Here is a 57671-nt window from a genome sequence, read left to right as displayed (position 1 = left end):
CCATGGCACTCAGCAACGGTGATCTGAATGCCGTTCTTTTACTCCAAAAGCTGCAACCGCTGGTCGCTATTATTCTGGCACGCATTATTTTGAAGGAAATGCTGCCGCGTAATTTTGGAATTCTCATTATTATCGCTTTGTTAGGGACGTATCTTCTCACCTTCGGCTGGTCGCTCCCCTTCGGTCATGTTCATGATTTTGTCCAGGTCGGGAGTCTACTGGCACTGGGAGCAGCGGTTTTGTGGGGCGGTTCGACAGTTATGGGAAGTTATTTGCTGCGCTCGATGAAATATGAGACGGTAACCTCCCTGCGCTTCATGGTGGCGCTCCCTCTGCTGATTGTCCTCACCTCTGTGGAGCATGCACCATGGAATATGCCTGCAGGTACATGGGCGGGCGCAGCCGTGATTATCAATCTGTTATTGCAGGCACTGCTTCCGGGTCTTCTCAGCTTGCTGCTGTATTACAAAGGCTTAAGCACGACCAAAGCGTCTTATGCCACCATGGCGGAATTGAGCTTTCCAATGGTCGGAGTCGTGATTAACTGGATCGCATTCCAGCAAATCGTTACAATAGCGCAATTGACTGGTTTTATGCTTATCTGGATTACGCTGTTTATGATTTCACGTCAGCAAAAAAATTAACAAGTTCATACCCATTTCATCACTTATTTAAGTCAAATTGTTCTAGTCAAATCATTCAAGCCAAATCGCGATGCTGCTTTTTGCGTCTCCGATTTGGCTTTTTTTGTATAAGCATTCATGCACCATATGGTACTTTAGAACCATTTTTAAATAAAAACGATTAAAACATGCAACTATTCCTCGTTTTCCATACATTACATCTATAAAATTCATAGTTTTTTGTCGAATAAAACAATGTAGTGATCAACAGACACAGAGGAGCAAGAACTATGACTAACGCAAAACAAACAGTTCCATGGTGGAGCAGATTTCTCAGATCGTTTTATTTAATGAGAACAAAATTAATGGTATCTTTTTTGGCTGTCTTATTGATTCCAAGTGTACTTATTGGATACTTTTCTTATCAGGGGGCTACAACGCAACTTACTCAGCAAGTAGCTGGTTCTGTGTACACGAATCTGTATCTGATTCGAAGCAATGTCAATCAATATGTATCACCCATTATGAAGGATGTGGACGTGCTTGCCACTGAAATCGAATCTGATTCCCTTGTGTCCAATCAAGAGGCCCTTCAGGCAAAATTGGATGTCATCGTTAAAGCTCATCCCGAGTTGGATGCTGCGCTCCTCGGCAATTCGAAAGGACAATACATTCGTACACCGAAAAAAAAGGAGGCCGATTATGATCCAAGAGAGAGAAAATGGTACAAAAACGCGATGCAGGAAAAGGGCAAAGTATTCGTCAGTGTTCCAGCTGTCAGCGTCACGACAGGGAATTTAGTGGTTAATTTATCAAAAACGCTGGAGGACGGTCAAGGAGCTATTGCCCTGGCTTTGAATCTGGACAAAATGAGTCAAAACCTCCAGTCTGTTAAGATTGGCGAACGCGGGGGACTCTTTATTGTTGATTCTAATCATAAAGTTGTGTCTGGAGCTGGAGCAGCCTTTAACAATTCAGGCAAAAAACCTACAGACACCATTGAGGGACTTCCCGAAGTAGAGAAAAACGCTGAAAATGATACACCTTCCATATCACAAATTCAATTTATGAATAGAGACGTATTGGCCTTTACACTCAAGGACCCTGTCACCGGATGGAACATTATCGCACTGTCGGATCTGGAGGATTACAGTGATGCTGCCCAACCGATTTTGAAGCAAAGCCTGATTGTGATTGTTATTTCCGTACTGGTCGCTGCCATTATCATCGTGCTCATGATTCGCTCGTTCCTGATTCCGCTGCGCAAGCTGCAAGCAGGGACACGCATCGTCCGTGATGGAAATCTGACCGAACGTGTTAATCTGTCCAGTAAGGATGAGTTCGGCGAGCTGGCACAGAATTTTGATCAGATGACACATGCCTTACACACCATGGTTTCCGAGGTCAATCAAACGTCCTCCCGACTTGCTTCCTCATCCCTGATGATCAAGGAAAGCACGGAACAGACAACCGAATCGGTACAGCATGTAGCGGAAACCGTCATGGAATCGGCCGAAAATGCGGCTACCAGCGCCGAGGCATCTGAGCAAACTGCCAATGCTGTTGAAGAAATGGCCAAGGGTGTCAGCACCATTGCCGAATCGGCAAGCTCCATCGTAGATTCAGCAGGACATACCGAGCATGATGTTGCTCAAGGCAGCAAAATGATTAGCAATGTGCGGACACAGATGGACCGTATTCTGGAAGCCGTAAGCCAAACGGCCAGTCTGATGGATGAGCTGTCACAGCTCTCCGACGATGCGAAGCAGATGAATAGTGCCATTGCTGCCATTGCCAAGCAAACCAACTTGCTGTCCCTGAATGCATCCATTGAGGCTTCCCAAGCAGGTGAGGCCGGGCGTGGATTTGCCGTGGTCGCTGTAGAAGTACGCAAGCTATCGGAGCAATCCAAGAAAAGTGCCGATTCCATCAGTCAGATTATCAATCAGATGCTGGATCTGATTCAACGCTCTACCGCTACGATGAATGGTAATGTTCGTAGTCAGGTGGGCGAAGGATTGCGCATTAGCCAAGATGCAGAAGGAGCTTTTGCCAATATTGAGCGTTCCACCTCTCATATCGTGGAGCAAATTCAAAGCGTATCCGCTGCCGCTGAAGAAATCTCAGCCAGTACGGAAGAAGTTTCGGCTACCGTGACCCATCTGGCAAGTCTGTCCCGCAGCTCGGCGGACAGTTCACAGACTACATCCGCTGCTGCTCAAGAGCAAATGGCGGCAATGGAGGAAATCGCTTCTTCATCTCAGGAGCTGTACAGAATGGCACAGGATCTGCAAGAACTCGTGAAGCGATTCAAGATTTAACTTCCACATTACATTGTTGCGATTCCATGCAAGTTAAGGATAAGCAACGATCCATCGGTACTGTTTAACTAGAACAAGCCTTCGTCCGTATACGAGGGATTGACCCCTGTCTCACAAACGGGGGGCAGTCCCCCTCATTACGAGCGAGGGCTTTGTTTTTCCAATATGTTGAATGATCGTATCTTGTTGTCAACTTATATGTTCATCTGCCCGGTTAACTGGCGTCGTTTATCCCCTTGCGGATCATGCTCCACCGTGATGTCCTGATGAAAAATGGCAGTAGCCCGTTCTTCCCTGTCATACGTCGGCCATTCCCTTTCTGGCAGCACAGGCTTTCCAGTACGTGCAAAGGTCACCCAAGCCTGCTGCATATCATGAGCCAACGTCCGCATCGATGGTTGAATATCTAAACCGAGCTTGTCTAGCAGCTCCAGATTATCGAAAACAAACGCAATTTCCGCGCCATGAACCGCTTTTCTAAAAGTAGGATGCCCCTGAAATGTCCAGTCAAAACGATACATCCATACCGGCGCGTATGCTGACTGTGCAACCGCGAGAGCCAAGGCAGGGAGCCAGAAAATTAGATCGGTCAGCATTTGCGCCTGACCCTCAATCGTAACAGGAAAAGGTTCCGTCAGCTCAGAGAAATCCGGCATACCCGTCATCATTTCCAATGCATGGCTCGCTGTCGTTTTGTCCATGAGATGGGATTCTTTTCTGATGAAATAGTCCCCTTCATGCAGGTTTGTTCCAATCAAAACCGACACCTGCTTGGCTGAACCTTGTGCAATCGCAGACAGAGGTACGTCTGGCAAGGTCACCCCGTCCACAACGGGTTGATAAATCATCGCCATTCCTGGTCGGAGTACTTCATGCGTTTTCGCCATAGCGAGCATCAGTGCATCTGTCGGCAGCGTAAACAATCGCTCAGGATGCTGATCTACACCCAACTGCTGAAGATACATAGCCGCCACTTGCTCAGCCTGTGAACTCGGCAATACCTGCGACGCCCCGCTCTGTAAGATCGCGCGCTGGAATAGGCCTTTAGCGGCTGGCATCGCCAATAAGGCGGCAATGCTCATCGCGCCCGACGATTCACCAAACACCGTCACCTCATTCGGGTTACCGCCAAAGGCAGCGATGTGATCCCTGATCCATTCCAGCGCGGCAATTTGATCTAGCAGCCCCGTATTCGAGGTTAGACCGTCTCCCCGTGGAGTCAGATGCAAAAAACCTAACGGTCCCAGCCGATAATTCATCGTAACGACGACAACGTCACTCTTTTGCGCCATCCGCGCCCCGTCATATAAAGGAATAATTCCAGACCCGGTGACAAAGGCACCCCCGTGAATCCACACCATTACCGGCCGCCCCTCCACAGGAGCCTCTGAAGCTGGTGTCCACACGTTCAGGTACAAGCAATCCTCCGACTGCTCAGGCGGTTCTACCAGATTTCCGGTCATACTGTCTGCTGATGGCATAGGCTGCGGACAGATCGGCCCAAACCTCGTCGCAGCCCGCACACCCTCCCAAGCCTTCAAAGGCTGAGGCGCGTGAAAACGCAGTTCTCCAACAGGAGGCTGGGCATATGGGATACCCTTCCATACATGATATCCGTTTCCCGATTCCCCACGTAACTGACCTAAACGGGTATGTACTGTAATGCTCCCCATCATGGACCCCCCTTAATCTCATATGTTTAACAGAACGTTATAATATCAATCCTTACATATCTCTATTATACCTTGTGCACGGGCAAACCAAAAATCGAGTGAAGCCAATCAATCCTTTATAAAGTGAAACACAAAAAGCCGAAAGCGCTTTTGGCGCTCCGGCATGTTGTAGACAAGATAGGACATTGGCAATTAATCTTGAACTTCTTCCTTCGGAATCAGCTTATATATTTCTTCGCTCTCCAAAGAGTCAATTAATCGGTCTAACCATTTATAGTAAGCTACTGCCTGCTTCATTTTCAGACGATCCTGCTGAAGTATTGCTTTAAACTCCTCATATTCTCCACCCTGCTCTATCAACCTATCCAATTCATCAATGGCTTTACGTAGCACCAGCAAATTCGTTTCCACCGCTTTTCTCCATTTAATAGCGAAGAAGTCAGTGAACGTTTGATGCCAGTCATATTCGACCTCATATAGGTCCTTGCGTGAGCCTTTGCTCCACACCTTGTTCACCATTTTCAGATCTAATAGCGTCCGGACCCCCGTGCTCATGCTCGTTTTACTCATTTCCATTTCACGGCCCATCTCGTCCAGCGTCATCGGTTTATCCGCAAAAAACAGCAAACCGTACAAATGCCCCGCAGACAGAGTGATCCCATACAAGTCCATGTTTTTACCTATAGCTTCTATGACACGTTTGCGAATTTTTTGCAGCGAAGCCTGCTGCTCATCACCTAACTGGTACAAGCTCATGCTTGCAACCTCCTAATTTTAGAGCATTTTGCACAACTTAGTATGAACGATTTACCCGTAACTGATAAGCTTTGACGCAATATATGAAATCTTTTCATTATAAATGAAATGTTTCAAAAGCAAAGCTTCTGTCTATATTACAACAGCATGATCGTTCAAAATCATAATTCGCAAAATTGCTAATGATAGTAGATTTTTAAAATTATGGATATACATAAATCTTTTTCTTATGGTTTTATTTCATTGTCTATTTTAAAAAAAGCACTATCGGTTGTAAAGTTCCGAATGTTTGAGCATTCTAAAGAACGAAGGAGCATATCAGAGTAAACTTTGTACAGTTTTTTCTGTACGTACTTTACGAACAGTTTTTTTGTTTGAAAAGTAAGTGATGCTTTGTTACAATTAATTTTGTCATTAACCGTTCAGGATGCCCAGAATTATGATTTTTTATACTCAATCCATCATGCAACATGGGGTTAATACCAAGCAAAGTATAGAAAGAAGAGGTGTATGTATGACGATTTTGGAAGTCAAAAATGTCAGCAAACTCTTTGGTCCTCACGCAGAGCAAGGTGTTCCGCTCCTGGAGCAAGGCTGGGGCAAGGAAAGGCTGGCCAAAGAGAAACAAATTACTGTTGGTGTGAACAGAGCCAACATGGAAATTAAGCAAGGTGAAATTTTCGTGATTATGGGACTATCAGGCAGTGGCAAGTCCACCTTGGTGCGAATGCTAAATCGCTTGATTGAGCCTACCTCAGGTGAAATACTTGTCCACGGCAAGGATCTCCGTAAGATGAACAAAGAACAACTCCGCGAAGTTCGCCGTAAAACCATCAGCATGGTTTTTCAAAAATTCGCACTGTTTCCACATCGGACTGTATTGGAAAATGTAGAATATGGCCTTGAAATTCAAAAGGTAGATAAAGCTCAGCGCCAGGAAAAGGCACAGCAAGCACTTGAACTGGTTGGTCTTAAAAATTGGGGCGATAAAATGCCCGATGAACTGAGTGGCGGTATGCAGCAGCGTGTCGGTCTGGCACGGGCGCTGGCTAACGACCCTGAAGTGCTCCTGATGGATGAAGCGTTCAGTGCATTGGACCCTCTCATTCGCCGCGACATGCAAGATGAGCTGCTGGAGCTTCAAGATAAAATGAAGAAAACGATTGTGTTTATCACCCATGATCTGGATGAAGCGCTGCGGATCGGAGACCGGATTGCATTGATGCGGGACGGGGCGGTTGTACAAATCGGTACACCGGAAGAAATCATGATCCAACCGGCTAACTCATATGTAGCGCGCTTCGTCGAGGATGTGGATCTGTCCAAGGTATTGACGGCCGCCCATGTCATGCTTCGTCCGGAAACCATTACCATGGATCGTGGTCCACGTGTTGCCCTGGAATTGATGCGGGAACGCGGGATTTCCAATCTATTCGTCATTGACCGTGCCAAAAAGCTACTAGGTGTTATTAACGCTGAGGATGCTGTTCACGCACTGCGCAACAATTTGAAGATTGAAGATATTTTGATGACAGACGGGCCACAGGTTGCTGCTGATACTGTCATTAACGATTTGTTTGAAATTACAAGCTCATCCAAGGTGCCACTGGCTGTCGTCGATGATAAGCAGAAGCTGCTGGGTGTTATCGTCCGGGGAGCTTTACTGGGCGCACTTAGTGGAGATGTACCCACTACAAAGGAGGTGAATGCCCATGATACCGAAACTGCCAATCGCTGAGTGGATTCAATCCATTGTAGACTGGATGGGTATTCATCTGGCAGGATTATTTAATGTTATTTCCTCCGTTATTGAAGCGGTAGTAGGCTTTTTCTCAGGCCTGTTCATGCTCCCGCACCCGCTGGTGTTCATCGTGATCATCGGGATTATCGCGTTTATGATCGGCCGGGTTCAGCTTACGCTGTTTACCGTCATCGGCTTCCTGCTGATTGACAATCTCGGCTATTGGAGCGAAACGATGAATACGCTCGGACTGGTCATCACGTCTGCGCTCGTATCCATTATTATCGGGATTCCTATCGGGATCTGGTGTGCATATAGCAAATCGGCGTCACGCATTATCACGCCTTTACTTGATTTTATGCAGACGATGCCTGCGTTCGTATACTTGCTCCCTGCGGTTACCTTTTTTAGCCTCGGTGTTGTACCAGGCGTAATCGCATCTGTTATCTTTGCCATCCCGCCGACCATTCGTATGACGAATTTGGGGATTATGCAGGTGTCGGGTGAGCTGATTGAAGCCTCAGATGCATTTGGTTCCACATCAGCGCAAAAGCTGTTCAAAGTACAGCTTCCACTGGCATTGCCTACCCTAATGGCTGGTATTAACCAGACGATTATGCTGTCACTGTCCATGGTGGTTATTGCTTCCATGATCGGGGCGGAAGGGATCGGTGCGGTTGTGTACCGTGCTGTGACACAGCTGCAAATCGGTAAAGGTTTTGAAGCCGGCTTGGCTGTCGTTGTCCTGGCTATTGTGCTTGACCGTTTCACGCAAAACTTGTTCAAGCCAGCGAAAAGAAGCAAAAGCCGTGTATCTGGCAAACAAAAAGTGTGGATTACCTCTGCGGTTACAGCCGTCATTTTGATCGCCGGCGCATCTCAATATTTTATTGGAGCGGATCATTCCGCAACTGGCAAAGGTAACGCCGCCACCAATCCGGTTGGCGAAGAGGTCGATTACAAAATTATCGGCATTGATGCCGGGGCAGGCATTATGAAATCAACGGCCAAAGCGATTAAGGACTACAATTTGTCCGACTGGAAGCTGGTAGAAGGCTCCGGTGCAGCCATGACGGCAACACTGGATAAAGCCATTAAAGCGAAAAAACCGATCATTATTACAGGCTGGACTCCTCACTGGATGTTCAACAAATATGATCTCAAATATTTGGAAGACCCTAAAAAATCATACGGTGAAGCCGAGGGTATTCATACGATTGCCCGTAAAGGACTGCAAAAGGATGCTCCTGTCGCTTACGAATTCCTGAAGCGGTTCAAATGGACTCCGGAAGATATGGGCGAAATGATGGTCGCCATTCAAGCCGGAACCAGTCCTGAGCAAGCTGCCAAGGATTGGGCAGAGAAGCATGCCGATAAGGTGCAGGAATGGACTCAAGGTCTGCAACCTGTCAATGGAGACGCATTTAAGCTGAGTTATGTGGCTTGGGATTCCGAAATTGCAAGTACGAATTTGTTGAATTATATTTTGGAAAACAAACTGGGTTACAAAGTAACCGCATTGCAAGTTGAAGCTGGCCCGATGTGGACGGGGGTCGCCAGCGGTGATGTAGATGCCTCACCAGCAGCATGGCTGCCATTAACACATGCGGACTACTGGGCTAAATACAAGGATAAGCTTGACGATCTGGGTGCTAATATGACCGGTGTTAAAACGGGATTGGTCGTTCCAGCTTATATGAATGTTAAATCGATTGCTGATTTGCAGGATAACGGAGCCGCTTCGGCTCCAGCTTCTGCCACTGCTGGGGACTTCGGCAAGAAGGTCGGCTACCGCATTGTCGGTACCGATCCCGGTGCCGGCTTGATGAAACTGACTGCTAAAGCCATAAACGACTACGGCCTGTCCGACTGGAAGCTGCTTGAAAGCTCCGGCGCTGCTATGACAGCTACTCTGGACAAGGCGATCAAAGCCAAACAGCCTATCGTCGTAACTGGCTGGACTCCTCACTGGATGTTTAACAAGTATGATTTGAAATACTTGAAAGACCCTAAGAAAGCGTATGGTGATAAGGAAGAAATCCATACGATTGCCCGCAAAGGCTTGAAACAGGATGCGCCTGTCGCCTATGAATTTCTGAGCCGCTTCAAGTGGACTGCTGAGGATATGGGTGAAGTGATGATCGCAATTCAGGACGGTACCGCCCCGCAGCAGGCTGCTAGGAACTGGGCCGATAAGCATCCGGACAAGGTGCAGGATTGGATCAAGGGCTTGCAGCGCGTCAATGGCGATCCTTTGAAGCTGAGCTACGCTGCTTGGGATTCTGAAATTGCCAGCACGAATGTATTGAAATATGTGTTGGAGCAAAAACTAGGCTACAAAGTAACGGCCCTTCAGGTTGAAATTGGCCCGATGTGGACCGGCGTTGCCGGCGGAAGTGTAGATGCTACCGCCGCTGCATGGCTGCCATTAACACATGCCGATTACTGGGCTCAGTACAAGGATAAGGTAGATAATATCGGAACCAGCATGACCGGAGTAATGTCCGGACTTGTCGTTCCATCCTACGTGCCGATTGATTCTATTGAAGACCTAAAAACGCAATTATAGGTTAGTTCAGTTATATATTTATAACCAAAAGGCAGATCAGGAGTAACATCTGATCTGCCTTTTTTTATTTCGAATATTTGGAGTTACTTTCAGCCTTTAAACGTAAAGCCTTCTTGAGTGGGAACATCGGCATGCTGCCCTACCGTCTGGTGCTGTCTAAAGAATAGCGGATAAATAGCGAAGGCCACCAGCAGACTCACACAGCCAATGACACCTAGAGCAATCGTATCCTTGAAGACGTATGTGATATCCAGTCCTTTGAGCGTAATATTCCGTACAGCATCCAGGTAATACGTCAGCGGCAATATTTCGGCAAGCCCCCGTAAGAAGCCGGGCATGGCTTCCAGTGGCCACGTATAACCTGATAGCATAAAGGAAGGAACAGCAATCAGCATCAGGGTTTGAGTGGCATCCACTCTTGTCTTGGAAAAAAGGCTGAATAAAAACCCTAAACCGCACAATGCAAAGTTAAAGGCCAACGACACCATAATCAGCGGAAGAACCTGTCCCCTGAATGGAATATCAAAGCATAACGCGCTGATACTGAATACAGTCAGCACATTGAAGGCTCCCGCCGCATAATACGGTGCCAGCTTGGCAATAGCCAAGCGCCAGGGAGTATTTTTCCATGCACCAAATCTCCCCCACGTTCCTGCTTCCTTATCACGTGTGCAGGATAAAGCAATACCGAGCAGCAAGCATTGCTGGAGAGCCGCCGAAATAACCCCTAATGGCATAAAAAACTTATAATCATAAACCGGGTTAAATAGCACTCTGGATCGGAACGGGATCGTACTTAGCGTTGAGGCAGCCTGATCCGCATTCATTCCCTTTTGCTTCATAGAATTGATGGATACTCCGGCACTCACGCTACTGATGACCTGATTGGCGATCCGACTGGCACTATTGGAATACATCATGTTGCTGCCGTCAATCAGGGTTAGCACCGGCGGGTTCTCCCCATGCTTAAGCCGAGTGGTGAAATTGTCGGGAATCACGATCCCGACCTTGGCTTCCCCGGTTTCTACCTGACGGACAGCATCCTCCTGATTGGTCGCTTGCAATGTAACGGCAAATGAGTCTGTCGCATCGAACGCCTGAATGATTTGGCGACTGAGCTGCGAATTATCCCCGTCGTACACCGTGACAGGCATCTCGGTAATCCGCTGATGTGAATACAGGAAGCCGAACAGTATCGTATACACAATCGGCGTAATCAGCAGAATAGCCATAAAGCGGCGATCGCGGAAGATGCTCAGCCATTCCTCGCGAAACACATCGCGGATACGAAGTCTTCCCTGTTGATCCTGCATATTATTGCGCCCCTTTGCCTGTAAACAGAACCGTGGAGCCCGTTGGAACCGAAGCCGCAAGATCCGGCAAAGCTACCTTAACTCCAAAGGAACGGACATCCTTATCACCAGAGCTTTGGCTCGGCTTCTGAATGGCGAAGTCAGCAGCGGATTCCAATAAAATCACTTTACCTTTCAGCTCCTTGCCACCTGACAGCAATTTAATTTGAACGGTATCTCCTGCTTTCAGGCCGTTCAGAGATGTTTCCGGTACATAGAATTTAGCCCAACGCTGTGTTGAGGTTTCGATGGTATAGACCGGGAACCCTGCACTAGCCATTTCCCCCAAGCTAAGCGATTTGGATTTCACTATTCCATCCTCTGACGCACGCAGCGTAGTGTAGCTCAAGTAGGTTTGAGCTTCCTGGAGTGCGGCTTCCGCTTGGGCTACCTGTGCATTGGCCCCTTCAACCGCAGATTGTGCCTGCTCTACCGTCGATTGCGCCGCCTTTACAGCGGATTGCGCTTGCTCTACCGAAGCCTGAGCAGCTTTGACATCTTCCTGTTGCACAGCAACTTTACCCGCTCCTGCCTGTGCTTCCTTCACTGCAGCCAAGGCTTGACGGTATTGAGCTTCAGCCGCCGTAATTTCCTCCTTGCGGCTTCCCTCCCGTGCCATATCCAATTTTTGGGATTCTGCATTATACTTGGCCACTGCCTGTTGATGTTCCAATGTCGCCTGGTCCAAAGATGCCTGGGTTGCTGCTCCGGCTTCTTGAAGCTTTTTGGCACGCTCCAGATTTTTAACGGTCAGGTCCAGCGTTTCCTTGGCTATCTTCACAGCTACTTGCGCTTGCTCAAGCTCCTGCGGTCTTGCACCGCTCTTGAGGGCGTCCAGCTTTGCTTTGGCGGCGCTCGCAGCCGCTTTTGCCTGTTCAATCTGGCTGGAGGAAGCCTCAGCGGTCACACTGACCGATGTCGTGCCTTGGCTTTTCTTGGCCTGAGCGACGCTCACAGTGGCCTGTGCCTGACCTACTCCTGCTTGAGCCTGCAGTACAGCGGCTTTCGCTTTGGACACATTACTCTTGGCTGCCAGCAATGCAGCCTGTGCCTGCTTCACTTTATCTTCGAGCTCACGACTTTCCAGATGGGCTAACACCTGCCCCTTTTTCACCTGATCGCCCTCTTTGACAAGCATCTGGTCAATCCGTCCTGCCATTTTAAAGCTGGCATTGAGCGTATCCGACTCCACATAAGCCGTAGGAATGGAGGAAGACTGATCCGCAGACAAGCTGCTGCCTCCCCGTGGGAAAGCGGTCAGGGCATAAATACCTACAGCGATTAAAATAATAAGTACGGCGTAAATCGTATATTTTTTAGCTTTCATGTTCTCATCACTCCATTTGTCTATTAATGTTTCATACCTTATTAAAGATGCATCCCCAGCGCGTTACATACAAATACTTCAATACTTTCGCGAACTTCCTGCAGATTCATTGTTTCACCCCAAACCATTGACCGCATCGGAGCAAAAATGTAAATACCAAATAAGCAATTTGCCGTCGTTTTTGCATCCAGCTTACTCGAAATTTTCCCATAGAACTTACCCGAATCGATCTCTGCCTCCATAAAATCGAAATAGTCAGCCAGCACCTGCCTAATATTAAAATGCTGCTCTTGCGAAACCCATCCTTTGCTGACCAGTAGACGACAAAAATCCGGCTCTCTCCCAATAAACTCAATATGTACCTGGATCAGCTTGCGAACCCTAAGTTCTACCTGATCCTTAGGAGTTTGAGCCATCGCTTCATGGATATCCTGGACAAAACGTTCCATCCCCATCTTCAAAATGTAAATGTACAATTCTTGCTTATTTTTAAAATTATAGTACAACGTTCCTTTGGCGATGCCACATACCTTGGCGATCTCCTCCATATTCGTTTCATTAAAGCCTCGTTCGGAAAAAGCCTTGAGTGCGCCGTTAAAAATAATTTCCTTTGTCTGCTGTTTCATGCTTCCTCCTTTTTTGAACTGACCGTCCAGTACAAAAATTATGTATTCATTATAAGCCCATGCTTAGTTATCCAGCAATAGGAAAAATGCAAATAATTCATTTTAGACGTTTCGTCTAAACAGTCATTCTAAAAGAGCATTTTGTATATAACGTAAAAAACGGACTGAATCAGTGAGAGGGTCACCATTCAATCCGTTATTTTATAAAAGCGGCCGATAAAGGGGGACGTATTACAATTTACCAGCCACTTTTAAGGGAAGGCTGATTATTTTTTGACCGTTTGATTGTATTGTGCAATTTTGCCTGTAATCTCTTGTGCAGCTTGATCCAATGCCTGTTTTGGCTGTTGCTGGCCACTGAGAACTGCCTCGATTGCACCTTCGACAATTTGACGCGCTTCCGGGAATACCCCCATTACAGCACCTTGTGTAGCGGTAGATTGCGCCGATGCATGCAATTGGTCCACCGCCGTCTGGAATTGCGGGTATTTTACCATATTGTCTTTAAGTACCTGCTCGTTATAAGCGGCTTTGGTGATCGGAAAGTATCCGGTATTCACACTCCATTGTGCCTGTACAGCCGGGGAAGCGACAAATTTAATGAATTCCCAAGCTGCCTTTTGCTGAGCTTCAGGCTTATTGTTCATAATGTACAAGCTTGCGCCACCAACCACGACGCCGCCTTCTTTAGCATCATTTGCTCTTGGCAGAAAACCCGTGCCTACTTCGAATTTATCGCCAACCTGTTCCACAATATTACGCAGTGAAGCAGTAGAATCCAGAGTCATAGCAATTTGTCCTGCGGAAAAGGCTTTTGCGGTATCGTCCGAGTTACGTCCCAGATTGGATACAACCTTCTCATCAATCATTTTCTTCCACCACGTCAGGGTTTTCACACCTGCATCCGAATTCAGCAGCGATTCGGTTGCCGTCTGATTGCGCCCGTTGCCATTATTCACATAATCCGCATTCTGATTGGCAAACAACTGCTCCATAAACCAGCCATAGATGGCGATGGATGCACCTGATTTACCATCCTTGCTCAAGGCTTTGGCAGCCTTTTCGAATTCATCATAGGTTTTCGGAGGATTGGCCGGGTCAAGTCCCGCCGCTTTGAACGCATCCTTGTTGTAGTACAAAATCGGGTTTGACGTGTTGAACGGCATGGCGTTCAATTTGCCATCAATCGTGTAGTATCGCGTAATATTCGGTTCAAGCTGCGACAGATCGAACTTGTCTGCATCAATAAATTGTTGTACAGGTGTGATCATTTTGGAGTCGATCATGAATTTGCTGCCGATTTCATATACCTGAATGATATCCGGGCCGCTGTCAGAACCAAGCGACGCTTTCAGCTTGTTCAAGCTGTCATCATATTTGCCCTGGTATACGGGCTCTACCTGAATGTCCTTGTGGCTGGCGTTGAAGTCAGCTGCGATCTGCTTGATCGCTTTTTCACCGTTACCGGACATCGAATGCCACCAAGTCAGCTTTACTGGAGAACCCGCTGCTGCCCCAGTATTACTACCATTATCCGGCTTCTCTGCCGCCGTATTGTTGCTACAGCCTGCTGCAACCACCATTGCAGTCAGAATAAGCAGGGTCAAGGCACTTTTCAGACGAACAAATCTCATAATCTCTCTTCTCTCCCTTTGATTGAATCATAATCTCGCCTACGAAAATCTTTTACGGTGCTTTTTGATGATCAAGCTTTGTTATATAGGCTGCTTGCGCAGGTGTTGCTGTTAACTTTGGATATTAACTTTGAATAAGAAGCTTAATATGGGCTTGATCAGCCTTTCAGCGCACCCGCTGCCATCCCGCGTACTAGCTGCTTCAGTCCAAAAATCAGCAGGAGCAGAGACGGTAAAATGACAAGCGCGGTACCTGCAAACACAAGATTCCATGAAGTGGATTCCTGAAATTCGAGCATGGAAATCCCAATCTGTACGGTACGCATATTTTCGCTATTCGTAATCAGCAAAGGCCACAAGTACGAATTGTACATGTTCAGGAACGAATATACAGCCAGTGTTCCAAGTGCAGGACGCGATAGCGGAAGCACATGGAACAGAAAGTAACGGATATGTCCACACCCGTCCATGCGGGCAGCCTCAAACAGTTCCTTTGGAAGCTGGAGAAAAAATTGTCTTAACAGAAATGTTCCGAAGGCTGTTGCCAAAAATGGAACCGTCAGCCCCTGATACGTATCAAGCCAGTTCCAACTGCGGACCGTCAGGTAATTCGGAATGATGGTCACTTCCCAAGGGATCATCATCGTGGCTACAAACATGCTGAAAATAAAATTTTTTCCCTTAAACTCCATTTTGGCAAAGGCATAGGCTGCCAGGCTGGCTGTAATAAGCTGACCGATCATTGTCAGGCCCGAAATGAGAAAGGTGTTGCCGATAAAGGCAGCTATCGGAACGATTTCAAACACTTCGGTAAAATTGGCCAAATGAAAGGAATGCGGAATAAAGTGCGGTGGATAGGCACTCGCTTCCTCAGGTGACATCACCGCCATAAAAAACGTATAGATGACTGGGTATAAAATCAGAGCAGCCGCTATCGTAAGCAGTACATACAGCAATGTTGAATTAAGGCGTCCTTTCATTGGTAATGCACCTTTCTTTCCACCCATTTGAACTGAATCATCGTAAGCAGCAGGATGACGACAAACAACACGATCGCCTGTGCGCTCCCCGTGCCAAATCGGAAATTAACGAAGGCTTCCTGATAAATGGAGTATACAAACACATTCGTACTGTTCACCGGCCCGCCCTTGGTCAAAATGTTAATTTGCGCAAAGGACTGAAAGGCCCCGATGATGGAGACTACCGTTACAAAAAAGATCGTTGGCGATAGCAGTGGCATGGAAATACGCCAGAACGTGATCAGTGGCCCAGCACCATCCATTTTGGCACTTTCATACATGTCGTCTGGAATCCCTTGCAGTCCGCTGGATAAAATAATGTAATTGAAGCCGAGATTCATCCAAATGGTCATGATGGCTACGGAAAGCAGCGCCCAATCTGGACTGGTTAACCATGGAACCGGATTGATATGTAGCAAGGAAAGCACATAGTTGAACATCCCGAGTGTCGGATGAAAAAGAAACTTCCAAATGACGGCGGATGAACCAACCGACAGCACCATCGGTAGTGAAAACGCGAATTGAAAAATGCGCATTCCGCGTAGTTTGCTATGGGTGAGTGCAGCCAGCACGAGCGCCAATAAAATACCTACAGGGACCGTCAATAGCGCAAACAGGAGCGTGACCTTGATCCCTTGCAGAAACTGCCCCGAGCTGAAAAGTACAGTAAAATTGTCTAAACCTACATAGGCTGCAACGTTTCCTGCTGGATCTGTGGAATGTAGGCTGAGGTAAACTGACTTCAACATCGGATAAAACATAAATACAGCAAATAAAATGAGAGATGGAGCCAAAAAGGTATACGCGAGCGCATTTTCGCGCAGTCTCTGTATTTTTAGCGAACCTGTGCGTATACGGGCCTTAGATGAAGCCAGTTGCTGGCTCGTCCCGAGTCTCATAGATTTGTTAAGCTCACTCAAAACGGAGCGCCCCTTTCTTTTCACACCAACCTCAGTAAGTGTATCGTTTTGATGTAAAGGGAACATCAAGTGGACTGGAGTATAATGTTAATATTTCTCCTCTTTGTAAAAAAAGCTTCCTTATTATAGGTATACGCACAATGACATAGACTCCTGCATACGATGCATCATTACATGGTATGGAGGTTAGAGGCGAATGTCGTACAGCACCGTCAGTCCACAAACGTTATATCAGGCCAGACCGGAAATTCAGACAGAGCTTGCCAAGGTTCGGCAACACCTGCATCAAAGGCTCAAACCACACATCAATCAGACCGTCCGTGTACAAACGATGGATCATCATGTGTATGAAGGAACGATTGTTCACATCGACGCCGATCATCTGTATATAAGGGTTCCTCAGCCTCATCATTCGCTTTCCCCAGGTACCCCAACCCCTTATCGTTCCTATACCTACAACAATGTCATTATGCCGCTGGTGCTGTACACGCTACTGGTGATAGTACTGCTGAGCTGACGCTCGATCCATTCAGTTGCATGACAAAAAAACCTCCAAATTCGTGAACAGCCGACCATCGGCATATTACGGAGCTGGAGGTTTTACATTTTTATTTACATTTTATAAATGGAGCATTACATAAGGTATAAATGATTACTTACCTCTATACCTGTTTCCTGGCCCAGGACAGCTATAAAATACTCCAACGTGTCTGCATTGGGAAGATACCTAAATACCTCACGCTCATTCCGGTTCATCAGAACAACATTTTCGCTTTGAAGCCAGTGAATCCGTTTCCAGCTTGGTCGATGAAATATGGTGATAATTGATGAACTTGACCCATGGAGTTCCAGAAGTGGAACAATAAAAAATGAGCCGTTTGGACGTCACCGCCAGTATCCCACAGCACGGTGTGTCCTGCGGGCTTGATTGCCACTCATACGCACAATGAATGCATGACCGGATATGTTCACCCGCCTCTAATGTCTCGCTAATAGCACGCAGTTCCTCTTCCTTTGTGTTCATCCCGTCTCATCTCCTGTTCGAGGTTGAGGAACGAGTCGCTTGTATATTAAGACTTTGATGAGCTTCTGCGGCTTGTCCCGTCAACCTTATTCGTTTTCAGCTAGATTAAGAGTTTCACGAACGGACAAAGACCTACCTCAACTGTTTATTGAAACAAGGATGGATATGTACAATTTAACATGGCAATGGGCAGTAATCAACAAGCAAGCTACCACTCTTTTGGAGCATGATTTTGATGGTCAGGATCATGTTAAAAGCTGTGATGGACAGGAGTTTAAATGAGTTTTGAAGGCAGATAAATTTTGTGAACAAGGAATGGTATCCGCTCCTTCTTGGCAAGCTAATGTGAGAAAACGTCAGAACGGAGAAGATGCCTGATGAAATATAACCGATTACTATCTGCAAGTATCACTGTTTCCTTGTTCTGTGCCAGCTTTTTCCCGACACCCTATACCAATACTACACAGGCCGCATCGTACGCCTCCCCTGCTCCAACAAAGGGTAGAGCCTATTATGAAGAACGAGGGGACATTGTATGGGAAGTTCCTACCCCTCGCAAGGTGATTGCCCTCACCTTCGACGATGGACCAGATGAGAGCAAAACGCCCGCCATTCTCGATTTGCTCAAGCAATATGACGCCAAAGCGACCTTTTTTGTCGTCGGCAGCCGTGTAGAAAAACTCCCTCACATTGTGAAGCGGGAACGAGAAGAAGGTCATGATGTCGGCAACCATACCTTTCATCATCCATCCTTCCATCATATTCCCCGTAACAAGGCTCTGTCTGAAATGGATCAGGGCCAAGCAAGCATCGTTCAAGCAACGGGTGCCGAAACCCATCTTTTCCGTCCACCGGGTGGTTCCTATTCCGACTCGCTCGTCAAACTATCTAAAGAAAAAGAGCTGAAAATGATTTTATGGTCCTGGCATCAGGACACCCTGGATTGGCGAAAACCCGGTGTACACCGTATCGTCAATAAGGTACTTCGCAATGCTCGCAACGGCGATATCGTCCTTATGCACGATTATGTACATCAAAGTACGCAAACCGTTGATGCTTTAAAAATCATTTTGCCTGAGCTGAAAAAAAGAGGCTTTACCTTCGTCACCGTATCCGAACTGCTTGCCAATCGTGAGACCCCCGACGGACTGATTGAGGTCAATAAATGAAGAACATGACAACAAGATCAATAACAACTCAAACATTTTCAAGGAGAATGAATAAATGTGCTTAGGATCAGAAAATTACAATTGCTGTGCATGATCTTAATACTCATCCCTGCTTCCAGCTTCTCTTTATTTCGTGCACAAGCCGAGCCAGCTAAACAAGATAACGTCGTCTCCTTTCTTCAAGAGCTGTTTAATGACCGTACCCGGTTGTTGATGAATCAGGATAAAACACATATTAAGGACGATTACTTGTTAACAGATAAACGAAGCAACTACGCGTACCTTCATGAAATGAACAGGGTGGAATATATTCATGAATGGGCCAAGCTTCGAAAAATAAAATTTGTGAATGCCGAAAGTTCCATTCGGATAGCTCGTGTCAATGTATTGGGCGATACAGCAAAAGTGTCCCTTGTTCAATCCTTGAAATTGAGTTATGAGTATCTCGATAATTATCCCGGTCAGCATGATTTTGGAATTGGAACTCGTCATGGCATTACACTGAGAAAAAAAGATAGTTGTTGGTACGTGGAACGTGAATGGTATTCAGATCCCCTAGAAGAGAATCCAAAAAAAATTCAAACATCCGACTTATTATTTACTCCCCATAAAGATCCGGTAACACCAGGGAGGGCTATTCATAAATACAACAGAGCCCGCGCTGTTGACTATGCGAACAAATATGCAGGAACGACATGGGGGGCAGGTAATGGTCAGCGATACAATCAAAAATACCTGGATTATAACTCCAAAGGTGGCGACTGTACCAACTTCTCCTCCCAAGTGATTGGGGATGTGGAGGAAGGTGGAGGGCTGTCTATGAAATCAGGATGGCATTACTTGTATGGCCACGGTGGAAGCCAAGCCTGGGTTCAAACGGACGCATTTAAAAATTTTCTGATACGCTCCGGTTATGGAAGGATCATAGGACAAGGAAGCTTCTCCGATATTGTCCAATCGGTCAACGAGCGGCAGCAGCATCTCGACAAAACCCAGTTACTTCCAGGCGATTTAATTGCTTACGTATTAAACGGAGATGTAGACCACTTCTCGGTTGTAGTCGGTTTTGATCAAAGCGGCTATCCTTTAGTCAACTCCCATACTGCAGACCGTTTCAGAGTTCCCTTTGACTTGGGATGGGATAAAAACACTAAATATTTGTTGATTCATATACAAGATTAAGCATCATGATCCTTAACACTTGTTCATATCCCGGAAGTTGCTGTCATATTAATAATATGGACAGCTTCTAATGGGGTGAAAAACGATTTGAAATTACCTCTTATATTAAAACAAACCATGGTAAGAGCTAATGCGATGGTTGTCGTGAAAGCCATCGGTTTGATTGGAAAAGTATTTATGACGCGACTTGTTGGTGCTGAAGGAATGGGCCTTTATCAGCTAGCCTATTCCTTCTATGGCTTAATATTGATGATTATTTCAGGGGGATTGCCGACATCTTTGGGTATGTTTACAGCCAAGCAGACAGCAAGAGGCTGGCGATTGTTCAAAATTTTTGCAATTTTTCTGATTATCGCAGGATTGGCATGCAGTGTCTTAACTTTTTGGCTATCAAAGCCAATCGCTTATTTGCTTGGCTATCGGCAGCTCGATGTTGTGATTCGATATCTCTCCCCTGCTCTACTGGTCGTTCCCTTATTAAGTCTGCTGCGCGGGTATTTGCAAGGTCTTGAAAGATACACCGCAATTGCCCTTTCGGAAATCATAGAACAAACCGTTAGGATTGGTACTTTAATGTGGCTAGTGCCACTATTTATTCAATCCGGCATTGAGTTTGCTGTAGGTGGAGCAGTACTGGGAACTTTTACAGGCGCGTTGTTAGCCTTTGCTATGCTTTCTGCTTTTTTTATATACAATCGTCCCTCTGTAGTTTTGTCTCCCCCATCAACTCGAACAGATCTACCTTTGGTGGTACAAGCTTCATTTGCTATTGCGCTGACACGCCTACTTATCCCGGCTTCCGACTTTATAGATGCGATCATCATCCCTCAACGATTACAGGTTGCTGGGGTTTCTTCCAAAGAAGCAGCGGAGATGTTCGGTATTGTCACGGGTATCGCCCTTGTCGTCGCTTACATGCCTACCTTGATTACAGGCTCGTTAACCCATACGCTCACGATGAAAATAACCGCAGATTGGCAAAATAATGAATATAATTCATTCTACCAAAAAAGTCATACCGCTATTCAGGTAGCCTGGGTCTGGGGATTAGCCTCAGGTTTTTTCATTTTTGAATATGCCTCAGAAATCTCCCTATTTGTTTTTGGTATACAAAATGCCGAGCTTCCCATTAAATCATTAGCAATGTTACCATTACTCGTCGGATTGCGGGAAATCACAACAAGCATCTTATGGGCACAAAATCGGAAGAAAACTCCCTTTATTGGCCTAGGCACAGGAGTCCTTGCTAACTTCATGATTCTTTATTCCTTAGTTGCCATTCCCGGATTTGGATATGCCGGTATGTCTCTGGGAATCATCATGCTGGAGCTGATCGCAACGGCCTGGAATTTCAATGCCCTACAACTCTTTCAACGAACTAATTCCCATATAGCCATTATGCTATTAGTGGACATTCTGGTTTCTGAAGCCATTCTTATTATGGTTACGCTGTGTTCCAAGCCGTTATCCTCATTGGACTGGCCGGAGACGAGCCTTATTATTGTAGAGATACTTCATTACTGCTTTTGGTGCGCTCTGTATTTGAAAGTACGATTGAAGAGTGTTTTCAAAGAATAGGGAAGGCCTCCCACAAGTTTATTAAACTTATGAGAAGCCTTTTTATATTTCATAATATACTTAACATATTTGTATAAAAGCCATGTTCTCTTAGGCTGTTCTCACAACCGACGGGGCTTTGCCATTTTATTTACATAGCTATACTTTTCAGTCCAATGTCTTGGAAGCCAGCCATTGCATCATCGTTGTTTTCTTTCCGTTAATCACCTTCGATACTTCGTTGTTATACACGTAAATCCAGGACCAATGACCATTGTATTCATAGGGTGTTTTGTCGCTCTTTTTGTACAAGCCGGAAGTATCCACTACGTTATCAAATAACGACATATGAACATCCTTTGCTCCGGCATTCACTAAACGGTTGTAGGTCGGAATCGTATAATCATTTGGCGGAACCACGGTGTCTGTTTTAGCGGCCACAAACCAGATCGGCAGGTTCTTCATTTCGTTAATTTGTTCATCGGTTATAAGGTTATCCTTCAAGGCTTCACACGCGACCACGGCTGCTGCAAAATAATCTTTATAATCACGGATCATCAGCATAGTCATGTAACCGCCGTTGGAGTCCCCGCCAATGTAGATTCGATCTGTATCAATGTCTTTGTTCTTGGTCACGTAATCCCTAATTAAGGACATCAATGCTTGCTCATACTTGGAGGTGCCGTCTCCGAAGCCTGTAAAACCATCCATCCAGTAGGTTGGGGTCTGAGGTGCCAACACATAAGCCCCGCCAAAATAGGATTGAATGTCCTTGGAGGCAAAATTCACTGCTTTATTACCGGAAATCGGAATGGTTGGATCTGTGCCTCCCTCTCCCATACCGTGTAGCCAGATCACTAGAGGGTTTTTCACTTTGTCTTTTGCCGGCGTATAGCCCGCATAGGTTAAAGTAACCCCGTCAAAAGAAGCTTTGCCGGTTGTAAATTGATCAACAAGCTCCCGTATCTCACCTGTGGAAGTATCAATCTTCAAGCCGGAAATCGTTCCTGATTTGGTTTTAATAGCTTTTTGCTGCGTGATCGTGTATTTGTTATCATTCCAGGCGTTAAACCCGGAGCCTGCATCATAATGAATAGCAGAGCTTAATTTTATGGCCGGGCCGATCTCCATTTCCAGTACAACGTAGTTTCCGGTTTTCTTTACAGGGTTGCCGCTTTTGTCCGATACATAGGCCTTGGTGACCTTACGGTTGCCTTTCTCAATAAAGGGATTTACCAGCCTGATATCGCTTCTTTCTACATGCACCTTAAATGTATCCTTTGTTATCGCATCTTTAGGTACCGGCTTACCCAGGTTAACAATGATCTTCGTAATGGTTGCTCCCCAATCCTTAACCTCCGTAACCGTCCGGTATGAGGTGGGCTGTATCTTTACATCCTTGGCCCATGCACCGGAGCTGAAAGCAAGGGTCATACCGATAGCCAGAGTCAATAACATGGTTGTTTTAGCCGTCTTTTTAAACCGTTTAAACATGATGTCTTACCTCCCAGATCCATTTATAAAACGCTTACATTATATTTTAGTGATTTCTTTTATTTGCATCCTGCCTTTTATTAACCTAAATATGGTCAATTACTGGCCTCCTAGCCCCAGAATACCCCTTGTTCCCTTTCCGATATTGGTGCGGCGTTGCCTGATAAACCTTCTTAAATACCCTCACAAAAGATTTCTCGTTCGGAAATCCGTGCTCCAGCGCAATTTGTATGATGGAATGATCCGTATTCATAAGAACACGAAAAGATCCCTCTAGGCGGACGGCATTAATATATTGAAATAGGGTCATGCCTACATGCTTGACAAAAAAACGGGACAAATACTCTGGAGATAACCCAAATACCTGGGCTATGGAGTCGAGGGATAAGCTTTGATCGTAATTTTCTTTGATATAATCGGTTATCAACGTCAGCCGTTCCAAGTATTTCTTGGAGTTAAAGCCACTAATAGATTCGTTGTCGATTTTAAAATGCTTTAACAAAAGATACACCAGTTTATAAGAGAGCGACGTTAAATGGATATGTGCTAAAGGGTCATTATGCTGGTTGAGATATGCCGCAAATAATGTGTTTAACAAATCACGCAGCTCCGCAAATTGCTGTAATCTCTGCCCGTTGGTTTCGAACATGGATATACAGTCAAATGAAATGGGATTACTGCCGTTCACATTTTCTCTAATAAATCTATAAGGAATCAGAACGGTTATGGCCTCTCTTCCTTTTCCCTTAGCCACAGAAAAGGAATGAATAGCATTCGAATTGATGAGCACAATATCACCCTCTTTGGAGCTGTAATTCGCGCCATCAATGTAGATATTATCTATTTTTCCTGAAAGCACATAGGATATTTCTATGCTGTCGTGCCAATGCCTAGGTATGTATGCTGGTTCATTTGAGGAATGAACTATAATTTTTAACGGAAAATGATTGTCTGCCTGGACCAGCTCATATTTGTACTCCAAGTTTGTCGCTCCTCTCAGATGTAAACATAGTAAATAGAAGAAAAAGGCTTCAGCAGATGCCGAAACCACTTGTATTTAACCTTCCTCTCTCTATAGACAAACAAAAAAACCTAAGTATAACAAAATACATAAGATCCTTGGATCTTAACATTTTGTTCCTTAGGTTTCGCCTGCGTAACAGTAACAATCCTAATGCTATTCATTTAACTAAGCTAAGTATATAGTGGGTTGAAAGGTATGTCAACGCTTTCATTTTAAGTCATAATAAATGGAAAAACCTTATAGATACTGTAAAAGTCTATATAGCATTGCATTTTGGAGCATTAAAAAAGGCTGATTATGAGTGTATCCATAATCAGCCTTTTGTTTTACGCTATGTGGTCAAACAGGGGTTCTAATCATAAAAACCCTTGATGCATAAGGTTTTTTCAATCTTATTACATCATGCCGCCCATCTTTGATTTACTCTCGCAGAGGAACGTCTCTGAACTTATCCCTTATTATATAGCATGTTATCTTCCCTATCCAGAAAATTTCATTCGTTTATATTCGTCCATATTCGCCGAGATTGTGATTTTTTATGTGATTTTATGTGATTCAAATAACCATGTTGCCCACACTCAAATCGGTCTCATCAACAACTTCCCTACAATTGTATATTGAGGCATACAAAGCAGCAATGATATTTATGAGAAATTAATATTCTCGAAAATACCTCTCTCTGTCTCCAGCGGGCATGATGATCTTTTGATTGCGATCCCATCCCTCCAGAATGACGACATCCCGCAAGTTGGTCTTATCCTCCCACAATATATAATTATCTTGCTCTAAAGCAAGCAATCCGGCTTTTAAGTCCTCTACGCGTCTTCCTGTCTTGATCTCCAATTCCTGCATTGTGGGCATACGCCGCTTCTGAGCAGAGAAATTATAAGTATCCGCAGTAGTTTACGTTCGATGTCTGATAACATGCTGATCACCTCAGCATAGGTATTCGGTGAATAGTTTGAGAAATCCTTCAATAAAAAAGCCCCGTAGCGAGACCACTGAAAAAGTCCCCCTTGTTGAAAAAAACAAAATAACCAAAGAAAAAACGAGCCTCTAGAATCGCTTCTAAGGCAATCCGGTGTTTTTATATTCCGTAAAGTTTCTATCTGCATCTCCAATGGGCATAATGATCTTCTGATCACGATCAGAGTCTTCTAATATGACGATATGTTGAGTTTAATATGGTTTATATGGAACAAGGAAATCTATCTATTAGGTAATAGTTTCTTTTTGCTGTTAATAGATTCATGCTGATACATCGCTATCGCCACTGACATATAAATAAAGCATACCTTAGCAGAGGGGGGATGCAGATGATCAGAACAAGAGTAAAAACTTTTAAACACCGTGTCGGTAAAAACAAATTCCTGGTCGTTAAAGTCTTTCAGGCTGCAACTGCTAAAGCAAGGAGCGGTAATGCCTTGGCAACTAATGCATTGAATATCAAAATATCCAAACGCAAAAAGCACCACTAAAGCCATCCGTACCTTCATTTCCTGTGAAGGGAGGTGATATCCATGAGTAGAAGACATTCCAAACACCATGTGAAAAGAAAAAGTTTATCGATCTGGTCAAAACAAAAAGCGTTTGCGCATGCACGAGGCAATGCACTGGCTGCCAATCTCTTCAACGTAAATGTCAAAAAGAGAAAACATTAATAATGTTTTCAGCGGGGCAAAGGCATTGCTACGTTTCATATCTTTTAGCAACAATCTTTACGAAAAGAGCCTAAAAATATTCCCCAGCCGACCAGTTAAGGTTGGCTGGGCTTTTTGTTATTCGAGTGTTTAGTTTTTTGAATAAAATATCCCAATAAGTGCAACTACTATTATGGCAGAATGAGTCAAGTGGAGCAGTATTATTCAACAGTTCTTTTCAAAAAGTTACACCCAACATGATTTAAGAATGATAACTAAAAGGATATAGAGCACCAAAATTGCCGCTGTAGAAGTCCACACATTGCAAACAGCCGGACCTGCACACCCACTCATAGCTTAAGCCCTCCTTTATTTATCTTCACCTTAGTATATGTGTAAATACGTTCTGTGACCGGGCATTCAGGTAAACAGAAAAACACCCTACCAGTCGGGGTTATTACGTAGTCAGTTGTTAAAGGAGTTTATCGTCTAAAAAATCCCCGCTAACCTTATGGTCCGCGGGGATTTTTGTTACTTTCTCGCTTATATTCCTCCAATCTGGTCATGAAGTTGAATGAGCTGATGACTATGCGTCTGAGCAGGTATAGTAACAATTAACAAAAAACTAGCCGCAACGATCAACAGTGCCATTTTTTTAACATCAGCTATCCACACCTTATCAATAAATTTAAAACTTGCCTTTTTAGGGTCAGCACTAATTGACAAACAATGATCTTTTATTAAGCTGTCCCTATTGTGTCTTGAGGCTGAATACTTGAGTTATGACTATAGGTTTGAAAGCCTACAAAAAACAAAAAGCTAGTCGCGACAATCAAAACTGCCATTTTTCTCAACATTGTCCAACCACACCTTTTCAATGAATTTTGAGTATCTTTCCTTTGTTTCGGGATCTGCATGGGCTCGAAAACGCTCAAATAGCCCTAAACAGTTTATATAATAAGTCTCATTATTCAATGTATGATAACTTACCATTGAATACATCAAATATTTAAAGCCATCAGTGTAATGATCTCTATGTAAATAATAATATGCTAACTCATAACTCAAGCGTGCAAACTGCTCTGACAGCACCTGTTGAGTACACATATTACCAGAGAGCGACTGTTCGGACAAAGAATTGATCTCAGGTTTAAAGCGTAAGAGTATATCGTTCACATTTAACTGATATCGATTAGCAGCATACATTACGTTCAACAGCTTAGTAACCATATCTTTATCAATTTTTGATGCAACAATATATTCAACATAATCAGGTAAAAGGCTTATATCTCCAGATAAAAGTTTGTATGTGTAAGTATTACCTTCAGCCCAACCTTTGAACAAGCTAATCCAGTGTCTGGTGTCTTCGTCAGTCTCCTTTACCCAATCTAAATTAGCATAGGTGTATGTATAATCTAGAGCTTGTTGATAATCGCCTTGGGCTTCACAGACACCTGCACAGAGCAGGTCAGCATAGGAAATATATACAAACAATGGACGGCTTAGCTTATCAGTAGATTCAGGACGTTCCCGGCCATTCTGTTGATGTTTCAGTGTATATTGGATTTCGGCTTTAGCTCTCATTTTCCTCGCTATCTCATCAACCTTATCCCATTTACGTAATGACCTGTACACGTTGGCTAAATCCTTCAATGCGTCAAGTTGGTCTACTTCATCAAGGCGCTCAACAAAAACTTCAAAAATCGTAGCTGCGCTAAGATTTTTGCTTTGGTCGTCTTCAACTTGAATCGTAAATATACGATATTGACAGACTGCCAAACGCTCAGAATGTTGATATTTCTCCGCTTCAGCTACCCCCTCATAGAGCAACAATGCAGCCGCATGTCTTCCCTGCTCCAGCAATTCCTCTGCAATTTCAAATAGCTTGGGTGAATACAGTAGATTATCCATGATAGCTCCCACCACTCGACGGATCGCATCCAACTGGTCCAACTCTGCACATCGAAACAAAAATGGCTCGATTCGCCTCATATTCGGAGGATGGTCGATTATGTAGTTTTCTACGAACAAGTCGTAAAAATAGCCTTCTGGCAAACCCATAGCCTCAGTAATTCGATCCAGTTGGTTAACAGACAAAGGCTTATTTCCTGTCACGATAGCACTTACTGCTCCCCTATTCATATCCGCAATATGACCAAATTGTGCAAAGCTCAAACCCTCTTGTTGTAGGTATCTGTCTAATTCTGCTCGAATCGTAGGTGTATGCTTCATGTCATAGCCACCCCTCGCATAAAAATTCCAGTATTTTATAATCATTTACTATTTTTATCCAGCAATCAACCAGTTGTCAATATCTTTTTTTGCGAATCATGTAGAAAAGCTCCGTTTGTCATAAGGACACTCCTGTAAACAAAAAAAGCACCCCACCGGCATTAAGCCAGCAGGGTGTATCGTAATTCCAAACGCTTGTAAATTTACAGATCGTCAGTGGTTGATGTTTCAGCCGACTTACCATCTACGTAAGCCTCAGCCAGAATGTAAGCAATTACTGCGCCGAAAGCACCAATAACGCCGGTCACTTGAACAACCGTGTCATTGTTTGCGCCAAAAGCAGTAAGCAAGCTCGTTATAAGTGCGGCCAGCAGCGCCCAGAATTTCCGACTGGACAGTTTACGTTTCCAATCTGTCATAACGCAACACCTCCCTTCGTAAATACACCAGTCCGGTCTAGTAAGGTGACCAATCGATAAAAGTCGTAGCTACCGTCATTCATCGTGTCCAGCACTCCTGCAGCCTTAGCATTAATACAGGCTTGCTCGGCCCACGCTGGAACCTTTGTAAGTTTGTTTGCAGATTCGAGCGCGATCACACGTTTCTGTAGCGCCTTAAACGCTGCTTTTTCTTCTGCTGTCATAGGTTCATCCTCCATTTTGAGTGAGTTAATCTTAGCCAATATAGTGTTGAGCTGCGATTGAGTTGGGCGCTTTCCTGCTCGGAAATCTGCTGTTGAAAGTCCAAAGGTCATCTGAAGGTGTGGCATGTCTTTAAAGCTGCGCCAGTCGCCTCCCCACTCAAGCCCGAGCCGCTTCGCTTCTTCAACGACCTCCGACCAGTCAGGAAGGGAATTCTTATCATCGTCTTTCAGTGTGTCCCAAGACACCGTACGACCATCACGCAACAGCAGCGCGAAATCGGCCGCAAACCCAAAGTTATGATTGCTATATCCGCCCCTGGCTTTTGTTACTTTGGGACGCTTATCTCCATTCCGTCCCTGGGCATAGAGTGCGTCCTGCTCCGCATATGTTCGTAAACCTTGGGTAATTAGCACCCAGACTCCACGGGCATAGCAACGTTCAATGAGCTCTTCCATAACTTGCTTGAAAACCGGATGAAGCCCGTTTAACCGCTGCTCAGATTTTTTCCTTAGTTGTTCCAGCGTCAGCATCTTTTCCATCTCCCTTGTCTTTTAACTGCTGCAAGAAACTTTTAAGCTTAAAGGGCAGTGGTATTCCCATTGCTCCCCAGTTCTCTGTCAAGGAAAGTCCTTCACGGCCAGCGTAGAAGTAAATAGCCGCCGTCCGGAAGATCGTTGCGCCTGGTTGTAGCCAATTGTCCAATTGTGCAGATAATCCCACCACCGTCAAAACTGTAGCCTTTCGAATGCCTCCCCAAAACATCACATCGCTGTCCATTTTTTTGTTTTTAATAGCTGCGGCAACTCCAAAAATATAATCCAATACCATCATCGTAAGCAGCACCTGAAGCGGCTTGTCCCACCCACCCAAAAATGTAACAATCAGACCAGTCAGCGCAGACCAGCCCCCTGCCGCCGCTTCCTTTTCCGTTGCTCCGACCATTGCGGTCCATACGGTGCTGCCAAACATTTTAATTTGGCTCACTCTTGTTCCCCCTTCAACAAAATGAAAGCCCCAGACTACTCCAGGGCAGAAAAAAAGCGCATCCGATTGGATACGCCGCTAACAACCTTTACCAGCCAATAGCTGTAAGAAAGCTTTGATAGTACCAAGTTATGCTGCCCGCAATATCACAGCGCAATTTGACCCCACCTTTTAGGTTAAAATCTGTGGGAATATTGGTCGTGATTGTCGGGCCAGCATTCCCTGCTGAGATGAACCAGTATAGAAAATCACGCTTGCATTTCCTGCGGACTTGTCCACTTTGAAGCCTGTACAATAGTAGGTATTCCCATTTGTATAAGTTTCACGGAACACGGGAAAATCAAATCGTCTACCTGATCCGTCCAAGAGATAAAAGGACACTGTAGCATCCTTAGTCGTGGACATATAGAACGCATAGCCAATACCAGGTCCATATGCTAGAAGTGAGCCGGAAGCCAGACTATTAAACCCTGAAGGTACAGTAAATAGGTCACCACCAGATGTACCCCGTTCAATCCCTTTAACCTTGTATTTCATCTGTGCAGATTGCGCTATTTTTGAAATGAGACTATCAAAGTCCTCGGACATGGTAGCCGACCCTCCATTGGCAATGATCTCGGCTACCAAGCGTTGCTTGTAGTCATTGCCAGATTGAAAAGCCTGTTGAGCCATACTGTATGCTTCATTGGCTCGATCATATGCCGTCTTGACCGCGATCGGCGCGGCTGCCTGATCTGTAGAAGTGCTGCTTACCGATGTATTAATCTGCACAATTCCGCGCGCCTGTGTTGATGCGGAAGGCAGATCCGATGCAGGATGCGTATGCGCCTTGGGTGCTGCATACTGCTCTGTATACTTCTTGGCATTTCCCTCTGCCGCATTCCACGTCGCTTGCTTGGCGGCAGTTACATGCAAGTTGGTATCAAAAATGTGATTGTCCAGTGCTGCCTTGGATGCAATGTCATTTCCGGCCGGATCGTTTTTAATGTTTTCAATCTGTGCGGCCAACGCCTGGTCGTTTTCATAAAGTGTATCAATCGGTTGATTAAAAACATCGGCGTGCCCTTGATCCGTGGTAACAAATCTACGTGGCTGTTTAATCGCCATCAGACTCATCCTCCTTAGTAGATATCATCAATTTCAAATATAAATTCCATGTCGCTGTCCTTAATTTTATTAATCATGGTTCGAACAGCAGTTAGCTTGCCCGCCGAATCAACCAACGCCAGCTCATTGATCGTCTTCCCAGCCAATTCAGTTTCAGCCAGTGAGCATACATAACGTATCGTTGCGGGGGCAATGAATTCATAACTGGTAATATCCTTTTGCAGCAACTCCACTTTTAAAGTCTGCTCAGTACCATCCAAAGGCAGCGGTTTTCCCTCTGCATCCACACCACCGCTGCCAAATGCCATCTTAACTACTTTTGTAAGAGCACCGCCCTCAGCTCGCGCTCGGGCCATCTGCTCTCTGGCGTAAGCGGTTGTTACCGTTAATACTTGTTCAGCCATCGGTTACCTCCTATACAATTTCTATTTTTTCGGTGGAGCTGAGTAAACGGCTTCCATCCAGTGATACACTCCCGTTCAACAGCCAATAGTTTTGCCGAACCTTTATTGTACCTTCCTGCCGGTTCTGATTCGGATGGCTGACCTTCAACTCCAAGCTATTCCGATATCGCGCGCGCTCGCCAGTCCATCCAGACAAGGGCGCAGCACCGTTTAATAGCTCCACTCCGTCCAGATACCAAGGACGACCACCGAAAAACCATACACGGGAACGAAAACGGATGCGTGAATTTATCATGAATTGATGATGAAAGTCGACATGAATTGAAGGCAAAGCTTTGTTGATATGAACCGGCCGAATATATTCAAAGTCTGCCAATAGGGCTTTAACATCTAAAGCCGAATTGACTGAGTAAACAAAACGAATTTGCTTAGCAAGAAAATCCTCTTGTACATCCAAAAGATTGCCGTACTTCCCGCCGATAAGTCGCAGCGTGGGCAGCGTAAATGGCCGCTTGGCCCAACGTTTACGACGTATAGCTTCACGGCGCTGCTCTAACGTCCCAATCTGCTCCTGGTGAAAATATATCCACTCCCAAATGGGCAATGCCCAGGTAGCGGTCTTTAAAACGAATTGATTCCCAAGATCGTCAATCGATTTTTCTCGGTCATCTACGACCAGTTCCATAACACCAAAATGCCGCTCGGCCATGCCGATTTCGTACATGTGCGGCGGCAGCATTTCCCGGTACCGCAGAGGTATCATGTCAGGATCACCTCAATATTCAAAACAGATGTGACTGGAACCTCAATGTCTTCGGTGTCTCCGTTAAGCGTAAGATTTTCATAATCCTCTACACCCTTGACCAGCAAAGCAGCACCGACGTAATTAAAGACTAGTTTTGTTCTACCAATAGCATAGTCGGCAATTCGTTTCTTGATGGGTTCCACCAGATCAGGAAGCGGGAGGGCTGTGTTTAGCTTTGCCTCAACACGAAGCGTAAACACTGGAGCAGGATGCACAGCCAGATCATGCCCGGCGATCCGCTTGTTTTCCCACATATCCGCCTTTACTTTAGCGGCAAATTCTTCTGTAATCGGCTGGCCTTGAAGGTCAGTGAGATACAGATCGATGCTGTTGTCGTTCCGTTCCTTCTCAATGGCAACCGCCCCACCAACGCCCTCTAGTTCCTTCGCCCAGGCTTCATAATCTTTACGCCGCCCGCTGCCTTCCTCGGTAAACGCACGTTCAAGCATCCGCATGCGGTATGTTTCGTCGTCCTCCCCTTCCTTACGTGGTATTCCATCCGACCAGCCGTGACCGTCCAGAAATTCGCTGTCTGCCCAAATAGGGAAGGCTTGCAGAAATGCGTATGTTAAAAGCTCCTGCTGCTCTGAATATTCCATGGCAATCGGATACCACAGATCGTAAAAATATTCTCCCGGATCAGTAGGAGGTGGGGGCAAGCCTTTTTCCTGTGCCAATGTAATCGCCCGGTTGACCCAGCGACGATAAATTTCCTCGGGAGTTTCCTCCAAAATTTCCATTGGAGGAAGCGCCGGCAGATCCGTTAACTTAACACTCACAGTTCAATCGCCTCCTCCAGTTCTGTTTCTCCGATCAACCCGGTTAATTTAATTCGTAGGTGCATGTTTTGACCGTCTCGCTCCACAGACAGCACCTCGGCTTGAGTGATTTCCGTATGAGCTGCCAAAGCTTCCTCGATGTCGCGTTTAATTTCAACGTCCTCCCAATTGGCCCATTCAGATCGTTCGACGCCAATATCAGCGTCGTACACTACGTATTGGAATCGCTCTGTATTGAGGATTTTGAGCGCTGTCTGCACTAAATATTCGGCATACGTGGCTGTCTTCTTGGGACGTCCATCATCTGTGGTGTCCATCTGCCGCGTGCGATAGTCAATCACATACGTCCATTTGGTTTCAGACGCTACCGTCTCTGTCAGCTCCACCTCGTCAAGTGTGGAAAGATCAAGATCGGGGAATAACGTTTCATCATCAGCCACCAGCCCCCACATCCTTCCCGTGAACATAGTACCGCTGCCCGCTCAGCCTGGAGACAATCAGGCGATCTCCGACCTGCAAAGGGCTTGGAATAACCAGCTTGCCACGTAACGAGCTGCGTGGGGTCTGCTTGTATGGCTCCCCTGTTTCGTAAACCATACCGTTAGCCAATACGCCTGTAACGCTGCCTTTGGCTTCATCGACCTCCAGATATTCAGCAGCTATGAAATCCGCTTTAACTTCCCGATCCAACAAATACTCAGCAAACACCAGTTTATCCGCTGGATAGGGAGTAAGGTCACCATCCACCTCTATTGACGGACTACCTGGCCAACTTAGAAGCGTAGCCCTTTCGGTGTCCCGTGCGTCGATATTGTCTTTGGTTTGATCCTTTAGAAGCTTGAGCGCTTCATTCAGCACGGCTATTCCCTCCTTTCCAATTCCAGCGTTACGGTATATGTTCCATTCTTGTAGCTGCTATCAGCCGTGACGACAATCCACTTTGAGGTATGATCCGTTTTAGTCAACACCAGCCAGCCAGAACGCAACCCGGACAGCGTATGGTCTTCATGTCGGACGGTTATCTTCTTGATCTGCTTGGCGGTAGACAGAACTTTCAGCCGCTGTGTTGCGATGGTCTCCGGCTTTTCGTCCTCACCGACTTCAATGATCTCTTCCATTCGGCCCATCGTCTTTACCGCACCCGCTGCCGTTTTGGTAACAGCAGAAGCAATCTTGTCATCCTTCCACTTTTGGGCGGTGACGACTGTATAGGTGTCCTCGATGCTGTATCCTGCGGTGCTGGAGGTCATTTGCTCGGGAACAAAAATAGGGACCTTGGTATTGGTCCCTTCGCGCATCACCTGCAGATAAAAGCTCTTTTCCGTCCTAACAAGGTCTATATAATATCTGTAGCCGCTACGCTCATATGCCTTTTGCAATACGTCGAGGATAATTTCCGAATGGGCCATCGTTCCATAACGCTCGTCCAAATTAAAGCCGAGAGCAGGACAACGGAAGTCAATGCCTGTGCTCTTGATGTATCTTTGCAGCTCCGTTCCAGCTTCACCCTTTAAGTATGGTCGGGTCCCCTTGTTTTTGGACAAGTACCAGCCGATCTCCCGCGCTTCAATTTCCCAGGCGTTTGTGAATTCGTCTTGTTCATATTTGATGATCGGGCCGTGAAAAAATTGGTTCTTGTGATGATATAATGCACCACCAACCTTTTGCGAAAAGCACATCAGCATACCAGCTACCTTTATATTGCTTGCATTGCGAAGCCGCACCGTAGCGCTGCGGGCAATCTCATCACGGCCAGAGGACCAGGACACTTCCTCTATGCCATCCGTTAGCATCTGCCGGGCGTTCTCCTTGCCATATACAACAGCAAAGCCGTCCATAATGCATCACTTCCCTTTCGCCTTGGAAACCTTGTCTGATATTCGCTTTTTGGAACCGGTATAGTCAAAAGCGCCCCTAGCGTTCGGGTCCTCCTTGGCCTTTTTGCTTTTATCCTTTGCCTTCTTTTTTTTATCATCATTTTTTCTTATCGTTCTTTTTGTCCTTTTTGCCCGTAGTATTTGGGCGGCTTTTGGACGATTTGGTAATAACCGTACCTGGCTTGAGAACTTGCTTGGAGTTGGAGTAAGAGACGATTTTAACAGGCTTGTACTCCACAAATGAATAGTTACCGTGAAGATTTCCCTGTCCGTCCTTGTACGTCTGATCCATCCCCTCCAGGAGCATCGTTTGGCTAAACAAATTCTCAAAGTTAAGTACAACGGGTTTACCTTTCCATTGCTCCAGCAGCTTCCACGTTACTTCTGGTGTTTTATACGTGACCGTCTGCTTGCTATCCGTTTCCCAAATTTCTTCCCAATAGCGTGGAAGGATAGCAGAAAAAGAAACCCGTTTCACCTTCGAGACGGGTTTCCCTGTGCGTTCCTGACCAGTTATGACAGTGAAGGTTTCAACTTCATTGCCTCCGGTTATTTGAATCTCTGCCGGTGTGATCGGAAAGGTAAGACGGATCTTGCCTTGCGATAGTGCCAGCATCGCTTATCCCCCATTCTCCAATACTCTAATCAATTCCTCACCAACCACCTTGCGAATCAACGCTCGACCTTGCGGACTACTAAACATTTTTGCAAATTCTACAAAGTTGGTTATTCCCTTCGCTAGTTCACCAAAATCAATATTTATATTCTCAATGCTCACTGACTTCGGGGTAGCCGAAACGGATGGATTAAGCATCTGTGCCATCGGCATCATACTGGACGCACCGATCAGGCTTGGCCGTCCGACTTGGCCGCCGTTTGCATATGGACGTACACCCATAATAATCCCAGCCCGTTCCCATAGCTCCCGGCCACGACTGCGACGGTTGGCCGACAATGGAATTATCATTTCCGGACCAGCTTCACCCACTAGCCCAACATGAGGGCGATTAACAAATCCACCTTGAGCATAAGGTCTTGGCTTAGGCTTCGGTGTAGTGCCACCACCGCCAGAATTAGCGTCTTTTGCGTCCTTCATCTTTTTAAGGACTACTGCAACGGAACTGACAACGGAAGACAACGTGGGGAACTGGCCGCGCATACCAGCAACAAAACGGGAAATAAGATCGCTACCCCAGCTATTGCCTTGGCCCGACACGCTTTTAAGAGAGAGTAGATATTGCTTCGCTTTTTCAGCAGCCGTCTTGGCTGCATTTCCGACCTCTTGATAAGCTTGTTTGGTCTTGGCTGCGCCCTTGGCTACTTCATCAGCGCTGCTCTTTGTAGCGGTTCCTACGGCCTTGACATCTTTCTGAGCCTTGCTACTGTCACCCATCTTCCAAACAGCGCCGAATGTATTTTTAAGCGCATTAAGGCGTTGCTTGACTTCTGGCTGTTCAGCAACAGTTTTCAGTCCCTCTTTAAGACCTTTATCGACTATACTCTTGCGCACCTCGTCTCCAATTTGCTTGAGATGCTGCTGCTTTTGCACAGTAAGCCCGTTAATTGTAATCTTAGCTTCTGGCGGCGGGCCGGGCTTCTCTGCCTTCTTGTCTCCAGTAAACCAGTTTTTAACACCGCTCCAGGTATCCTTAGCAGAATTGAAAATACCTACTGCACCGTCCACCACCTTACGAGTCAGTCCGCTTTCGTCAGCAAATTTACCAATCTTCTCCCCCACGATATTCCCGATGTATGCACCGGCCATTGTGCCAAGCGGACCAAGAACAGACCCAAAAGCACCACCAATAGCACCGCCAGCTACACCGCCAACCATCGCGCCGCCTTGAGTAGATACAGCCTCGCGTACCCCCTTTTCCTTAGAGGCTTGGTAGAGGTCATATACGCCGGTTGCTACGCTCGCCACTGTTCCAACAATGCCCCCAACTTTTGCCGCTTTACCTGCTCCTTTTAGGAAGCCTCTCAAGCGGCCACCGCCAGAAGGAGGACTCGGTGGTGGCGGTGGATTGGGTGGAGCAGGACGACGAATACGATAAGGATTGTCACGCGATCCCCTTGGGCTTGGGTTCGGGTTAGGTGGATTTGGTGGAGTAGGACGAGGTCCATTAATACGTATGCGACGTCTACCGCCTCCTGCTCCCCTACGCCCTCCACGTCGGTTCCGTCTACGGTTGCGATCTCTGTCACGGTCGCCACCATCGCCACCGCCATCACCTGCCCCGCCATCTCCACCACCGGACACAGAGCCATTTATATAGACTTTCGTGGCGTTAACAGTCATGGAAGCAATAGAGCGTAAACCACCAATACGATCATCGACAGGGTTACGGTTTCCACTCAATTGGCGTCTGATACCGCGTCCACCCATCCGCTCCCGTATTCGGGCAGCTCGTTGGGCTGGAGTTTCTTCAGGTGGTGGAGTTGGAGGTTCAGGAGGTTTTCGTCGAATCCAATTCCACCCGGATTTGACTCCCCTGCCTGTTGCATTTGCCCCCGCTTTCCCCTTCTCTCCTACCCATTTGGCTGCGGTGGTTAAGTCATCATTGAATTTCTTAACACCCTGAGCGAAAGACCATATTTTTTTAGCTACCAGTACAGCAGCCAGCCCCATTAAGGCAGTATTTATGGCTTTAAAATGATCTTTATAAAAGCTAGTCGCTCCGGTTATCGCACTGGTTATACCCATACTGAGCGCCTGAATGTTGTCCTTATTTTGCACTAGCAAGGCGTTAAATTCTTTCAACGCTGGGAGGGCGGCCTGAGCAATATTGGTTCCAATCTCTTGCATTTGCAAGCTCATTTCAGCACGAGTTTGCTTCATTTCCGTCATTGGGTCCGCTGCTTGTTGCTTACGAAGCAAATTATCAGTGGTGCCCTTCATGTTTGGTGCTTTTTCATACGGCACACCGAACGTTTTCAAAATAGAATCAGCATTATCTTCTGCTGCGCCAGAGCCCAAAGTAACAAGGGACTCTTTTAACTTGTCTCTTGTTTGACTTCTTAGATCTGCTACTAGAGCCATGATGGCCCCTTGTGCCTGCTGTTTGTTCCCTGAATTAATATCAGCGGTGAAGGCTTCTGCTTGGCGCTGTGCTTCGTCTTTACCCGCTCCACGAAAAGCAAAATAAGTCGCCATATCCCCCGTGTTCAGAGCTTTGACACCGAATGTCTCTTTGAAAAAATCCGCCGGCTTGTCGAAGTTAAAGGCCCCACCCTTGACCGTCTGCGTTAGAAAATTACTCATTTGCTCTGAATCGGTGCCGCTGCTGGAGAAGTAAGGACTGTATTCCCAAAATGTATCAAACAAATCCTGCTGCTTGTCGCCCACCTCTTTATAGGCATACATCATACTGTCGGCCACACGACTGTACGATTCTTCAAAACTGTTCGACGCTTGAGACAGCGCCCGTTGTACTTCCTCAGCTCCGGCATCTGGGCGAATGTACTGGATTTTAGCAGATGCCCTCACGAAGTCGCTCATCTTGGATTTGTCTTGAACTAAAGGAGCTGCATCAGCAAGTTGTCGGGTTCCTTCTATACGATCTGGAATAATGGCCTTTTTAACTAAATCATCTACCGTATTAAGGCTCTGCTGACGAATGTTTTCTGGCATGTAAGCCGCACTTCGCGCCGCCTCACGGCTGTAATCGGACACGCCCCCAAACATAGAGTCACCCACGCCGCTACCAAGCACAATCCCTCCCGCCAACGCTGCCAAAGCTGAAATCTTGTCGGATACTTGGTCAACGACTGGACTTATGGAATCCTCAGCGCGTAATTTCACATTAGCATCACGAATGCTGCGGATATCTGCATCCGCACGATCAGCGGAACGTCGAAGATCATCGGCTCCAGCACGCGCACGACGAAAAATATCATCAAGCTGGATCTGATTCATACGCCGTACTTCGTCGGACGCACCATTAATCCGTCTGCCTAGATCGTCCGCAGACTCCCTCGCCCGGCGGCTACCGGATACAAAATCATCAAACATGCTGCCCGATGCTCGGCGAAAATTCATCAGGTCGTCATGTGCGCCCTGAAGCATACGCCGCATATTCCGGACAGCGCCGGTTATCATATCTCGGGCCTCAAACGGTACCGTAACTGATGTAGTTGCTATTGTTCCCACCCCCTTCCTGTTCTGACGTGACTATTTCCGATTCAAACGCGCCATTTCTTCCTCAGCGATCATTGATGCTGCCAGGCAAAAATAATACTGGCGCTGTTCGTCTACTTCATACGGCAAGACTTCGGCGGGCAATTTTTTTTGGTTAACCCAAAAATGAGCTATCCAGCTCGCTTCTCCGTCTCGCCGGATGAGTTTTTTGCGTCAGCCAAAAGCGATTCCTGAGTCTCTTTGAAATTACGCACAGCCTTGCTGAGTGCAGCATAATCGTCCACGTCATCCAACATGCGCGGTGGCAGTTCAAACTTGCTGGTCGCACCGTATGCTTTCAGCAAGTCTTTGTTATTCCAGTCAAATTCGTGCTCTGTGGCCTTGACGATCATCACGTCGATTTCGTTAAAATAAGGCGACTTCGGTTTACCATCGTCATCAAATGCCAATTCATATGACCGACGTGTATCCAGCGTGGCAAGACGCTTTACAGACCAGTCCTCACCATCGGCTTGCACCGTTATAATGTCGTCTTTCCGTATTTCCTTGGATTTAGCAAGGTATTTCTGCAATCTATCGTTGTTTTGTTGATTATTCATATTTTTATTCCTCCTAAAATATTTTTTTACAACAAAAAATCACCTACGAGTAGTAGGTGATTCACAAATTGATCAATCTTGATTTTGATTTACAGAAGCACTTTTGGGAAGAAGTTTTAGAATTCTCAGTCCTAAATTAGCTGCCTCAATAATGTCAGCAGTATTAATGTTTTCATCATTTTTACCATGAACAATAATATTTCGAATTCGCATGAACTTGTCATTTAGATTAAGAATATCTTTACTTATGATTCCTTCAGAAACCAAAAGTTTCATTGTGCTTCTATGACTATAAATCTTATTGATGCCCACTGAAGTTGCTAAATCTCTAGTTTTACTTTCAATTTCCGCTGAGATTATAGGAATTGTTAATCTAGGTTCATCACTAAACTGTTTTAGATACTCGAAAAATTTCTCATCTGGAGTTAAAGTTTGTACTGTGATCTCCGTCTTATCTTCTACTTCATCTAGCTTATCCCGTAATTTATCAAGCTCAAGCTCAAGTTCAAAGTCCCCTTTCTTCACCTTTTTTATTCGTAATAATAACTCTTTAATGTCAGGTACTAAAATTATAATAATCACCAAAACAAGTATATATAACGAGGTGTTATCGAAATTTAATTCCTTAAAAAACATACGTAAAATAATAATAGTGAAGCAAACAATTAACAAAATCGTCTTATCCCATACACGTCGCTTTATTTTTTTAAACAAACTAATTTTTTGTTTTAACAAATCAAAAAATAAAATGAGGACCCCCAACAAAACTAATAAATAAGAGTATACATCAAGTTTAATATTAGGCATTTTAAAATAATGAGGGTATATCCCTCTTAAAATTGCTAAAACTATTAATAAAACGCCAATTAGCATTTTACTTATTTTATAAAACACAAGTACACCTCATCATATGTAATATATTTCAAGTATATCATACATATGATGAGGTGAAAATCATGGGTTTACGCAAGATATTCTGGGAATTTCTCGACAAAATCAAAGTCTGTCGCTGTACCTTCAAGTGTAATATCAATCCCGTTGTTGTCGTCGATTTTGGCAATTAGGATATCCATTTCACCATGGATATGGACACCTGTAATCAAAACCCTTTCCGTATTACCTGTAATGCGGTCTTCCAAACCTCCTGTAATACGTGCCAGAAACATGGTCTTACCCGCTTTGAAATCCTCTAGCAAACGATAACGCAATCGAGATTCTAGCTTAGACATGACGATTTTAACCGGGATTTCGTACCCGGTCATTTGCTTCGTTTTTGTCATTTTACGAGCACGGACGATATCCAGCGTTTCCGTGGTGAGCTTGACCTCAACCTCTTTGACAGTATGAATATCCTCGCCGTTGTCATCCTGTAAGGACAAATTACGCCCAATAAGTTCGCGTTCCATCTATTATTCCACCTCCCAGTCAGTATAGAAAATTTCAATTGCATCTTTTGGTTTCGCACCGAGTTTGAAAAAGGCGTAATCATTTTCACTCGTCTTATTAGGGTTTTCAGCAAATGAGAAGGTTTCGGCAATCGCCCTTTGCTGAGCACGAATTTTGAGATATTCGAGTACCGCAGCAATAAACATGCCACGTCCTTCCTTATCGTTATCTAGCTTCGCCTTCCAACGCTTACCCGCATCGTAGATATCATTCATGACTTGATCAATTGTGGCAGAGACACGGATTTTACCGAAGTCCTCCCGGTCATTTGGCCCAAGCGTGGTCAGAGTGTTAATAGCAGATTCGATAATGTATTTGTAACCATCTCGTGTAGCCATCAGCGTTCCCTCTGCCAGTCCTTTTAGTGCCTCAGTGTGGCTCCAGTCCACTTTTGCCAATGTCATAGGCACTTCAACACCCGTAAATGACTTATTGGCAGGCGTACCAGCTACCAGCCCAGCCACCCATGCAGACCATTCGACGGATGTGTAGGTTTTGCCGTTGGTGTGTTCACCAGCCAACGAGCAGTTAATTACATAACGGGCATTCATGGCACGTGAACGTGCGTTGTGCGCCTCAATGTCGCCGTCCGTAGCTGCCGGGCCAGCGACAACCAACGTCGCCAGCTTATGACCCTTATCGCGACGATCTAGCAGCCATTGTTTGGCGGCAGCTTGTACAGCCGGATCAACAACGGAGAGATAAATAGTATCGAACGTCAGGCCGTACACCCGGTTAAAGATACGATTCCAGTCGGTCGCTGCCAATGTGGCCGTGCTAGTTGTACCGCCATCCAGCTTGGTGTAAGCCGTATCAGTAAGAGCAGTCGCGCCAATATCTTTAAACCGAACCATAGCGGACTTTTTAAGAGCTTCCACAGCAGCGGCTTTGTCAGCTACAAGATACGTTTCGGTATCATAAACGCCCTTGGTATCGCGAACTACGATCTCCTTTTTGGTGTCATCGATAAGAGCCGGACGCACCATGTATTCGAAATCATTGCCTCGTGTTCCTGGATAACGTGCCTCAATAGTGTAGCTGTCAGCAACAGTGATAGATGCAGCCTTTTCTTCCCCGTTTGTAACCCGGTAGCCGATAACAGTCGCCCCGATTTCGGCAGCCAGCTCCAGTACATCAACCAGCTTGCCGGACTCCTTCAGGCGCTCCGAATCATCGGCCATATCAACAGCCTGGTTCGGTGCGCCCCATTCGGCCTGATATGGTATCAAAACGCGGCCTGTTGTGGGAACAACCCGAGAACGTGCCTTTACTAGCAGCGAAATGTACGCGCTGGCCCTATCCCTCTGAATTGTCATTTGGCATTTCCTCCTTTGCTTTTTTCACTTGTGGTACTTGCGGTTTAACAGGCACAGAAGCAGGGGATTCCTTGACCGGATGCAAATACGCATCCAGTCTTTTCTCCACTTCTGCCCGCGAAATCAAGGCGTCAGCAGCGCAATCAAAAAGAGCGCCGGCAATCTCGTAAGGCTCTGCCTTCAAGACCGCTGCGCTCTCAATCCATTCCTGCTTATTCCGTTTGTTTAAATCCTCAGTCATGCGTCAAATTCCTCCCCGTTGTGGCTGATATAGAAATCATTAATCTTTTGTATCGTGCTGCCATCGTCATTGACCAGTGACTTCGGTACACTAAGCAAATACGAGTACCTAAAAGTGACCTCTACTTGATCGGCCTTTTTCCTAGTCCGTGGCGGCTCAATGACCAGCACAACCCCAAAACGCTTGGACGGAACGTTAAACCGCTGCTGCCGAAGGTAGGTGAAAAACGGGTCAAGATCAAGCGGTATAGGCTCCCCTTCGTCCTCTTCAGTAACTCGTTCCTTGTCATAGTGGAATACCAGCCCCACATCCTCAATTATCCTGTCAGCCCTCGGCGTGTGAACCTTGTCCGAAACAATGTCCGTCTCGATGAACACGGCTGGCAATTTGAAGTCACCAGCCATCCATTTAGACCGATCTCGCAGGATAGACAGATCAGGATACACCCGCCGCACGATCTCAGCCCAGGCTTTTACTCCCACATCCATCATCAGCGCAACATCCTTTCGAGTTCGACTTCCAGGCGTCGCATGATCAGTTGGTTCATCCCGCCCTCAAGGTGCTCCACAGCAATATCAAAGTAGTGGCGACCTATGAAGCTGCGCGGCTTTGCCATGAATCCAGTTTTAGCAGACGGATCGTAGACAAATGAGCCGCCACCATTCCAGTAACCCGGCACAAAATGTTTCTTCTCAATGGTGTAACCATCATTGACCAATTGTGCATAAGGCAAGTTGGAACCAAGCTCCAGCGTGATTGCGTTGCGGTCTACATCCCATTCCCACACGTTGTTATCGTCGCCACGAGAAAAGGACTGCCACATGGCCCCTGTGTCGATCAGATCCTGTCGGTCGATTTCATCAATAATCAGGTTGAGCAGCGTTTCCCCGGCTGCCTCCGCGATGTTTCGCAAAATGCGCTCCATCCCCTCATCTGCAATGCGCCTAAAACATCGGGCCAACCCATCAAAATCATGCACGGTCATTTCCCTTCACCTCACATGTTACAAGCAGCTCACGCCAATAACGACGCGGAATGGAGTCAATTACCAGGTATCGGCGGCCTAGCAGCACCACTTCGTCACTTAGTTTAACGTCAGCCTGTTTCGGAATACCTATCGTCTTTTTGACGATGTACATTACCGGCTTAGAATCTGCTTTGGCCTCCGTCTGTGTATTCACGACAAAGCATTTCACGTCAGTCACCTTACCGGATTTCCGATCGTCGAACAGGTCGTCATCATCCCTTTTGCTCTCTGTCCGATACACAGACAGTGGCGTGTGAAAACGATGGTTCATAACAAATAAGCCGTGATGTTGCCATCATCCGGTCCATTCTGCTTCTTCACCCACAAGAACAGGATAGCGTCCACATCGGCATTACCAGTTGTTTTGCCCTCCACGGCCTGCCGGGTGTACGTCCAAGCCCCATCACTCTCGGACGCGTAATTACGCGCCACAGATGCAAGGTATTCCTCACTGTCTTGTAGGGCTAGTCCCTCAGCCAACTTGACCCAGGCAAGCATAATCTGCTTGTCTACCGGATCGGGGAAGGGAATGGGCAGATAAAGTTCAATACGTACTTGCGCGTCATCGATGTATTGCTGTAGCAGCTCTGCCGATGCCTCTTGGATCGGGGTTACGCGGCTACGCTGTTGGAGTATTGTTGGCGTCAGCATTTTTACCATCAGCCCCTTCAGGTTTCGGTTGATCACCTGCAGGTGGCGTATTGTCGGTAGGTTTACCTCCACCGCGTAGCGCAGTGATCAGATCCTGTGTATTCATGTTGCTAAATCCCTTAATCCCGGCAGCCTTAGCCTTATCTTTAAGCTGGACAAGCGTCAGGTCTTCCAGCGGAATAACCTTTTCTTCCTTAATATCAAAATCTGAGCGTTCACGAAAATTTTTAACAACAGATTCACTATCAACCAGCACCGGGACTTTGGCCGGGAAGCGGATGCCGTAAAGCATCAAAGAGGTGTTTTCTCCTCGATATGTGATATAGGCCATTAAAATTCCACCCCTTCGACGTATACAACTGCCCCCGGTTCCTCAAAGATAGAGTCATAATCCGAATGGATAGCGTAGAAACGCTTGTCTGCATAGATGGCCTCTCTGCCCTCGGTAGTTTTACGAATCTGCATGTCATAGGTGTTAACCAACGCAAAGTTATCGTGATAAGTGAACAACACGGCACCCTCTGGCATATGTGCGACTTCAACCACATCGTAAGCATTGATCTTCTTCACACCGCCAGTTATCTGCAACTGAATAGATGCGCTGGTGTCTTTCTCAGCCAGTGCCTGAATACGCTCACTAAATGTGTTTGGGTGCATGAAATATTTGAACACGCCACCTGTACGCAAGCGAGTAGGGATTGCACGCTCGATCTCGAAGAAGACGCCTTTTTTCTTCACATCAGGAAGCGTAGTCCAGTCAATGAAGTTGCCCTTGGTCTTCGCCAGCTTGAGCCATCCGTCATTGATGCTGAGGAAAGCATAATCAGGGTCCGTATTCGGCGTAGCAGTATCCCCGTTGAACCCGATATCCTGCATGTTTTCACCGTAATTTTTGGTCATGGCAGCCATGATGATTTCCTCAGCATTCTGACCACGTACACGTTCAGTCTGACGGATAAATTCCTCCGTGATTTCAAACGGCAAGACCACAGGAGCTACAGCGTATGGCACTTGAGGAAAAGTAGGTGCAGCCGTATTGGTGGCCTCCTTATTTTCCACTTTACTGCGCAGGTTACGGCCAGTCACACCGATTTTGCCAAGTGTACCTTTAGAGCTAATCTTGTTAACCGTGCGAATTCCCTTTAGAAACTCCGTAGATTCATAAGCCATTTCGGTAAACTTGTCCACCTGCTCATAGTTCAGGGCTGTTTGGTCCGACGTAGTCGTGATGGTAGACTTAATAATTTGTCCGTTTGTTCTCATGTTTACCTCCCCTTTCGATTACAGAAGGCCGCCGAAGCTTACGCCGCCAGATTTTTGAATTTCGTCTTCTCCAGAGCCACCTTGAGCGGAACCACCACGGCTGTTCTTTACAACTTGTACATCAGCAGCCAACGCTTGAACTTGCTCGGTCAACTGCGCCAGTGCCTTAGTAATCGCATCAGTCAGCGCGTTTGCTTGAGGTTCAGCAGGTGGTTGTGTTCCCGCTGGCTGTTCAGGCTCTGCCCCTTCTTGTTTCTTCAATTCAGTAACTTGCGTCGACAGGGTTTCTACCTGCTTGGCGATTGGAACCACGGCAGCCTGTACAGCCTTTGCAATATCTTCAGCCTTCAAATCGTCTTCCTCCTCGTACCCCTCATCTTCTTCAGGGGCGGTTTTTGTTTTTAATTCAGTCAATGCAGCAATGGCATCGTCAATGTGTTTCATGTTGCCGTTCGAAATCTTTTTGCCAGCCTTGGCAATCTGCTCAGACGGTTTTCCCATCGCCTTCACAATGTCCTCTTGAATCAAAACGGTTTGAGCAATGTCAACGAAATCCTGTAAGGCTTCACGGATCGCGTCCGGATCGGTTTCCATTCCACTGTTCCAACTGTCCCAATTAAAAAGAACCGTGTTGAGTGCATCCTGTGCAGCCCAAAATTCGCGGTTCTTACGGTTCTTATTGTATTTGTCAGCGACTGCGCCTTTTTCAATCAATCCCATTGCACCGAGCGCTTTAACGATTTTACTCAAGAGCCCTTTGGATACCTCCCCATCTTCCTTGATCTCTTCCCGCTTACCGACACCCCACATCGAGAAGCCAGTAATCTCGCCTTTCTGAATATCATCCCAAGTGTCGTCATCCGTTACCTTTACCCCGGCCACCCATGAGCCTTTAACAATAGTCTGTTCACCGATCTCCATGTCACAAGGAGCAATATAGGATTCGACTACATAGCCTTTGTCCGTGTCTAAGTCATGTTGCTTGTCGATGTTGTAAGTATGCTGTTTCTCCATGAAGAGATGGGCGGCCTTCTCAATTTCCTCCGCATCCATCTGATCCCCATGAGCGTCAGCCACGTCCGGTTGATATACCACGCCGATTACAACCTTCTTGGCATCGTCAACCTTCGCAATCTGTACTTGCTTCTGGATGGCATTTTTCCCGGCAGCTTTGATGATTGCAAACGGAACACCGTTGGCTCCTTTATCAACCAGCGAAATATGTGTAATCTTTGCATCTTTCAATTTAAATGTCATATTCTCTTTCACCTCCCCTCACGATTAATCAAGTACCAACTGCATCGTGCAGCGGCAACTTACAATCTCCTTCGCCTCTCCGGACGGATCTCCGGGGTACATCAGCTTGCTATCACCAACGATAAACGGCTCGTCCAGCGGGACCACTTGCCTGTTCGCCTTGCGGTGACTCTTACGGGTTCGGGTGCCGCCAGCAGCACGCCATTTCTTTCCCTTGGCAATCTCCGACTGCTTCCATCCCTCCAGCTTGCCACCGTTGGCGGCGGCGGTGCTCATCGTTCGAGCTACACGCTGGGACCTTTGCATACTGAAAGGTCCGTCCTCGCCGCTGGCAGCCTGTGCGCTGACCTCCTGCACCAACAAAGCCCGCTCCGACGGTGTAGCTCCTTCCTCAATGGCTTTGCCGAAGCTACGCAGCAACACATCCGTAGAAGCTTTGTTCATGTCGGGAACCAGCTTCTTGAGCTTCTTCGTGAAACGGCCAGCAGCCTTGTTGCTGGTGCTCCAGACCTTTTCCTTGTCCAACGCGGACAGCTCTGTTTCCCCGGCCAAATGAAACAGCGGTTCAAAAGCCTCCTGTATGGCTTGCTCGAACAGCTCCGCAAACACATCCGTAGTGTGCAAAGCAATAAGCACCTTACCCAGTTCCCCGATATCGCCCAGGGCATCTTCACTTAGTTCTGAAATGGCATCATGAAGGGCTTGCCCTTGAAGCTCCAGAATCTCGGTTATGCGATCCTCGCCCTGCTTGTACAGTTCTTCCAGCACCTTACGCTCAACATAGCTCAGCTCAAGGCTATCCAGAAATTCATCGTCGTCAGCTTTGGCGATCAGCGCCCAGCAGGACTCACACATGAAAGCCCGCCTCCTTGTCAGCCTGTTTTAACAAGCGCTTGGCAATTGTAGCAACACGCTCTTGCAAATCGTCTGTATCGGTGTCAGGCTCTGGCTCAAGCAATGCGGGCTGACTGGCTGCAAGTTGTGCAATCGGTGTGTCCAGATATTCCTCGGTGAACTTGGTTTCGTCGATGGTAGTTCCCAGCACGTCCTCGGCAATCGGAATCAGATCCCGCACCAGCATAATGCCCCAGTCAGCGATAAAGTCCAGCATAGCCTTGCGTTCAGCCGGGTCTATAATTTTCGGCCCTCTCAACACGGCACGCACTCGGAAAATGTCCATAGCCGGGAACAGGCGTTTATTGAATATCTCTGCCATTATCCACTTGCGGTAAGGCTCAAAAACTTGTTCTTCTGCAAAGCGTAGAGCTGCATCGGCGGTCGCCCGGTTGTAATCTGAGCTTTGGCCGACTAGGATCGGCGGCAGACGGAAAGCAGACAGGATATCGGCTTTCTTTTCTTTACCATACTCCAGAAAGAGCGCGTCTTGTTGCAACAGGTCATTGAGCTTGTCCAGCTTAATAGACACCTTCTCGACCTTTTCATCGATTGGGCCGCCTGTCTCCTCCCCCTTAGCTTCAAGATACAAAATCCCACCTTGAGAATCGGAACCCTTCACCTTTTTAAGCAGCTCCATAGATTGTTTGGTCAGCTTACCATTGGTAACGGTCAGGAGCATGGATAGCATGCGGCCATTGCTAAAATAGGACACATTCAGTTCTTCCGCTTCACGGCTGCCGACCACACCCGGCGCATTGCCGAACCATCGTGGCTCCCCATAAGGACCGTCATGACCGATACGAAGTGGGATAATTTGATTTTCCTCCCTACCTTCCTCTGCCTCCGTACCAAATAAGCGAAACCATACGACGGAAGTATTACGTTTCATCGCATATCGCCGGGTGTAAAGCTCCTGTGAAAATTCTTCCACTTGTTTCGTAGAGCTGATTCGACGTTTGCGCTTGATAGTCGCCTTCGTACTTTCCTTCGTACAGCGGATATATTTCGGGTTCATCCGGAAGATAGTCGGGAACTCTGAACCTAAAGGCCAAGCCACCTCGACATGAGCCATTCCCGTACTTTCCAAATCGTCAATCAACTGGCTAATGATTTCGTCGGGGGTATCCTCCAGATTGCAGGTCTCCAGGAACTTCTCTGCCTTATTCCAATCACCCAGTGCGGTTTTGTCATTTTCGCCCGGCAAATACTCCAGGGCAATACCATAACCAGCAATATTACGTTTGTATGCCTCTATGCATTGCGGTATGATATTTGAGTTTTTGACCAGCAGCTTGCAGGAAGCAGGGTCATTGCCGAGTGCGAAGGGTAACAGACCGTGAAGATCGTACAGATCGTCAAATAAATCCGGCAATTGAGCACTGGACGGTATATGCCGTTCGTCGTCTGCTTTGCTGATCTGAAACCATTGTGCATTTCCTTCACTCATTGTTTAAATCCACCCCACTTCCTCGTTGTAATCATCACGGGACTCTGCCCGCTGCTGCTGTTTCTTCGCGTACCAGTCGAACCATCTACCAGCCACTTGTCGCAGTTGCAGTGCTATCGAATAGGCCATTATGCAGTCATCGTTACAGCCCGAATCTGCCTCCGCCTTACCGTTGTTGTCGATGAAGGTTAGACACTCCTTGTACAGCTCCCGGCAATAAATCGGGTAAAGCTGATCCCGAATAGCTTCCTTGAAGTCGCTGACCATCACAGGCCGGGTTATTCTGTTCGTGTTCCACCCCATGTCGCCCTTTTTGGCAAAGTAAAGAAGCGGGTAATGACACGTATTAAATAGCGTGTTCAGCACGGATTCCCCGGTGTTGTTATTTTCCACACCAAGTAGAGCCATATTATAATAGCGACCCAAAGTGTCCAGTTTCTTACCGTATAAATCCGTGTCCCACTTTCCGCGCAACATGGCGCACATTTCCCCGATGCGTTCTTCCAGTACGTATGCAGCGTCGAAGTCACCGCCTGCTTTGCCCTTGGCTGTATCAGCACCAATAATGTACCGTTTGCCTTTTTCGGGCGCGACAAAAACGCGCAGCTCACCTGAGTCTGCACGGATCACTTTCCCTTTTACTTGGTCAACCTCGTATAGTGTTCCCGGCTTTCCTAAAGCTTCAAGCAATTGCTGGATGTATTCATTGTCGAATACGCCTTCGCCTGATAATAAGAAAGCTTCTAACGGTTCGGACGGATATTCCTGTCGGAACACGCGTGGATCTCCGTTACAGTCGTTTCGGATCGTAAACCGTCGCCACTGAAGCTGTTCGTCGTCCAAATTATACTTGGCTTTTAGCTCCAATTCCTCGGTTGTCGGTACAAAATCAGGAGGTACCCGCTTACGATAGTCTGGCATTTGGAACCAAGCGAAGAACATGGGCGTAAAGTCGTTCTCACCCTCACATGCTGCATCCCACATCTGCTTAAAATCGTCCATGCCGTTGGCGGTAGATTCCACAACGCCCAATGTCCCCGGCTCTTTGGATAAAGCCGCAAAGACGGATAACATATGCTTCTTCTTTTTACTCGCTGGCCAGAAAGCCAACTCCGAAGCATGCAGATAATGAATCGTCTCCGAACGAGCAAGAACCCGGCTCTCTGCTGACTGAACGGTTATCTTGGATTTAAGGCCCGGATTCAGGCGGTGCTCATACGACTTTACAGACGGATTCTCGAAGGTGAAACGCTTGGTATTATTCCGTTTGCTCATGGGTTTGATAATTTCCGGCACTTTTTCGTAGTACAAACGGAACATATCATACAAGTTACCGGATGCGTGCGAGTCCTGAGCGACGATAAAAGCATTCTTAGCCTCTTGCAAAGACGTGAGGTAATAAATAACGGCTTCGGTGACGGTGGAGAATCCCATCTGACGGGCCTTGAGGATGATGATTCGAACCGCTTTGCCCGCCCTAATCTGCTCGAAAACTTCACGGACAAATTCCCGTTGGGCATCATTGAGCGTGAGCGGCATAATGCGGCCGTCCTTGGTTTTAATTTTGAGCATGCGCCAGCAGAATTGCTCGAAGTCAGCCAGAACCTCTTCAGTTCAGCCAGCTTTTCAGGGCGCTGCTTTAACCGCCGCTTGGCTCGTTTTCGATGCTCCTTAGCAAGAGTAATTACCATTCGTCGTCATCCCCATCGTCATCATCATCGTTTTCGCCGCCTTCATCGCCTCCTGAACCACCATATCCACGCGTCTTGAATTTCTCCAGTTCCAGCCGTTCACGAGCAATCTCCAGCTTTTCTTCCTCTTGCTGCAAGCTGGCAATAAGGTTAATAACCCGAAGCTTCTTGTCACGGGTTTTAACCAGCGCTTCTTCCTGTTTCAAAATCTTATCCAGCTTGGAAGTAGTGACGGTCGTAATTTCCGTGACCTTCATACCTTCGGTTTCAACAGACAAATTGATTTGCTTTCCTGTTTTTGGGCTAGTATAAGGAACCTTGTCCTTACGCTGGTGCAGCTCCTGCTTGATCTTCTTCTCCTCGTCGGTCAGGCCAGCTTCAAGCTGCTTGACCCGGCGCATGTGTCTACGCTCCTGAATGGACAACATAATAAGCTGCTCATTAAGCTGGACCAAAGGGGAAGTGTCAATCTGATCAAACAGCTCCTGCTCGTCTTCCTCCAAGGCATCCAGAAATATGGTTTCATACATCCCTGTCTTGAGGGCCTTCTTGTTGCGATAGGGACCGCCCGGACCACCACTATTTCCTTTAGCGTTCTGATTTCCAGGGGGAGCACCGCCACGATTGCCGACAGCGTTTTTGTTCCCCTTTGGCGCTCCTCTTGGATTAGGAGCGTTCCCTTTCGTTCCATTTGGAACGTTCCCATTAGAGGAATCAAAAACGTTCCCTTTCAAAGTATCCTGCCAGCGGTCCATAGACTTCCATTTGCGGACCCGACTTTCAGGAACAGAAAGAGCAGCGGCGATGTCCTTAAGTCGCATCGTCCCGCTGCTCTCCAACCACATCTGTCTGGCTTTGTCCCGTTCAGGGCTTCTCTCTCTAGGCATTCTACATTTCACCACCCCCATAGTTCAGGTCTCTGAATAATTAGACAAATTGACCGGATAAAAGACATAAACCTTAAACCTTTTACTGAATAAATTACTACTAAGTAACAATATTAAGGCGTCAACTTTAATATTGTCATAGTTGTATTAATATTATTGTGCAACTGAGCAGGAGTTGCGTTGGCATTTACCAGTTGTATTATAGTCGGAACTGTTGTAACGGTTATAATAACCTCAGCTGCAGTAGGCCCCCCACCATTACCTGAGAAAGGTAATGGTGTTATAGGAGTTCCGTTAACAGTGAGATTGAAGTCCGCATCACCTTGGTTGTGGATAGAAAATGAGATGAAGTAGCTCCCCGTCTCGTTAATTGTTATCGTTGGAGATGGAGGAGTGAAAGTAAATGCACCACCAACATTCGCTAAAACCCCAGTAAAGGTAATTGGTGAGTTACCCGGAACTGTGTCAGTCCCCGTACCAGGATCTGCTCGGAAAACACTTAAGAAGTCTGATATCCCGAAGCCTGCAGGCCCTGCTGGCCCCGTTGCTCCTGCTGGCCCTACTGCTCCTGCCGGTCCTTGAGGTCCTGCGGGCCCTACTGCTCCTGCCGGTCCCGTTGCCCCTACTGGCCCTGCGGGTCCGGGAATTCCTTGAAAACCTTGTAGCCCTTGCTGACCTTGAGCACCTGGAACTCCCTGTGGACCTGGCAGTCCCTGCGGTCCTTGCGGTCCTTGCGGTCCTTGCGGTCCTCGAATCCCTTTAACAATGACCTTCGGCAAAACTTTGACTTTTTTAACTATACATCTTCTAAATTTTCTCCGATGCATTTTCTTTTGCCAACAATAATGTCGAAACATAATTAATGATCACCTCCAAAGTCTAGTCAAAGTAGCTTATTGTGCAATTAACCAAAAAGATTGGGCTGTTGACTTCATCTAGGAAAAGATAGGCATAGGTCTGACCCTATCGTGTTCGGATTATTACAGTTCATCCTTTTGAAGCTTAATATCCAATTCAACGAGACGGTCCAAGTCCTGAACCGCTCGTTCTCATCACCACCCCCACGAATGTAAATACAATTATTTTGATTTATTTGATAATATGATGTGACATTTGGGTAAAACAAAGAAAGCCCCGAACCGGAAAAGGTTGGAGCTTCTTTGTTTGATAGCTTGATTTAATTAGAGCTCATCTGGGCTATTGGCTGAGATACCCCATGCTGAGGCGTCTACATAAGCTCCGCCAGCACGCCACTGTATTTCATATTTTCCTGAGCGCATTCCGTTTCGAAATCCATCCTTGCTATACCAATTAAATGGTTCACCAGCACCCACATACTTGGTAAATAAATAATCTCCACTATCGACATGCTTTAAGGTAAAAGTAAGCGTCGACTTGCTGTTGTTTACTACACGAATCTTAACATGACCATATCCAGGAACTATGGAGAACTCTGTTAATGGCGACTTGCCGTCAAGGTTCACATTAAAAAGATCTTTTGTCCTAAAAAGGCCCACATCATGATTACCAGGTGTTTTCACCTCATCATGGGTCGCGTAAGTCGATGTACTTGCGAAATTAGTTGCAGCATCTGAATCCGCAAAGATCGCACTGGGTACAGCAATAGCTCCTCCTAGCAAACCTAAAGATAAGGCTGACGCGATTAAATGTTTCTTCTTCATAATACTTCTATTCCTCCTTATATATTAGAATACCACCTCATTCTACTAAAAGATTCCATTTTTTTAATTTTTATTACAATAAAATCATAATGTTGTTCATTAAATCCATATTTATGAATTAATTGGTGGGAATATAATACGGATTTACAACTCGTCCTTTTGCAGCTTGATATCTAATTCAATCAGCCGATCCAAATCTTGCACCGTCTGCATTTTTATATTCCCAGCCTGCAGGTCTTTGACCCACTGTGCTATGCCAGCCTTAACAATCTTCCGGTATTGCGCCTTGCTTTCAAGGATACCTTCTATGATTTCAATCTCGCGTTGTAATGATGCGTTGTATTGTTCGTCTGCTGTTCCCATTGTCGTATCCCTCAGCTTTCCTATATACTGGAATGCGAGATAGCGGATGACTCGAAAATGCCACGCGTGGCGGGCCGCTATCTCAGCCGGGGGATACCCTGGATTGGGGGGGAGACGTTCGCGCGTCTCCCTTTTTATTTTGCATGATTATCTTGGATGTTGATCTATAGGCATAAGAAAACCACCTAATTAAATAGGTGGTTGATACTGAACTATCGTTTCCCGTTATTTCAATGGATTAATATACAACTAAAATCCAAACTCTGTTACTCTTTCAAGCCACTCACGCATAAGTGACTCAAATAATAGAGCCTGTTCAATCTGAAGATTATGGCCTGCTCGATCTAGAACAGCAAAGGTTGCTCTAGGATAATTGTCTAAAATTCTGAAAGCATCTATGTAACCAACGACTGCATCTTGTCGCCCAAGAGTAAATACTGTTGGTTTATCGAAAACTAATTCATCTATATTGGTGGAAAATGCATAGTTGCTTTGAATCTTGCTAAGAAAATCGTAGTCAGCGATCTTACAACCTGCCACTATCTCTTCAGAATACCTTTTCCAATTATATTCATTGAGAACGACCTGATTTGCGCTAAAATCACTTATTTGCTCTTCACTTAAGGTGTCCATAAACTCGCGATCACAATGAACAACAAAATGCTCAGGAAGTATTCTTCTTTTGTGTTCAGGAATAATTAATGGACAAATCAGTGCAGCTCCACCAATACGATCTTTATGTCTATTAATTATTCCTCTTGTAATATATCCACCGTATGATTCGCCTGCTATGAGATAATCTTGGTTTGGGACAAGAGTTTCAATAAAATTTATAACTGCTTCCAGCATATCATCTGAATTACATATTTGATCATAATCCTTTGTTTGTCCCATTCCAGGCAGGTCAAGATAGATACGACGCCAACCGGGGATATCTTCAAATATCGGTTCCATACACCCACTCATTAACCGATGATCTGGTGTAAAACCATGAATCATTATAATCGGTTTGCCTTTACCAATTTCTTCGTAATATATATTGGCATTCTTGACTTTACAATATGGCATACAGACTCCTCCAATTGAGCTATTTATAATGTGCTTGTACTAAAGAAAAATCTACATTGCTTTAACAAGCACACCAGATCTCCGTTTCGTTTTGATTATATACTCATATATAATATATGTAAAGAACACTTGTTCCCTTTTCTTATTTCTGGAGTTAAACTAACCTGCCCGTTCGTATTATGAGATCAACCAGTTCTTTCTGGTTGATCCTTTTTTCATTTGCATAGAGGATTAAGGTAGCCTGGTCGAACGTACCTGCCCGTGGGACTTGATCCCGAGCGCTATAGTGTTCGCCCTACTTGTCATGACCATGATTGAGGCTGGTTGGGACGTAAGATCCCGTATAACAAGCGATGCTATGGAGCGACAAGAAGAACCTTAGGGATGCCGGGGAATCTAAACTTACAGGGAGAGATGAAATGAATCCAGTTGTCGGTCTAGAAATTCAAAAGAAGAAAGTCATGGACAAGCCTTTTTAGCGCGCGAAAAGCCCTTCAGAGGGACATTCCACTTCGAGCACACTCGTGATGGCCTAGCAAATTTACATCAAGTTTTGAAGGATGTTGAGACTGCATCCAGACTACGTCCTCTACTTATTCTAGAAGCAACCGGCCATTACCAAAGTCCCGTTGTTCAGTTCCTAGAAGAACATCACTACATTTACATTGTCATTAATCCGCTCATCTCAAATCGGCTTAGAAAGTCTCAACTTCGTAAAGTAAAGACGGATGCTGCGGACGCTTACCTATTGGGAGAGTTGTACTACAAGGAAGAGTTTGAACCTTTTAAGAAAAGAGGTGTGCAACTTCTCAATCTGCGCTATCTTACAAGACAGTATGAGTCCCTTTCAAAGATGTGTGTACAGACGAAGCTGCAATTCCAAGCCGTTTTAGATCAGGTTTTCCCAGCTTACAAAGGCGTCTTTGGAGCTATGTATTCCCGTATTTCACTACGGTTTTTAAGTAAATTTCCAACCTCATATTCAGTTTTTCAGACGGATGAAATTACACTCAAAGCTAAGATGAAAGAACTACTTTCTTCGAAACGGGGGCGTCAGAGGGCTGGATTAACCAACGGGTTCAGCGACTGCTAGACGCGGCAAAGCAAAACCCATTTCAGCAAACCATGTATGCAAGCCACTTAATCAATTTGAAAGTTCTTATTACCCTTATTCTTCAGTACCAAGAGCATCTTGCTGAACTGGAACAGAACATAGATGCTCTGGCTGAAGAAATTGAAGAGTATGAATTAATTCAGTCGATTCCCGGTATTGGGCATAAAATTGCTGCAACAATTTTATCTGAAATTGGAGAAGTCGACCGATTTGATCATCCTAAAAAGTTAGTGGCTTTTGCAGGCATTGACCCGAGTGTCTTTGCTTCCGGTAAATTTACAGCAACTCGAAATCGAATCACGAAACGTGGTTCCAGGCAGTTGCGTTACGCACTGGTAATGGCTGTCCAGTGTGGGCTTATACGCTCCCGAAATATGCGAATCAAAGCGTTCTATGATCGCAAGAGAGCAGAAGGAAAACCACATAAAGTAGCTCTAATCGCATGTGCAAATAAGCTCGTCCATTGGCTCTATGCAATCTTGAAAAACAAAAAGGGATTTCGTCCAATTTAAAAGATTATTATTAGCATAACCTTCCAAGACACAACGGAAATTGGAGGGTTATTTGGCATGCTCATTTTAACTATACCACATGATTTAGAATCACTTTACTGGTAATCTTGACAAGCTATTAGCTGGTATAGTTGAATCAATAGGCATTAATTTTTAACCCTTAGTAGCCCCATACTGTTCGATATGACAATCAATGCCGCACCCGTAATCACTAATCACTGTAATCCATAATGTGAGCAGTTCTGGAAAGATAAGAATCAAGACATATCGTGTACTGACGCATTCCGAAATCGAATTCGGGAGGAAGCCCAAAAAAATGTTAGAACACTACTGACATACTGTTGTCAGTAGCGTTATTTTATACTCGGAGTAAGTAACCATAAAGGAATGGGAGATAAATGCGAAGTATTTTGACCCAAAATGATATGATACCGTATTGTATCATTTATTATAGGAAGGATGGTATCTCGTGAATTTTGCTTCTGTACGCATCATTACCGACGACGTGGATCGTCTCGTCGAGTTCTATGAGAAAGTCATGGGTGTTTCGGCGGAACGCCCCGCGCCCGTCTTTGCCGAACTCGTTGTGCCATCGTGCACTCTGGCGATCGGCCACTCCCAGACGGTGCAACTGTTCGGCGCTGGTTCCGCAGTGGCAGCCGACAATCACACTGTCATCATCGAGTTTCGCGTCCACGATGTCGATGCCGAATACGAGCGCTTGAAGCCGTTTGTCAACGAGTGGGTAAAGAAACCAACCACGATGCCGTGGGGGAACCGTGCTGTGCTGTTTCGCGATCCCGACGGCAACCTGGTTAACCTCTTCGCGCCGGTGACCGAGGAAGCGATCAAACGGTTCAGCGGTAGGTCGCTGACGGACAGTTGAAGTGAGTGGGGCGAATTTCGTAATTAGTAATTTTACTGACTGCTGAAAGAGACCATAGCGACGAGCTATGGTTTCTTCATTTTATCTAGGTACAATTGTATTAGTCTCCGACTCTTCGAAGATTAAAGATTAGTTTGACAAGCACATTTGCTTGATCGATCGTCTGTTTGACAGTTGCAGCGGCAGAGCGATCGGTGGCTAACCGAAGACCTTGGCCCGCCCAGAGTGACATGTACTCAGGGTTATTCGCTTTTGCAGCTGCCTGGCGAATGTCCCTCGTCATTGCGTTTTGAATTGGGTAGGCAGGAATATTTCCGGGATACCGATGCATGTCATTCATAAATTCTGTTCGAATACCTCGTGCGGCTTTGCCAGAGTACACGCGAGTAATTTCGGTGCAATCCTCATTTTCTGAAAGAATCTTCTGTTTGTACGTTGTATGAGCACCGCTTTCGGGACACGCCAGAAAGGCAGTTCCCATTTGTACGGCGGCGGCTCCTAATGCGAGGCTTGCTACAAGCCCCCTTCCATCCATGATGCCTCCCGATGCGATGACTGGAATTGTTACATGATCCACGATCTGCGGAACAAGAGCCACGGTGCCTATCTGAGTGTCGGAAACGCTCTTCAAGAATGTGCCGCGATGTCCCCCAGCTTCACTTCCCTGGGCTACAATTGCGTCTACACCAGCCGCTTCCAATTG

At 46.1% G+C, this 57671-nt stretch carries 59 protein-coding genes and 1 pseudogene (1 of these 60 running past the window's edge); 12 read left to right on the top strand and 48 right to left on the bottom strand.

Going from position 1 to position 57671, the window contains the following annotated elements; genetic code table 11:
• Together LCF57_RS12820 and LCF57_RS12815 are read left to right on the top strand one after the other, a co-directional pair.
• Nucleotides 1-644 carry the 3' portion of a DMT family transporter gene (locus tag LCF57_RS12820; RefSeq protein ID WP_226001045.1) on the top strand. 304 nt of this gene lie to the left of the window's left edge, so the window shows 644 of its 948 coding nt (coding positions 305-948); its start codon lies off the left edge, out of view; the stop codon is at nt 642-644.
• 269 nt (nt 645-913) lie between these two features.
• Nucleotides 914-2944: a methyl-accepting chemotaxis protein gene (locus LCF57_RS12815; RefSeq protein ID WP_318840677.1), complete on the top strand. Its 2031-nt coding sequence runs from the start codon at nt 914-916 to the stop codon at nt 2942-2944.
• 194 nt (nt 2945-3138) lie between these two features.
• Here LCF57_RS12815 and LCF57_RS12810 read toward each other — a convergent pair whose 3' ends face one another.
• Entirely contained in the window at nt 3139-4617 is a 1479-nt protein-coding gene (locus tag LCF57_RS12810; protein WP_226001043.1) for a carboxylesterase/lipase family protein, read from the bottom strand.
• A 192-nt stretch (nt 4618-4809) separates the two neighbouring features.
• Nucleotides 4810-5373, bottom strand: a complete 564-nt coding sequence (locus tag LCF57_RS12805; RefSeq protein ID WP_226001042.1) for a GbsR/MarR family transcriptional regulator — start codon at nt 5371-5373, stop codon at nt 4810-4812.
• 514 nt (nt 5374-5887) lie between these two features.
• Here LCF57_RS12805 and LCF57_RS12800 point away from each other — a divergent pair.
• Together LCF57_RS12800 and LCF57_RS12795 are read left to right on the top strand one after the other, a co-directional pair.
• Nucleotides 5888-7111 carry a quaternary amine ABC transporter ATP-binding protein gene (locus LCF57_RS12800; RefSeq protein ID WP_226001041.1) on the top strand — a complete coding sequence of 408 codons (1224 nt, stop codon included), beginning with the start codon at nt 5888-5890 and terminating at the stop codon, nt 7109-7111.
• Nucleotides 7086-9683, top strand: coding sequence for a glycine betaine ABC transporter substrate-binding protein (locus LCF57_RS12795; protein WP_226001040.1), 2598 nt, complete (start codon nt 7086-7088; stop codon nt 9681-9683). Before LCF57_RS12800 ends, LCF57_RS12795 begins: the two co-directional genes overlap by 26 nt.
• A gap of 89 nt (nt 9684-9772) precedes the next feature.
• Here LCF57_RS12795 and LCF57_RS12790 read toward each other — a convergent pair whose 3' ends face one another.
• From LCF57_RS12790 to LCF57_RS12765, 6 genes are all read right to left on the bottom strand, one after another.
• Nucleotides 9773-10996 (bottom strand): ABC transporter permease, encoded by a 1224-nt coding sequence (locus LCF57_RS12790; RefSeq protein ID WP_226001039.1) that lies wholly within the window; start codon nt 10994-10996, stop codon nt 9773-9775.
• A gap of 1 nt (nt 10997) precedes the next feature.
• Nucleotides 10998-12362 carry an HlyD family secretion protein gene (locus LCF57_RS12785; RefSeq protein ID WP_226001038.1) on the bottom strand — a complete coding sequence of 455 codons (1365 nt, stop codon included), beginning with the start codon at nt 12360-12362 and terminating at the stop codon, nt 10998-11000.
• A 41-nt stretch (nt 12363-12403) separates the two neighbouring features.
• Complete coding sequence (locus LCF57_RS12780; RefSeq protein WP_226001037.1) at nt 12404-12988, bottom strand: TetR/AcrR family transcriptional regulator; 585 nt, start codon at nt 12986-12988, stop codon at nt 12404-12406.
• Between the two features lie 266 nt (nt 12989-13254).
• The gene (locus tag LCF57_RS12775; protein ID WP_226001036.1) at nt 13255-14622 is read right to left on the bottom strand and encodes an ABC transporter substrate-binding protein; all 1368 of its coding nucleotides are present in this window, start codon (nt 14620-14622) and stop codon (nt 13255-13257) included.
• A gap of 158 nt (nt 14623-14780) precedes the next feature.
• Nucleotides 14781-15602, bottom strand: coding sequence for a carbohydrate ABC transporter permease (locus LCF57_RS12770; protein WP_226001035.1), 822 nt, complete (start codon nt 15600-15602; stop codon nt 14781-14783).
• A complete protein-coding gene (locus LCF57_RS12765; protein ID WP_226001034.1) occupies nt 15599-16561 on the bottom strand; it encodes a carbohydrate ABC transporter permease in 963 nt (320 codons plus the stop codon). The genes LCF57_RS12770 and LCF57_RS12765 overlap by 4 nt, the downstream gene beginning before the upstream one ends.
• Nucleotides 16562-16757: 196 nt before the next feature.
• Between LCF57_RS12765 and LCF57_RS12760 the strand changes: the two genes are divergently transcribed.
• Entirely contained in the window at nt 16758-17078 is a 321-nt protein-coding gene (locus LCF57_RS12760) for a hypothetical protein (RefSeq protein WP_226001033.1), read from the top strand.
• 225 nt (nt 17079-17303) lie between these two features.
• Here LCF57_RS12760 and LCF57_RS12755 read toward each other — a convergent pair whose 3' ends face one another.
• Complete coding sequence (locus LCF57_RS12755) at nt 17304-17585, bottom strand: hypothetical protein (protein WP_226001032.1); 282 nt, start codon at nt 17583-17585, stop codon at nt 17304-17306.
• Between the two features lie 377 nt (nt 17586-17962).
• Here LCF57_RS12755 and LCF57_RS12750 point away from each other — a divergent pair, with 377 nt between their 5' ends.
• The 3 genes from LCF57_RS12750 (at nt 17963) to LCF57_RS12740 (ending at nt 21514) form a co-directional block, all read left to right on the top strand.
• Complete coding sequence (locus LCF57_RS12750; RefSeq protein WP_226001031.1) at nt 17963-18754, top strand: polysaccharide deacetylase family protein; 792 nt, start codon at nt 17963-17965, stop codon at nt 18752-18754.
• 57 nt (nt 18755-18811) lie between these two features.
• Nucleotides 18812-19936 carry an amidase domain-containing protein gene (locus tag LCF57_RS12745; RefSeq protein ID WP_226001030.1) on the top strand — a complete coding sequence of 375 codons (1125 nt, stop codon included), beginning with the start codon at nt 18812-18814 and terminating at the stop codon, nt 19934-19936.
• A gap of 117 nt (nt 19937-20053) precedes the next feature.
• The gene (locus tag LCF57_RS12740; RefSeq protein ID WP_226001029.1) at nt 20054-21514 is read left to right on the top strand and encodes an oligosaccharide flippase family protein; all 1461 of its coding nucleotides are present in this window, start codon (nt 20054-20056) and stop codon (nt 21512-21514) included.
• Nucleotides 21515-21661: 147 nt separating this feature from the next.
• On the opposite strand, the gene LCF57_RS12735 is transcribed toward LCF57_RS12740, so the two are convergent.
• The 3 genes from LCF57_RS12735 to LCF57_RS12725 form a co-directional block, all read right to left on the bottom strand.
• Complete coding sequence (locus LCF57_RS12735; protein ID WP_226001028.1) at nt 21662-22987, bottom strand: prolyl oligopeptidase family serine peptidase; 1326 nt, start codon at nt 22985-22987, stop codon at nt 21662-21664.
• Between the two features lie 85 nt (nt 22988-23072).
• Nucleotides 23073-23969, bottom strand: a complete 897-nt coding sequence (locus LCF57_RS12730) for a helix-turn-helix domain-containing protein (RefSeq protein WP_226001027.1) — start codon at nt 23967-23969, stop codon at nt 23073-23075.
• A 696-nt stretch (nt 23970-24665) separates the two neighbouring features.
• Complete coding sequence (locus LCF57_RS12725; protein ID WP_226001026.1) at nt 24666-24872, bottom strand: hypothetical protein; 207 nt, start codon at nt 24870-24872, stop codon at nt 24666-24668.
• Nucleotides 24873-25327: 455 nt separating this feature from the next.
• Between LCF57_RS12725 and LCF57_RS12720 the strand changes: the two genes are divergently transcribed.
• Together LCF57_RS12720 and LCF57_RS12715 are read left to right on the top strand one after the other, a co-directional pair.
• The gene (locus tag LCF57_RS12720) at nt 25328-25489 is read left to right on the top strand and encodes a hypothetical protein (RefSeq protein WP_226001025.1); all 162 of its coding nucleotides are present in this window, start codon (nt 25328-25330) and stop codon (nt 25487-25489) included.
• A 42-nt stretch (nt 25490-25531) separates the two neighbouring features.
• Entirely contained in the window at nt 25532-25672 is a 141-nt protein-coding gene (locus tag LCF57_RS12715) for a hypothetical protein (protein ID WP_226001024.1), read from the top strand.
• 225 nt (nt 25673-25897) lie between these two features.
• On the opposite strand, the gene LCF57_RS12710 is transcribed toward LCF57_RS12715, so the two are convergent.
• From LCF57_RS12710 to LCF57_RS12540, 35 genes are all read right to left on the bottom strand, one after another.
• A complete protein-coding gene (locus LCF57_RS12710) occupies nt 25898-26005 on the bottom strand; it encodes a YjcZ family sporulation protein (protein WP_226001023.1) in 108 nt (35 codons plus the stop codon).
• A 189-nt stretch (nt 26006-26194) separates the two neighbouring features.
• Nucleotides 26195-26377, bottom strand: a complete 183-nt coding sequence (locus LCF57_RS12705) for a hypothetical protein (protein WP_226001022.1) — start codon at nt 26375-26377, stop codon at nt 26195-26197.
• 93 nt (nt 26378-26470) lie between these two features.
• Nucleotides 26471-27883: a transcriptional regulator gene (locus LCF57_RS12700; RefSeq protein ID WP_226001021.1), complete on the bottom strand. Its 1413-nt coding sequence runs from the start codon at nt 27881-27883 to the stop codon at nt 26471-26473.
• Nucleotides 27884-28086: 203 nt separating this feature from the next.
• The gene (locus LCF57_RS12695) at nt 28087-28302 is read right to left on the bottom strand and encodes a hypothetical protein (RefSeq protein ID WP_226001020.1); all 216 of its coding nucleotides are present in this window, start codon (nt 28300-28302) and stop codon (nt 28087-28089) included.
• On the bottom strand, nt 28299-29066 hold the full coding sequence (locus tag LCF57_RS12690; RefSeq protein ID WP_226001019.1) for a M15 family metallopeptidase: 768 nt from the start codon (nt 29064-29066) through the stop codon (nt 28299-28301). Before LCF57_RS12690 ends, LCF57_RS12695 begins: the two co-directional genes overlap by 4 nt.
• Nucleotides 29023-29511 carry a holin family protein gene (locus tag LCF57_RS12685; RefSeq protein ID WP_226001018.1) on the bottom strand — a complete coding sequence of 163 codons (489 nt, stop codon included), beginning with the start codon at nt 29509-29511 and terminating at the stop codon, nt 29023-29025. Before LCF57_RS12685 ends, LCF57_RS12690 begins: the two co-directional genes overlap by 44 nt.
• A gap of 171 nt (nt 29512-29682) precedes the next feature.
• A complete protein-coding gene (locus LCF57_RS12680) occupies nt 29683-30618 on the bottom strand; it encodes a phage tail protein (RefSeq protein ID WP_226001017.1) in 936 nt (311 codons plus the stop codon).
• Nucleotides 30619-30632: 14 nt separating this feature from the next.
• Complete coding sequence (locus tag LCF57_RS12675; protein WP_226001016.1) at nt 30633-31022, bottom strand: phage tail protein; 390 nt, start codon at nt 31020-31022, stop codon at nt 30633-30635.
• 10 nt (nt 31023-31032) lie between these two features.
• Nucleotides 31033-31785, bottom strand: a complete 753-nt coding sequence (locus LCF57_RS12670; RefSeq protein ID WP_226001015.1) for a putative phage tail protein — start codon at nt 31783-31785, stop codon at nt 31033-31035.
• Nucleotides 31782-32606 carry a baseplate J/gp47 family protein gene (locus tag LCF57_RS12665; protein WP_226001014.1) on the bottom strand — a complete coding sequence of 275 codons (825 nt, stop codon included), beginning with the start codon at nt 32604-32606 and terminating at the stop codon, nt 31782-31784. The genes LCF57_RS12670 and LCF57_RS12665 overlap by 4 nt, the downstream gene beginning before the upstream one ends.
• Nucleotides 32603-33046, bottom strand: a complete 444-nt coding sequence (locus LCF57_RS12660) for a DUF2634 domain-containing protein (protein WP_226001013.1) — start codon at nt 33044-33046, stop codon at nt 32603-32605. Before LCF57_RS12660 ends, LCF57_RS12665 begins: the two co-directional genes overlap by 4 nt.
• The gene (locus LCF57_RS12655; RefSeq protein ID WP_226001012.1) at nt 33039-33464 is read right to left on the bottom strand and encodes a hypothetical protein; all 426 of its coding nucleotides are present in this window, start codon (nt 33462-33464) and stop codon (nt 33039-33041) included. The genes LCF57_RS12660 and LCF57_RS12655 overlap by 8 nt, the downstream gene beginning before the upstream one ends.
• A 2-nt stretch (nt 33465-33466) precedes the next feature.
• Nucleotides 33467-34444: a hypothetical protein gene (locus LCF57_RS12650; RefSeq protein WP_226001011.1), complete on the bottom strand. Its 978-nt coding sequence runs from the start codon at nt 34442-34444 to the stop codon at nt 33467-33469.
• Nucleotides 34445-34580: 136 nt separating this feature from the next.
• Nucleotides 34581-35099, bottom strand: a complete 519-nt coding sequence (locus tag LCF57_RS12645) for a hypothetical protein (RefSeq protein WP_226001010.1) — start codon at nt 35097-35099, stop codon at nt 34581-34583.
• Between the two features lie 3 nt (nt 35100-35102).
• Nucleotides 35103-38582 carry a tail tape measure protein gene (locus LCF57_RS12640; RefSeq protein WP_226001009.1) on the bottom strand — a complete coding sequence of 1160 codons (3480 nt, stop codon included), beginning with the start codon at nt 38580-38582 and terminating at the stop codon, nt 35103-35105.
• A gap of 209 nt (nt 38583-38791) precedes the next feature.
• A complete protein-coding gene (locus tag LCF57_RS12635; protein ID WP_226001008.1) occupies nt 38792-39220 on the bottom strand; it encodes a hypothetical protein in 429 nt (142 codons plus the stop codon).
• A 72-nt stretch (nt 39221-39292) separates the two neighbouring features.
• A complete protein-coding gene (locus LCF57_RS12630) occupies nt 39293-40114 on the bottom strand; it encodes a hypothetical protein (RefSeq protein ID WP_226001007.1) in 822 nt (273 codons plus the stop codon).
• Nucleotides 40115-40182: 68 nt separating this feature from the next.
• The gene (locus LCF57_RS12625) at nt 40183-40626 is read right to left on the bottom strand and encodes a phage tail tube protein (RefSeq protein WP_226001006.1); all 444 of its coding nucleotides are present in this window, start codon (nt 40624-40626) and stop codon (nt 40183-40185) included.
• 3 nt (nt 40627-40629) lie between these two features.
• Nucleotides 40630-41982 (bottom strand): phage tail sheath subtilisin-like domain-containing protein, encoded by a 1353-nt coding sequence (locus LCF57_RS12620; RefSeq protein WP_226001005.1) that lies wholly within the window; start codon nt 41980-41982, stop codon nt 40630-40632.
• A complete protein-coding gene (locus tag LCF57_RS12615) occupies nt 41963-42223 on the bottom strand; it encodes a hypothetical protein (RefSeq protein ID WP_226001004.1) in 261 nt (86 codons plus the stop codon). The genes LCF57_RS12620 and LCF57_RS12615 overlap by 20 nt, the downstream gene beginning before the upstream one ends.
• Entirely contained in the window at nt 42220-42714 is a 495-nt protein-coding gene (locus LCF57_RS12610) for a hypothetical protein (RefSeq protein ID WP_226001003.1), read from the bottom strand. The genes LCF57_RS12615 and LCF57_RS12610 overlap by 4 nt, the downstream gene beginning before the upstream one ends.
• Nucleotides 42714-43208, bottom strand: coding sequence for an HK97 gp10 family phage protein (locus LCF57_RS12605; protein ID WP_226001002.1), 495 nt, complete (start codon nt 43206-43208; stop codon nt 42714-42716). The genes LCF57_RS12610 and LCF57_RS12605 overlap by 1 nt, the downstream gene beginning before the upstream one ends.
• Nucleotides 43195-43521, bottom strand: coding sequence for a hypothetical protein (locus LCF57_RS12600; protein ID WP_226001001.1), 327 nt, complete (start codon nt 43519-43521; stop codon nt 43195-43197). The genes LCF57_RS12605 and LCF57_RS12600 overlap by 14 nt, the downstream gene beginning before the upstream one ends.
• On the bottom strand, nt 43518-43910 hold the full coding sequence (locus tag LCF57_RS12595; RefSeq protein WP_226001000.1) for a hypothetical protein: 393 nt from the start codon (nt 43908-43910) through the stop codon (nt 43518-43520). Before LCF57_RS12595 ends, LCF57_RS12600 begins: the two co-directional genes overlap by 4 nt.
• The gene (locus LCF57_RS12590; RefSeq protein ID WP_226000999.1) at nt 43870-44232 is read right to left on the bottom strand and encodes a Rho termination factor N-terminal domain-containing protein; all 363 of its coding nucleotides are present in this window, start codon (nt 44230-44232) and stop codon (nt 43870-43872) included. Before LCF57_RS12590 ends, LCF57_RS12595 begins: the two co-directional genes overlap by 41 nt.
• Nucleotides 44232-45164 (bottom strand): major capsid protein, encoded by a 933-nt coding sequence (locus tag LCF57_RS12585; RefSeq protein WP_226000998.1) that lies wholly within the window; start codon nt 45162-45164, stop codon nt 44232-44234. Before LCF57_RS12585 ends, LCF57_RS12590 begins: the two co-directional genes overlap by 1 nt.
• Nucleotides 45165-45182: 18 nt before the next feature.
• Entirely contained in the window at nt 45183-46421 is a 1239-nt protein-coding gene (locus LCF57_RS12580; RefSeq protein WP_226000997.1) for an XkdF-like putative serine protease domain-containing protein, read from the bottom strand.
• A gap of 24 nt (nt 46422-46445) precedes the next feature.
• Nucleotides 46446-47276 (bottom strand): phage minor head protein, encoded by an 831-nt coding sequence (locus tag LCF57_RS12575; protein WP_226000996.1) that lies wholly within the window; start codon nt 47274-47276, stop codon nt 46446-46448.
• Nucleotides 47269-48765, bottom strand: coding sequence for a phage portal protein (locus tag LCF57_RS12570; RefSeq protein ID WP_226000995.1), 1497 nt, complete (start codon nt 48763-48765; stop codon nt 47269-47271). Before LCF57_RS12570 ends, LCF57_RS12575 begins: the two co-directional genes overlap by 8 nt.
• A gap of 3 nt (nt 48766-48768) precedes the next feature.
• Nucleotides 48769-50337: a DNA packaging protein gene (locus LCF57_RS12565; RefSeq protein WP_226000994.1), complete on the bottom strand. Its 1569-nt coding sequence runs from the start codon at nt 50335-50337 to the stop codon at nt 48769-48771.
• A 112-nt stretch (nt 50338-50449) separates the two neighbouring features.
• The gene (terS, locus tag LCF57_RS12560; protein WP_226000993.1) at nt 50450-51343 is read right to left on the bottom strand and encodes a phage terminase small subunit; all 894 of its coding nucleotides are present in this window, start codon (nt 51341-51343) and stop codon (nt 50450-50452) included.
• Between the two features lie 113 nt (nt 51344-51456).
• Nucleotides 51457-52200 (bottom strand): collagen-like protein, encoded by a 744-nt coding sequence (locus tag LCF57_RS12555; RefSeq protein WP_318840675.1) that lies wholly within the window; start codon nt 52198-52200, stop codon nt 51457-51459.
• Nucleotides 52201-52524: 324 nt separating this feature from the next.
• On the bottom strand, nt 52525-53025 hold the full coding sequence (locus LCF57_RS12550; RefSeq protein WP_226000991.1) for a hypothetical protein: 501 nt from the start codon (nt 53023-53025) through the stop codon (nt 52525-52527).
• A 144-nt stretch (nt 53026-53169) separates the two neighbouring features.
• Nucleotides 53170-53388, bottom strand: coding sequence for a hypothetical protein (locus LCF57_RS12545; protein ID WP_226000990.1), 219 nt, complete (start codon nt 53386-53388; stop codon nt 53170-53172).
• A 249-nt stretch (nt 53389-53637) separates the two neighbouring features.
• A complete protein-coding gene (locus LCF57_RS12540) occupies nt 53638-54456 on the bottom strand; it encodes an alpha/beta fold hydrolase (protein ID WP_226000989.1) in 819 nt (272 codons plus the stop codon).
• A 419-nt stretch (nt 54457-54875) separates the two neighbouring features.
• Here LCF57_RS12540 and LCF57_RS12535 point away from each other — a divergent pair.
• Both LCF57_RS12535 and LCF57_RS12530 read left to right on the top strand, forming a co-directional pair.
• Nucleotides 54876-56082, top strand: a pseudogene (locus tag LCF57_RS12535) (IS110 family transposase).
• A gap of 469 nt (nt 56083-56551) precedes the next feature.
• A complete protein-coding gene (locus tag LCF57_RS12530) occupies nt 56552-56968 on the top strand; it encodes a VOC family protein (protein WP_226000988.1) in 417 nt (138 codons plus the stop codon).
• Nucleotides 56969-57068: 100 nt separating this feature from the next.
• Here the strand turns inward: LCF57_RS12530 and LCF57_RS12525 are convergent.
• A partial coding sequence (locus LCF57_RS12525) for an NAD(P)H-dependent flavin oxidoreductase (protein WP_226000987.1) occupies nt 57069-57671 on the bottom strand: 603 nt, incomplete at its 5' end.

The organism is Paenibacillus sp. BJ-4, assembly GCF_020404765.1.
Lineage (GTDB): Bacteria > Bacillota > Bacilli > Paenibacillales > Paenibacillaceae > Paenibacillus.
Note: the sequence above shows the minus strand (reverse complement) of the source record. Positions and strands in the feature narration are given on the sequence as shown.

Excerpts from the sequence above, each read along its gene's own strand:
- LCF57_RS12615 (WP_226001004.1), bottom strand. The coding sequence starts at position 42,223 with ATGACTGAGGATTTAAACAAACGGAATAAGCAGGAATGGATTGAGAGC.
- LCF57_RS12545 (WP_226000990.1), bottom strand. The coding sequence starts at position 53,388 with ATGGGAACAGCAGACGAACAATACAACGCATCATTACAACGCGAGATT.
- LCF57_RS12715 (WP_226001024.1), top strand. The coding sequence starts at position 25,532 with ATGAGTAGAAGACATTCCAAACACCATGTGAAAAGAAAAAGTTTATCG.
- LCF57_RS12710 (WP_226001023.1), bottom strand. The coding sequence starts at position 26,005 with ATGAGTGGGTGTGCAGGTCCGGCTGTTTGCAATGTGTGGACTTCTACA.
- LCF57_RS12815 (WP_318840677.1), top strand. The coding sequence starts at position 914 with ATGACTAACGCAAAACAAACAGTTCCATGGTGGAGCAGATTTCTCAGA.
- LCF57_RS12750 (WP_226001031.1), top strand. The coding sequence starts at position 17,963 with ATGAAATATAACCGATTACTATCTGCAAGTATCACTGTTTCCTTGTTC.
- LCF57_RS12795 (WP_226001040.1), top strand. The coding sequence starts at position 7,086 with ATGATACCGAAACTGCCAATCGCTGAGTGGATTCAATCCATTGTAGAC.
- LCF57_RS12735 (WP_226001028.1), bottom strand. The coding sequence starts at position 22,987 with ATGTTTAAACGGTTTAAAAAGACGGCTAAAACAACCATGTTATTGACT.
- LCF57_RS12740 (WP_226001029.1), top strand. The coding sequence starts at position 20,054 with ATGGTAAGAGCTAATGCGATGGTTGTCGTGAAAGCCATCGGTTTGATT.
- LCF57_RS12575 (WP_226000996.1), bottom strand. The coding sequence starts at position 47,276 with ATGTGTGAGTCCTGCTGGGCGCTGATCGCCAAAGCTGACGACGATGAA.
- LCF57_RS12620 (WP_226001005.1), bottom strand. The coding sequence starts at position 41,982 with ATGACAATTCAGAGGGATAGGGCCAGCGCGTACATTTCGCTGCTAGTA.
- LCF57_RS12790 (WP_226001039.1), bottom strand. The coding sequence starts at position 10,996 with ATGCAGGATCAACAGGGAAGACTTCGTATCCGCGATGTGTTTCGCGAG.
- LCF57_RS12775 (WP_226001036.1), bottom strand. The coding sequence starts at position 14,622 with ATGAGATTTGTTCGTCTGAAAAGTGCCTTGACCCTGCTTATTCTGACT.
- LCF57_RS12780 (WP_226001037.1), bottom strand. The coding sequence starts at position 12,988 with ATGAAACAGCAGACAAAGGAAATTATTTTTAACGGCGCACTCAAGGCT.
- LCF57_RS12580 (WP_226000997.1), bottom strand. The coding sequence starts at position 46,421 with ATGACATTTAAATTGAAAGATGCAAAGATTACACATATTTCGCTGGTT.
- LCF57_RS12645 (WP_226001010.1), bottom strand. The coding sequence starts at position 35,099 with ATGCTGGCACTATCGCAAGGCAAGATCCGTCTTACCTTTCCGATCACA.
- LCF57_RS12810 (WP_226001043.1), bottom strand. The coding sequence starts at position 4,617 with ATGGGGAGCATTACAGTACATACCCGTTTAGGTCAGTTACGTGGGGAA.
- LCF57_RS12695 (WP_226001020.1), bottom strand. The coding sequence starts at position 28,302 with ATGACAGATTGGAAACGTAAACTGTCCAGTCGGAAATTCTGGGCGCTG.
- LCF57_RS12770 (WP_226001035.1), bottom strand. The coding sequence starts at position 15,602 with ATGAAAGGACGCCTTAATTCAACATTGCTGTATGTACTGCTTACGATA.
- LCF57_RS12680 (WP_226001017.1), bottom strand. The coding sequence starts at position 30,618 with ATGGCGATTAAACAGCCACGTAGATTTGTTACCACGGATCAAGGGCAC.
- LCF57_RS12690 (WP_226001019.1), bottom strand. The coding sequence starts at position 29,066 with ATGGAAAAGATGCTGACGCTGGAACAACTAAGGAAAAAATCTGAGCAG.
- LCF57_RS12725 (WP_226001026.1), bottom strand. The coding sequence starts at position 24,872 with ATGCCCACAATGCAGGAATTGGAGATCAAGACAGGAAGACGCGTAGAG.
- LCF57_RS12670 (WP_226001015.1), bottom strand. The coding sequence starts at position 31,785 with ATGATACCTCTGCGGTACCGGGAAATGCTGCCGCCGCACATGTACGAA.
- LCF57_RS12635 (WP_226001008.1), bottom strand. The coding sequence starts at position 39,220 with ATGAATAATCAACAAAACAACGATAGATTGCAGAAATACCTTGCTAAA.
- terS (WP_226000993.1), bottom strand. The coding sequence starts at position 51,343 with ATGCCTAGAGAGAGAAGCCCTGAACGGGACAAAGCCAGACAGATGTGG.
- LCF57_RS12590 (WP_226000999.1), bottom strand. The coding sequence starts at position 44,232 with ATGGCCTATATCACATATCGAGGAGAAAACACCTCTTTGATGCTTTAC.
- LCF57_RS12720 (WP_226001025.1), top strand. The coding sequence starts at position 25,328 with ATGATCAGAACAAGAGTAAAAACTTTTAAACACCGTGTCGGTAAAAAC.
- LCF57_RS12755 (WP_226001032.1), bottom strand. The coding sequence starts at position 17,585 with ATGAACACAAAGGAAGAGGAACTGCGTGCTATTAGCGAGACATTAGAG.
- LCF57_RS12610 (WP_226001003.1), bottom strand. The coding sequence starts at position 42,714 with ATGATGGATGTGGGAGTAAAAGCCTGGGCTGAGATCGTGCGGCGGGTG.
- LCF57_RS12595 (WP_226001000.1), bottom strand. The coding sequence starts at position 43,910 with ATGGTAAAAATGCTGACGCCAACAATACTCCAACAGCGTAGCCGCGTA.
- LCF57_RS12585 (WP_226000998.1), bottom strand. The coding sequence starts at position 45,164 with ATGAGAACAAACGGACAAATTATTAAGTCTACCATCACGACTACGTCG.
- LCF57_RS12650 (WP_226001011.1), bottom strand. The coding sequence starts at position 34,444 with ATGGACGGCTTTGCTGTTGTATATGGCAAGGAGAACGCCCGGCAGATG.
- LCF57_RS12785 (WP_226001038.1), bottom strand. The coding sequence starts at position 12,362 with ATGAAAGCTAAAAAATATACGATTTACGCCGTACTTATTATTTTAATC.
- LCF57_RS12555 (WP_318840675.1), bottom strand. The coding sequence starts at position 52,200 with ATGTTTCGACATTATTGTTGGCAAAAGAAAATGCATCGGAGAAAATTT.
- LCF57_RS12760 (WP_226001033.1), top strand. The coding sequence starts at position 16,758 with ATGTCGTACAGCACCGTCAGTCCACAAACGTTATATCAGGCCAGACCG.
- LCF57_RS12800 (WP_226001041.1), top strand. The coding sequence starts at position 5,888 with ATGACGATTTTGGAAGTCAAAAATGTCAGCAAACTCTTTGGTCCTCAC.
- LCF57_RS12640 (WP_226001009.1), bottom strand. The coding sequence starts at position 38,582 with ATGATAACCGGCGCTGTCCGGAATATGCGGCGTATGCTTCAGGGCGCA.
- LCF57_RS12570 (WP_226000995.1), bottom strand. The coding sequence starts at position 48,765 with ATGAGTGAAGGAAATGCACAATGGTTTCAGATCAGCAAAGCAGACGAC.
- LCF57_RS12600 (WP_226001001.1), bottom strand. The coding sequence starts at position 43,521 with ATGAACCATCGTTTTCACACGCCACTGTCTGTGTATCGGACAGAGAGC.
- LCF57_RS12550 (WP_226000991.1), bottom strand. The coding sequence starts at position 53,025 with ATGAAGAAGAAACATTTAATCGCGTCAGCCTTATCTTTAGGTTTGCTA.
- LCF57_RS12805 (WP_226001042.1), bottom strand. The coding sequence starts at position 5,373 with ATGAGCTTGTACCAGTTAGGTGATGAGCAGCAGGCTTCGCTGCAAAAA.
- LCF57_RS12605 (WP_226001002.1), bottom strand. The coding sequence starts at position 43,208 with ATGACCGTGCATGATTTTGATGGGTTGGCCCGATGTTTTAGGCGCATT.
- LCF57_RS12565 (WP_226000994.1), bottom strand. The coding sequence starts at position 50,337 with ATGCTCAAAATTAAAACCAAGGACGGCCGCATTATGCCGCTCACGCTC.
- LCF57_RS12625 (WP_226001006.1), bottom strand. The coding sequence starts at position 40,626 with ATGGAACGCGAACTTATTGGGCGTAATTTGTCCTTACAGGATGACAAC.
- LCF57_RS12675 (WP_226001016.1), bottom strand. The coding sequence starts at position 31,022 with ATGGCTGAACAAGTATTAACGGTAACAACCGCTTACGCCAGAGAGCAG.
- LCF57_RS12540 (WP_226000989.1), bottom strand. The coding sequence starts at position 54,456 with ATGCCATATTGTAAAGTCAAGAATGCCAATATATATTACGAAGAAATT.
- LCF57_RS12700 (WP_226001021.1), bottom strand. The coding sequence starts at position 27,883 with ATGAAGCATACACCTACGATTCGAGCAGAATTAGACAGATACCTACAA.